This is a genomic window from Nocardia uniformis NBRC 13702 (genome assembly GCF_001613345.1).
GTDB lineage: Bacteria > Actinomycetota > Actinomycetes > Mycobacteriales > Mycobacteriaceae > Nocardia > Nocardia uniformis.
Map to the genome: position 1 here is coordinate 56,837 of NZ_BDCE01000072.1, position 56,913 is coordinate 113,749.

The following is a 56,913-nucleotide window of genomic DNA, read 5'->3' on the forward strand; positions in this document are numbered from 1 at the left end:
AGGGTGTGGGTATCGCGTCCGGTAGGGCGGTGCGGGCCAGCTCCGTGGCGATTGTCGCCATCGACATGGTGCTCTCGCTCATGCTGTGGGGCTTCAACTCGGCGATTACGTTCACGGGGTAGGGGATGCCGAATTACGGAATGCCGGGCGTCGCGGTCGACCGCGGCCGGGCGATGAAAGTGGGAGCCATCGCGGTGGCGGTGGTGCTGGCCGTGACGGCGGTCTGGTACGGACTTCGCACCGTGCGCTCGGAGGAGGGCATCCGCATCTCGCTGCACACCGAGCAGATCGGTGACGGTGTGCTGGAGGGCACACAGGTGCGGATGAACGGTGTGCTGGTGGGCAAGGTCGTCGAGATCGACCCCGCCGAGCGCGGCACCCAGCGAATCACCTTGCAGCTCGACGATTCCCGGTTGTTCGGGCTGGACGACAGCATGCTGGTGGATTACGCGCCGCAGAACCTGTTCGGTATCAGCGAGCTCGAACTGCGCCACGGTTCCGGCGGTGCGCCGCTACGCACCGGTGCGCTGATCGACCTGACCGGTAAGAATTCCGACGCCGTCTACGACGCCACCATGGGTTCGCTGCTACGCAGTGTCTCCACGGTCGGCGGCTCGGTGCTGACCCCGCAGATGGCCAGCGCCATCGCGCAGGCGGCGGCCGATGTGGAGGCGTTCACGCCGCTGGCGCAGGCCCTGATCACCGCCGCGCGGACGGTGGCCGACAACCAGAAGATGCCGCCGTCGGAGCTGTTGGGCGCGCTGGGGCCGGCCTTCGAAGGTGGCGGCCAGTTCGCTGGCGCGGCAGTCGAGGTGGTGGATGTGATCCGCAGTATTCAACGCCTGCAACAGGATCGACCGGCCTACGACGAGGGCGTCGACCTGGTGGTGAACAAACTGCTGCCGACACTGTCGGAGACATTGGGGCAGGCCGGAACTCAGCTGTCGGGGACCACCGATGTGCTGGCCGGAATCCTCGCGGTGCTCGCGCAGATGGTGCCCGCACCGCAGCAGACCGCCTCGGATCTGACCGAGTTGTTGCAGCGGTTGCGTTCCGCCATGCCGGATACCGGCAATGGTCCGGTGCTGAATGTCGAAGTGGATCTGCGCGGCGTACCCGCCGTGGCGGTGCCGCTACTGGGTGCGGGAGGTGGCCGATGAAGGTTCAGGCCGCGGCTTGGCGGCTGGGTGTATTCGCGGTGGTGATCGTCGCCGTACTGGCACTGGTGATCACGCTGATCGAACGACCCGTCTCCGGCAATACCGAAGCGCACGACGCGCTGTTCACCGACGCCAATGGCTTGAAGGTCGGCGATGACGTGCGCATGTACGGCGTGCAGGTCGGCAAGGTCAAGAGTATCGATCTGGACGGCACCTGGGCGCGAGTTCGGTTGACCGTCACAGACGATGCGCCGATCTACGACAACAGCACCCTCGCCATTCGCTACCAGAATCTGACCGGGCAGCGCTACATCGACCTGCAGCAGCAGCCGGTACCGGCCGCGCGCGTCGCGGCCGATGCCACCATCGGTGTCGAACAGACCGTGCCGTCCTTCGATGTGACCAGCCTGTTCAACGGCTTGAAGCCGGTGCTGCAAACCATTTCTCCGGAAGCGGTGAACCAATTCAGCGCCAGCATGGTCGCTTTGATCGAGGGTGATGGCGGCGGAGTCGGCCCGGCCATGGATGCCATCGGCAAACTCGCCTCCTACGTGGACAATCGCCAGCAGGTGATCGGCACCCTCATCCGCAATATGTCGGAGCTGTCGGACCGGGTCGGCGGCCGGGTGCACCACCTGGTGCCACTGTTGGCCCGGCTCACCGACATTTTCGAATCGCTGCGCGCCAATATCGGTGGGCTGGCGCAATTCGCGGTCACCGCGCCCTCGGTCCTCGGGCCCGTCGACTCGCTGCTGCGCACACTGGGGCTGGCCGAGGGCAGCGATGTGGACGCGCTGATCCAGCGACTGTTCCCCGATCCGGAGGAGGCCGTCGCGGTCTTCGGCAAGCTGCCCGCCGTACTGGCCGCCGCCGATGCCGCGCTACCGTCGCCGTCGGGCTGGAAGCCACAGTGCAGTAGGGGAACCGCGGAGATGCCCGGCGTGCTCCAGGTGCTCATCTCGGGACAGCAGGTGGTCCTGTGCAACAGCTGAAATTGCCCCGCTTCCTGGTTCGCGACGACCGGGTCATCGACGACGGCACCCGCAAGAAGCGGGAATTGCGGCGCGGCATTATCGGATCGGTACTGCTCGCGATCTGTCTGCTGGCCGCCGGTGCGCTGTATGTGGTGCCATTCGGAAAAGCCACCTACACAGTGGAATTGACCGAAGCGCAATCGGTGAAGGCCGGTGACGATGTGCGTATCGCCGGTATCTCGGTGGGAGAGGTGAAATCCCTCGAGCTGAAGCCGGACCGGGTGGTAATGCGTTTCACCGTCAACTCCAATGTGTTCGTCGGTGATCAGACCTCCCTGGATATCCGCATGCTCACCGTGGTGGGCGGCCACTATGTGGCGATGTTCCCGGCGGGGGACGAACCGCTGGGCGACACCGCGATTCCGACCGATCGCGTCCGGCTGCCCTACAGCCTCGTTCAGACGTTCCAGGACGCGGCCGCACCGCTACAGCAGATCGACGGCGATAGCCTGCACCGCAATCTGACCGCTCTCGGCAGCTCCCTCGAAGCCGCGCCGGATACCCTGCGAACCAGCCTCGCCACCGTCGGCAGCTATGTGGACGCCCTGAATCGGCAGCGCGACCAGGTATCCAATGCCATTGCCGTGGCCGATGAGTACGTGGGCATGTACGACGGCGCGAAATCCGATCTGGGCCGATTGATGGACAATGCCAACCTGCTGGTCACGGTGCTGCTGGATAAGCACACCGAAATGGCCGAGGCCATCCGGCTGCTCAGCGATGTGCTGGGTCGGGTGGCGGTGCTGGGGCCGGTGTGGAACGACCAGCTGAAGACCAAGATCACCGACGCGGTCACCACCCTGCGGTCGCTGAGCGGGCAGTTCCAGCCGGTACTCAGCTCCGCGCAGAGCCTGCAGGAGAAGTTGTCGCAGTTGACGATTCCCGAGGGCGGGGTGGGTGTCGACCAGTCCGGGCAGACCATTACCGCGCCGAGCGCCGTCTGTGTGCCATTGCCCGGGAAGGACTGCTGATGTTCAAGCGCATGCTCGGATCGCAGGCTTTCATGTCCATTGCCGGTGCGGTGGTGGTCGTGATTGTGGCGGTGGTCGGCTATTTCGTAATGTTCGACCCGATGAAGAAGACGGTGGCCTACACCGCGATCATGCCGGACGCCGTCGGACTGTACGCGGGCAATAAGGTCACCATGCGCGGAATCACGGTCGGCACGGTCGATTCCGTCGAGCCTCGCGGTGGCAAGGTGACGGTCGGCTTCTCGGTGGATGCCCGGTATCCGGTGTACGCCGACGCCGCCGCCACCACTGTGGCGGATTCCATTGTGGCCGACCGCAATCTGGCCGTGCTCTCCAGCGGCAAGGAGCGCGCGGTGTGGGATCCCGCGAAGCCCATTACCAAGACGCTCACCCCGAAGAGCATTACCGAAACCCTGACCGCGCTCGCCGATCTGTCTGCCGAACTCCAGCAGGCCGATGCCCCCGACGCTTTGGGTAGCGGTCTGGCCGCACTGGATGCGGCGACCCAGGGGACCGGGCAGGAGATCAACGACATCGTGCACCGGCTCGGGTCCGCCATGTCCGCGCCCGACGCCGATATCGGTCATCTGGTGGGTATTTTCGACTCCTTCGCCTCGGTGGCGGAAAAGGTCGAGGCGCACTGGGGCGATCTGCGCAGCATGCTGCTGCGCCTCGCGCCGGCGTTGAACAGCGCGAGTACCGAATTGATCGGCCCCGGTGCCGTTTTGATCGACCGCCTGGGCGCGGTGCTGCCCATGATCAATGACCTGATCGTGCTCGCCGGTGATCCGATTATGGACGCGCTCAATGACTCGTTGCCGCTGGTGCGATTGCTGCGCGCCAATGTCGGCTCACTGTCGGAGATCGTGCTGAAGATGCCGGTGATCGCCACTACGGCACAGGCGATTACCGATCCCAATGGGGGTATCGCCTACGGATCACCGCGGGTGGCGCTGTCCGCACCGGAGGCCGACCAGGTGTGCGCAGCGCTCGAGGCGGTGTCGCCCGGACAGTGCCCGGGCGCCGAGGGCGGCATGGTCGATGTTCCTCTGGTTCAGCTGATGCTGGGAATGGCGGGTGCGCGATGAGGTCGAAGGTGTTGCGCCGCACCGGCGTTGCCGTACTCGCAGCCACGCTGCTGATCGGTGTCGGCGGCTGTGGATTCGATCCGTCCGCGGTGCCGATGCCCGGTACCACGGTGTCGGGATCGACCTACAAGATCCATATCGAATTCGACAATGTGCTGAACCTGCCCGCCAAGGCCAAGGTGATCGCCAATGGGGCACTGGTCGGCACGGTGGACGGGGTCCGCGTGGTGGATGCCGCCCGTGCCCCCGCCGGACGCGGCGGTTTCGTAGTGGTGGACGCCGATATCTCCACCTCGGTGCAACTGCCCGCCACCACCGTGGCCGAGTTGCGGCAGAACACCGTGCTCGGCGATATCCACCTGGCGCTCACCACGCCGCCCGACGGTTTCGGCACCCTGCTGGGCGACGGCGGCACCATTCCCATCGACCGGACCGCGCCGCCGGTCCAACTCGAGGACACCATGGCGGCTCTGGCCGCGTTCACCCAGGGCGGTGCGATCAATCAGTTGCAGGACATGATCCATCGGTTCAATGCGGTACTGCCGCAGGATCCCAAGGAGACCCAGCGCATCGCGCAGGTCATGGCCGCCGATGCGGTCGATCTGGCCGCCAATCTGGATCAGGTGGATCTGCTGCTCAATGGTCTCGGCACCAATGCCCAGGTGCTCCACGACAAAGCGGACTTCCTGGACCACGAGCTGACCCAGGAGTCGGTCGATCAGATGAACGGTATCGCGCACTCCATCGACGGGGTGGCGGGGCTGTTCACCGCGCTCGGTCAGCTGGGTAGCTCGCTCACCTGGTTGGCTCCGGTCGCCTCGTCCGGTGACGCCGCCGCGAAAGCTTTCGTGCCGCTGGCGGTTTCGGGCAGTCCGCTGGATCTGTCCGCACCCGGCAATCTCAATACCCTCATCGCGCTCCTGCGAGACAAGATCATTCCATTCTTCGAGCAGGGGGCGAAGGTGAATATCACCGATGTACAGGTGGATTCGGTCTCCAGGGACGATCAGGTGGATCGCATGGTTTCCACGCTGCGCATGATCGGAGCGGTGCGATGAAGTGGGGATCGATCGCGTCACTGACCGGAATCGCGGTGGTCACCGTGGTCGGCGCGAGCTATCTGACCTTCGGTGTGGTGCGCGCCGACCCGTGGGCCGAATTCACGCACGCCTCCATGGTGCTGCCGAATTCCGGTTCGCTGGAGGTGGGTTCGCCGATTCTGCTGACCGGCATCGAGGTCGGCGAGGTGACCTCGGTGCAGGGCGTCGCGGCGGGCGTGGAGGTCGGCTTCCGGCTTGACGCCGATCGACAGGTGCCCAGCGACAGCACCGTTGTCATCGAGCATCTCTCGGCGCTCGGCGAGCCATATGTGGAGTTCCGGCCCAACGGCGGCGGCGGACCGTATCTCACCGACGGGCAACGACTGGACGCGTCCACGGTGCGGCCGCCACTATCCATTCCCGAGGTGGCCCGGCTGGTCACCCAGACCATGAACCAGCTCGATCCAGCGGTCGTCGGTTCACTGGTGGACACCGTCGGCAAGGCGTTCATCGGGACCGACTCCGCCATGCCGCCGCTACAGCGGGCCGGTGATCTGCTCGCCGCGGCCATTATGAGCCGCGAGCCCAAGATCGCGTCGCTGCTGAACAGCTTCCAGGCCACCGCCGCGGATATGGACGGCATGGGCGAAGCCACCGGCGCGGCCGCACCGGCCTTCGTGGAGTTCTCGCACGCGCTGACCGAGCTGACCGAAGCGGTCGGTAGACTCGTCGACGGCCGACCCGGCCCGCAGGACTACCTCGCGGAGGGCGGATTGGCCTCCTTCCTGGCACGGCTCGACGACTGGTTGCAGCAGGCCGGACCCGAATTGAAAACTCTCGCACCCACCCTGCGACCGCTGGCCGACGCCGCGCGCAGTACGGGACCTCGGATCGATATCAGCAGTCTGATTTCGCAGGCACTCGCCGATACCGGCGACGGTGCCGTGCGGGTGCGGGTCAACGTCAAGTAGTCCAGTAATAGAGGAGGAAGCGGATGTCGAACGACACCGAACCGAAGCGGGTAGTCGACGCGGAGGCCGCTGCTGCCTCCGTCGAGCTGGGTAAGGGCGGTACCGACACCGCCGCGACCGTTCCGAGCGCGGCCGATGCCCCGGCGAGCCCCGGTCCCGCCGCCCGCAAGACCGTTTCGCTGCCCCTGTCCACCCTGGTGGCGGCCGTGGTCGCGGTTCTGATGATCGGCGCGACCGTGGTCACCACCGGCCTGTGGCTCAATGCCCGCGGCGAGCTCTCCGACCGCGACGCCAAGGCCGCCGCCGAACAGCACGCCGAACAGGTCGCCACCGATTACGCCCTCGGTGCGTCGAATATCAACTTCGCCGACCTGCCCGCCTGGCAGAGCCGCCTCAAGGCCAACACCACGCCGAAGCTGAGCAACCAGTTCGATGCCGCCGGACCGAAGCTCTCCGAGGCCCTGACCGTCCTGAAGTGGACCTCCAGCGCCACCCCGGTGGCCGCCAAGGTGATCACCCGCGACGGCGACGCCTACGTGGTCGATGTCTTTCTCGACGTCACCAGCACCAATGCCCAGAACCCGCAGGGCGTGAAGACCACCGTCACCTACACCGTCACCGTCAACCCCGACGGCTGGCAGGTCGCGGACGTCGGCGGTATGGACCTGACCCTGCCCAAGCGCTAGGCACCTGGTCGGAAGTTCCGGCCGCAACCCCCGCCATAGCCCCTCGTCATTCCGGCGTGCTTTTGGCCGGAATCCACACCTCCGCCGTGGTGGATTCCTGGCCGAAGACATGCCGGGATGACGGGGGCTGCGCCGCACCCGTGCGTGAACCTCAGTAATTCAGCGGGCTGATCCGCGCCAGGGTCCGGGCCGAGCCGTCCACCTCGAGCTGGATATCCAACCCGGTGTCGGCGCGCCGGGTTCGGATCACGACGTCATCGGCACCCATGACCGCGCCGACATGTTCGACAATCGCGCGGTACGGCGCTGTCCCCAGCTCGGGATGCAGGGCGAGCCCCTCCTCGACCGCCTCCCAGTGCACCGCGTTATTGACATGTCCCAACCGGTCGACATCGGTGACACGCAGCTGGAAGGACCGCCCTGCGCCGTCGGCGGCGGGTGAGATGGGTTGCAGCGCCGCCTGCCATCGCAGCCGGTGCTCGGTCGTCACCGCGAGCATCGGTGCCATGAACCGGTCGCTCATTCGGGCCGGGCGGGCCGCCTCGGGATCGATATTGATGAGGAACTGTTCGGCCTCGATCAGGCCCCCTCGCTCGCTGTCGATCTGTATACGCGCGTTGAACCAGCGATTCGACATGGCGGAGGGCCACCGGCGCAGGGTGACGCGGTCGCCGAACTCGATCGGGCGCACCACATCGATTACCGTGCGCCGCACCAGCCAGGCCAGGTGCAGATGGCCTTCCTCGGCGGCCTCGAGCTGTTCATAACCGATATCCATGGCATATCGTGCGATGGCGTCGAGCCGCAGTCGTTCCTGTCCGTCGGTATCGCCGAGCCGGACCGGCCAGCTCACCGTGTACGCCGCGGGGGCGTCCGGGCAGGGTGGCAGCGGAAATGCGATACCGGACTGCTGAATAGTGCTGTTTGCCGTGCCCATCAGCGATTTCCCTTCGTCGGTGGCGGTGGTCGGCGGCAGTGGAAGGCCCTGCCGCGCCATCCAACCACGGCAGCGGCGCATCTCCGGGACGCGGAAACTCCGCTGCCCGGTATCATCGGCCGCCAGGTCATAACCGTGGAGGAGAGTCATGTCCGCGAATCCAACTGCCGCCGAACTGCTGTCGACCGTCGAGGCGTCGCCGAAAGCGGTCGCCGCGCATGACAAGGCGGCCTGGGTGGACCTGTTCGCCGATGGGGCGAGCGTCGAGGACCCGGTGGGGTCGCGGCCGCATGTGGGGCGTTCGGCCATCGACCGGTTCTACGACACCTTTATCGCGCCCAATGACATCGCTTTTCGGATCGAACACGATGTGGTCTGCGGGATGACCGTTTTTCGCGATCTCTCCATCGAGACGACCATGTCGACCGGCGTCATGCTGCCGGTGCCCATGCATTTGCGCTACGACATCACCGATATCGACGGGGTGCTGAAAATCCGTGCGTTGCGGGCACATTGGGAACTGCCGGGCATGATCGCCCAGCTGATGGGTGCGGGGACCGCGGGCCTGCTGGCCGGAATGAAGTTGGGGCCGCAGCTGATCGGGAATCAGGGGGTCGGCGGCGCGCTCGGGTTCATGCGGGCGATGGGTACCGTCGGTGCGCGCGGGAAGAAGGCGGCGGGGGCGTTGCTGGATGCGGCCGCACGCGGTGACGCGGCGGGGGTGCGGGCGGTGCTGGCGCCGGTCGCGCGGCTGGAATGGCCTGTGGGCGATGCCATGTCGGTGGAGGACTTCGTCACGCGCGCCGCGCGACTGCGCTGGAGCAAACCCATTGCGGCGGGTCGCACCGTAACCGCGACGGTCGAATCCCGCGATGCTCGCGGCATCGCACAGCTCGACTTCACCGATCGCGGCCACCGCATCCAGGCGGCACGGATCTTCCTGCCGAGCTGACTATCGTTCGAACCCGACGATATCGGCGACCGCATCGGACTGACTGAACGTACTGCCCCCGGCGGCCCCGACTACTTTGCCGTGCACCGAGATCAGCCACTGTCCGCATACGCAGCGCAGATAGCGGACGCCGCGGTGTGCCGATACGGCGGTGGCGGGTGAGGGCCAGGAGCAGGAGGGGCAGTTCACCCTGCCAATCCTTATCCGGAAAACATCCAGCAAAGATCAACGACACGCAGGCATGCGCGAACCGTGTTGGTAAAACCCATCGTTTGACCTTGCTATGCGCGCTGGCCACGATTTCCACTGCGCCGCACCGCCGTCGGCGTCGCATGCCACCAGCGGCGTGCGCAGCGTGTGAAAGTCGCCTGTTCCGACAGTCCGATCAGTGAGGCCACCTGACTCATCGGCATATCGGTGGTGGTCAGGTAGCGCCGCGCCTCCTCGCGTCGCGCCTCATCGAGAATGGTGGCGAAGGAGGTGCCCTCCGCGGCCAACCGTCGTTGCAGGGTGCGCGGATGCACCGTCAAAAGGCGTGCCACCGCGCCTATTTCGGGGGCGGCGGTGCCGAGTAGGCGTTGTACCGCGGCCCGAACCCGGGGCGCGACCTCCGCATTCTCTCCGCCGGTCAGCTCGGCCAGGAAGGCCATGGCCAGCCGATGCAGATTCTCATCGCCACCCGAAAGCGGCCGGGTGGCAAGGCTGCTCGGTACCCGGAGCAGGGCGGCCGGGCGTTCGACCCGCACCGGCGCACCGAAGAATTCCTCGTAGACCGATAGTGGCGCGGCTGGTCGATACGGCAGCTCCACCGAACGCAATCCGTATCGCACCTCCGCGAGTCGTTGCAGGATCGTGTGGTGCACGAATGCCAATCCCAGATCGGTGCCCTGCACCGGATTCGGTATCCCGGGCGGTCCGCCGTACCGCAGCGCGATCACACTGCGATCGCCGTAGGGGTCCGGCTCCAAGGTGAGGCTCAGCGCGCGGGCGTGGACGAACAGGTAGCGCGAGGTGCACTCGAGGACGTCGGCGAGGGTGGGGGAGTTGGCGATGGCCAGCGCCAGTGGACCCAGCATGGCCAGGTCTTGGCGGCGGGAAATGCGCAATCCCAGATCGGGGCAGCGCAATCGGTGTGCGGCCAGCTCCAGTACCGCCGCCACCTCGAAGTCCGATACCAGGAGGTCGTCGGTATCGAGTGCGGCCACCGGCAGGCCGCAGGCAGTGGCGAATTCCTCGGCATTGCCACCGAGCTCCGCCACGGTGGCACGGAAGCCGCGCAGTCCCGCGGATCTGATCACCGACATGTCGTACAGAATCAAATACTTGTCGTGCAGAGTCAAGAAGGATGGCTGGGGCGGCGACAGACTGGAGTTCATGAGCGAGCGGGAGATCGGCACGGCCGAGCGGGTTGAGCATCTCGATGTCGTGATCGTCGGCGCGGGACTTTCCGGTATCGGCGCCGCCTACCGACTACAGACCGAGCATCCGGGCCGCAGCTACGCTGTCCTCGAGGCCCGCGACTCCCTCGGCGGTACCTGGGATCTGTTCCGCTACCCGGGTATTCGCTCCGACTCCGATATGTTCACCCTCGGCTACCCCTTCAAGCCGTGGCGCGACGCCAAATCCATTGCCGACGGCCCGTCCATTCTGCGGTACATCTGTGCGACGGCCACCGAGAACGGCATCGACCGACACATTCGCTTCGGCACCAAAGTCATTGCCGCCGAATGGGACAGCACCACCGCGCGCTGGACACTCACGCTGACGCAACGCACCGGAACCGGTGTCGAAACACGCAACCTCACCTGTGGTTTCCTGTACTCCTGCTCCGGTTACTACGACTACGACCGCGGCCACAGTCCCGAGTTCCCGGGTATCGACTCCTTCGGTGGGCAGGTCGTGCACCCGCAGTTCTGGCCGGAGCAGCTCGACTACACCGGTAAGAAGGTCGTGGTGATCGGTAGTGGCGCGACCGCCGTCACCCTGGTTCCAGCCATGGCCGAACAGGCCGAGAGCGTCACCATGTTGCAGCGCACTCCCACCTGGATCTCCGCTGTGCCCGGCCGCGACAAGATCGCCGATCGCATTCGCGAAACGCTGCCGCAGAAACTGGCGCACCGGGTGATCCGCACCAAGAACATTCTGTTCAATATCGGCTTCTACCAGTACTGCCGTCGGCGTCCGGAGGCCGCGCGCAAACTACTCACCGGGCTGACCACACGAATCCTGAAGGACGAGAAGCAGGTAGCCGAACACTTCACGCCCAGCTATAACCCATGGGATCAGCGCCTGTGCGCGGTACCCGATGCAGACTTCTTCAAAGCCATGCGCAAGGGTAAGGCCGAGGTGGTCACCGATCACATCGAAACCTTTGTACCCGAAGGTATTCGACTGAAATCGGGGCGGGTGTTGGCGGCCGATATCGTGGTCACCGCCACCGGACTGCAATTGCTCGCCTTCGGTGGTATCGATCTGCACGTCGACGGTGTGCCGGTGCGGCTGAACGACCAATTCGTCTGGCAGGGCACCATGCTCACGGGCGTCCCCAATTTCGCGGTCTGCATCGGCTACACCAATGCCTCGTGGACCCTGCGCGCCGACCTCACCTCTCGCCTGGTCTGCAAGATCCTGGGTTATATGGACCGCAACGGCTATCCGGCCGTCGTCCCCCAGCCCGACCGCGACCTCTCCGAACGTCCGCTGCTCGATCTGGCATCGGGTTATATCCAGCGCTCCATCGGTGACTTCCCGCGCCAGGGTGACCGCCATCCGTGGACGGTCCGGCAGAACTATCTGCTCGACTCGGTTACCACCATGCGCACCGACCTGAGGAAGTCCCTGCGTCCGCTGCCGATACGACAGTTCGAACGGGTGTGAAGCGGGGTTATCCCTTGCCAGAGGTATGTGTGGCGTGTGCCACATATGGGCGTCGTAAATCGCTCCCCGTCATCCCGGCGTGCTTTGGCCGGGATCCACTACACATCAGAGGTGGATTCCGGCCAAAAGCACGCCGGAATGACGAAGGTCGCCGCCCCCGCTATTCCGACAGCGGGTGCTGGAATCCGCGCGGTTTTGGCGCGCCCCATGTGACACGCCGGAAGTAGCCGCCCACTCCGCGAGCAGCCGGTTTGCCATACCCACTCGCCGTGTCATGCTGGCGAAATCGAATCGTGGGGAATCGATCGGTGAATTGAGGGAGTGGGTAAATGGCATTTCAAGGCCGGTACTTGTCACCCGCGCCGAACCTGGAACCGCCCTTGCGGCCGTGCTGCGCACACGCGCTGCCGGTACCGCACGCACCGCCCCCGTGCCGGAACCGGGTGGCACGCAATGACTCCGAGCGGGTGGGGACCGTCGCACCGCGACTTCCGGCGCGTGGCGCCCATCCCGAGATTGCCCCGATCGATGTCGAAGTGTGCGCGGGTGCACGAAAATTCGCGTGGCGGACAGCGCAGGTCGCCCTCGAGGTGCTCGACGGTCGTCGCCCGCCCGCGCAACTCGCCACGATCGCGGATGCCGCGGTGGTGGCAGCGGTGCGAACCTTGGTCGGTGCCCGGCTGGTTCCGGGGCGCGAACTCGGTGCGGCGGTACTGACCAGGATCGATGTGGTGATGGTTGATTCGACGAGGGCCGAGGTATGTGGCGGATACGATCGCGGCCCCCGGCATTTCGCCCTGGCCGCCGGGATTACGCGCGGCCGTCGCGGTTGGCGAATGACCGTATTCCGGGTGCGCTGACTGGTTCGTTTCAGCGCGGATCGAGCCCGACCCAGCGGCCGGTAATAGCCGAATTGCCTGACAGTCGCTAATTCGATTCGTGGCTGGTTTGAATTCTGTCTGTCACGGGCATAATATTTTCGCCGATAAGCGGCATCAAAACGTGAAAGGGCAGTCCATGGCGAAGAAAGTCACTGTGACCCTGGTCGACGACTACGACGGCGAATCCAAGGCCGACGAAACCGTCTTTTTCTCGCTGGACGGTATGGACTACGAGATCGACCTGTCGCTGAAGAACGCCGGCAAGCTGCGCGGGGCGCTGGAGCCGTGGACCGAGAAGGCCCGCAAGGTCGGTCGGGCCAAGCGGAAGGCCGTGGGCGGTAAGACCCGTCCGGCGGTCGACCGTGAGGAGAGCACAGCGATCCGGGAATGGGCGCGCGCTCAGGGACATCAGGTGTCGTCGCGTGGACGCATCCCGGCGGAAATCGTCGAGGCGTACCACAAGGCGAAGTAGAAACGGGACCGTAATTCGGGACTAATGAATTTCGGCAGGCGCCGGTGAACCGCTCAGCGGTCACCGGCGCCTGCTATATGCCACATATGGCGTCGATGGTTCAACAGCAATCTCGCCGTGCCCGCCCGCCGCGTTTGCCCATAGGCCGGTAAAACCGGTAGGCAGGCATTCAACGATTCCCTGATTCGCCGCAATGCGGGCGAGGACAGTGCCGTCCCGTACCCGATGGGCAACGTCGACTCGGCCGACCGGTAGCTCGTCCGGAGCCGAATCTTGTCCGGATCAGACCGAGACGCGATCGGGAAGTGTTGCGGTGGTGGCGAATTGGGTGGTGCCGGCGAGCGGTTCCCACTGCGGTGTCGCGCGCAACTCGGTGCGGGCGCGCTCGAGTAGCCGCCGCGCTCGTTCCGCATGAGCCACGGCCGCATCGTGGTCGCCGAGGGCGACGGCCAGGCTCGCGAGGACCGCGTCCAGCGGACCGTAGGCGCTGATTCCGGCCTCCAGCCCGACAATGGTGCCCGCGTGCGGCAGCAGGTACTCGTACATTTCCCGAATGGTGTCGTCATCGTCGAATTGAATGGCGGACGCGCCACGAAAGACCGACATCATGACCGGATAGATACCCTCGCGCGGCGGTTTCGCCTGGTCGTACACCTGGCGTGCCAGTTCACGTTTACCGGCGTGCACCAGGGCGACGGAATAGATGTGCGCCATCAGATCGGGTAGTGCGGCATAGGCTTCCGCGATCTGGTCCACCATCCCCGATAGGTCCCCGCGTGCCCAGCCCACCGTGAGACCGCCTATCAACCCGGATAGAACGGCATTGGTCATCCCGGAACGCCGTATGCGAGCGTGGAATTCAGCGAAGAGCTCTTCGGCCCGGTCGATATCGCCGCGCAGTAGCTCGATATTCGCGGACGCGCAGCAGGCGATATCGAGCAGCGGCTGTAGTTGGCCCTCGTCGGCGTATTCGATGGCGAGGGTCGCCTGTCGGTCGGCCTCGAGCAGATCACCGGCGGCGAAGGCGCTGCGGAAGCGCAGATGGTGGGCCACCGCCTGATATTCGATGAATCCCGCTGTCTCCGAGACCGTCGCGAGTTCGGTGCACAGGGCGGTATGTTCGGCGCCGTAGTCGAAGTCCAAATAGGTCGCGACATTGATGGCGGCGCAGAGCAACTCGGGATCACCCTGGGTGCGGGCAAGTTCCAGTGCCTCGCGACTCCAGCGCAGGTGGGCCTCCCGATCCTGCACATCGATTTCGAACGCCGCCGCGATCATCAGTCGAATGCGCATCTCGCCGGTCGTGGTCGCCAGCACCCGCCGCAGCGCCTCGTGGAACGGTCGATTGTGTTCTCGCCAATCGCGAATCGGCCAGATCACCGGCGCACGCCAACAGGTCAGCGCCTGCGCCACCAGCTGGTCGTCACCTATGCGCTCGGCCAGGTCGAGAGCCTCGTCGCGGGCCAGCAGGCCGTCGCGTTGCCGCCCGTTGTAGGCCAGCGCGGTGACCAGTGCGCAGCGCGCGTCGAGCAGTGCGACGCGGTCGCTGTGCTCGGCATGCGGCCGGTCGTGCCCGGCCAGTTCGTGCAGTTCGATGGCTGACCGGACCAGTCGTACCGCATCGGCGCGCATACCGCGATCCATGCAGTGCCGGGCGGCGGTCTGGACATATTCGATTGCGTGCCTAGCGGTCTCGGCGCTCGCACCGAGAATGGCGTGCCGGGCCAGTGCCTCCGGATCCGGCGGCATTCCGGTATTGGTCAGCGCTTGCTTCTCCAGAATCTCCAACGCCGACCAGTGCATGCGCACGCGCCGCAGTGAGGGGATGCCGAAGTAGACGGTGTCCTGAATCAAGGAGTGGTCGAAGGTGATACGTCCCGCACGGTCGGTGCGCACCAGCCCGGCCGTCTCCGCCGCGGCCACCAAATCGATGAGCGAGTCCTCGGGCAGACCGGAGACCAGACTGAGCAATAGCAGCTCGACCCCGTCGCCCCAGATCGAAATGGATTGCAGCACTTCGGTGACGCCCCAGGGCAGCAGCGCGATCCGGCTGTCGATGAGTTCCCGAATGGATTCGGGGACGGTGGTCGAGCTGCCGTCGGCCGCCAGCAGCCGGGCCATCTCCCGGACGTACAGGGGGTTGCCGCCGGTGCGCCGGTACAGCGCATCGAGTTGCTCATCGTCGAGCGTCGGCAGTCCGGCGGCCAGTGCCGCCGCCCGCGTGCCCGCCCGGTCCAGGCCACCGAGCTCCAGCCAGGCGGCGGTGTGCTGGGCCAGCGCCGCAGCGGTGGAATGGGTTCCGGGATCGGCCTCCGAGCGGCGCAGGGTGGCCACGATCAGTACCGGTTCGTCGCGCAGCCAGTTGGCCACCTGCCGCAGGACCTGCAGCGTCGCGGTATCGGCGCGGTGCAGGTCTTCGAGCAGTAGTGCGACCGGCGCTCCGGCGTGACCGCACAGCGCGGTAACCGTGCGCGAAAGCGTGAATGGGTCGGCGGCGGTAAGTGTTTCGGGGGTGGTGCCGGGGTCGAGCGCGGTCACGATCTCCGACCACACCCAGGCCATCGGTGCACCGTCCACTTCCGGGCAGCCCCCGGCCGCGACCCGCCAGCCGGCGCTCTTCAGCCGTGCCACAGCCGATTCCGCGAAGGCGGTTTTGCCGATTCCGGCCTCACCGGCCACCCAGACCAGCCGCAGCCGTCCGCCACGCGCGGCCTCGGCGACACCGAGTAGTTCCGTCAGCTCCGCGGAATAGCCTGTGCTGGAATCGGATCCGAGGTCGTGGGTTTCGTCGCCGCCTCGAGAATCGAACGTGGTGGGCGCGACGATCGGGAGTCCGCCGGGTTTTGTCAGATCCGTGGAATGGTTGAGTATCGCGGTTTCCAGACCCCGCAGTGCCGGACCGGGATCGACGCCGAATTCCTCGGCGAGGAATTCGCGGCACCGTCGGATCGTCGCCAGTGCTTCCAATTGTTGGCCGAGTTGATACTGGGCCAGGGCGAGCAGTCTGACGATTTCCTCGCGCCCGGGTCGTTCGTCGAACAGCTGCCGCAATTCGATGACCACATCGCCGGGCCGCTGTAGGTCCAGTTTTGCCTGGGCGTCGAGTTCGGCGGCGGTCAATCGCAGATCGGTGAGCCGATTCGCTTCGGCGGCAGCCCATTCGGTATCGGAGAATGCTTCCAGGGCCGGACCGTGCCAGCAGGCCAGGGCGTTTTCCAGGAGGTGGCTGCGTTCGGTGGGATCGGCGCGCTGGTCGCCGTCGCCACGAAGTTCCTGATGGGCGCGCAGCAGTTCCTCGAAATGCCAGGCGTCCACGGCTTCCGGTGGCAGATCGAGGGCGTAGCCGTTCGATTCCGAGACGATGAATCGGGAGGGGGCGCGGCGAGGGCGGTCGGGTTCGAAGAGTCGGCGCAGATTGTGGATATGGACCTGGAGCACGGTGGCCGCCTTGGGGGGCGGCTGCCCGGCCCACAGATCCTCGATCAGGCGGTCGGTACCGACGGCCTGGCCGCGGGCCACGATAAGGCGTCCCAGGACCGCACGCTGCATCGGAGTGCCGAGCGGTACCTCGTGTCCGTCGATGGACATGTGCAGGGGACCGAGCACCCTCACGTGTGGTCCTGCCATCGATACTCTCCTCGCGCGGCCAGGCGGACTGGTCGTTCGCCTCAAAAGAGCACTATCATCCCACAAATCGAAGATGCCAAAAGTATGCTGAACAGTTGCCGAATGGTTACGTCTGTTCAAAACGGCGGAAATCGTGGCAAAACCGACCGTGATCAGCGCTGATCGACTGGAATGCCGATACTAGCGCCATATACGATCGTTCGCTCACCAAACGATTGCTCGAGTAATCACGTAGACACGTGTGCATCCATGTCGCATCGGGGCCTGGTCGACATTTCCCGCCAGGCCAGGGGCTATGACGGGGGTCACACGTTCGGAAATTTGTGAAATGATGCGTAGCGTGCGCGAATCGTTAATTCGCAACGCATTCTTTCCGTGACTCGCCCTGCAATCCGATTGGAAGTGAATCGGAAGATCGCTGCAGAATAATTCCAACGGGAAGTATTCAGAGGAGGTCGTAGCGAATGTTGACTCGATTCGAGTGGCTGTCAGGGGGCGAAGTGATCAGGGATGAGGCAATGCCCATGGTGGAGCCCGAGATCGCGGGTTTCTATCTGGACCGAGACGGCGATATCTGGGAGCGACGCAGCGACGGCTGGCGGCTGATTCTGCAGCGCGGCGTCGCTGTCGACCCCAACTCGCTCTGGGACTGGACCGAGGGCCACGTGCGCGACTATGGGCCGTTCGCCCTGGTGCACGGCGACGCCTACGCCGCCCGCATGGCGGCCGTGGCCTTCCCGACCGCACGACCGACCGGCGAACGGTAGTTACGGCGATCAGGCGAAAGTCGGGGGTCCCGGGCGCTAGCTCATAGGTAGAGCTGCGCCGCGAGACCGGCGAGCGCGCCGCCGAGCAGTGGGCCGAGTACCGGGACCCAGGCATAGGACCAGTCGGGGTTCTTCCGGTGCCGGACGGGCTTTTCGGGCCGTTCGTGCTTACCGGCGACGCCCACGGTGAGGTTCGCGGACACGGTCCCCGGGAGCACCGCCGCGGAATGCTGGGTGGGCAGCAGCGCGTAGGCGATGCGGGGGCCGAGGTCGCGGGCGGGATTGATGGCGTAACCGGTGGGCCCGCCGAGTGATGCGCCGATACCGACCACCAGGAGGGCGGCGGCCAGCGGCCCGAGGCCGCTGGGGGTCCGGCCGAAAGCGACAATGACGAAGACCAGGACGAAGGTGGCGATGACCTCGGTGACGAAGTTCCAGGTGTAGGAGCGAATGGCGGGCACGGTGGCGAAGACACCGAGCTTCTTCTCCTCATCGGTCTCGGCGTCGAAGTGTCGCTTGTAGGCGAGGTAGGCCAGGCATGCGCCCAGGAACGCGCCGACCAACTCGCCGCTGAGATAGGCGAGGGTATTGGTGAGGTTCACGGGGATGCCGGGTGCGTATTCCTCGACTCCGGCGAAGAGGTTGCCGATGGTGACCGCCGGATTGAGGTGGCCGCCGGTCTTGTAGGCGGCGTAGACGCCCGCGAAGACGCCGAGTCCCCAGCCGAAGTTGATCAGTAGCCAGCCGCCTTCGAAGCCTTTCGACTTGGCGAGCAACACATTAGCGACCACGCCCGCGCCCAGTAGAACCAGGATGCCGGTACCTAGGGCTTCGCTGACGAATATGGTCCCGAAGTTCATTTGAAGCCTCCGATCCGCGTGGGGGCGCGATGCGCCCCCAACCCGAATCAGACTCTACGGTTTTGAATTAGCAAACTTGTGGAAACACACGGGCGACGGGCCGGTTTCAGGTCAGCCGACCGCCACCAGGCGGGCGGCATTGGCGGCCTCGTCATCGCCGGCCGCATTGGCGGCCAGCTCCGCGTGGACGCGGTCGTAGTAGCGGTTGATCTCCGCATCGGTGCGATCCGCATCCCAGCCGACGTACGGCGCGACGAGTTTGCCGATGGCCGCCGCGGCTTCCAGTCCGCGGTCGGACACCTCGATGGAAATTCGGGTGCGACGGGTCAGGATGTCGTCGAGATGCAGTGCGCCCTCATGGGTGGCCGAGTAGACGGCCTCGGCCGCGATGTAGTCGGGAGCACCCGGAATCGGTTGGCGCAGTTCGGGATCGCGGGCGATCAGCTCGAATAGGTCATTGGCGGTGGAGCCGTAGCGACGAAGCAGGTGTTCGACGCGTTCCACGGGCAGGCCGGAATCGTTCGCCACGCCCGGGATGTCATCCAACATCTCCTGGTATCCGGCCGCACCCAGCAGCGGCAGGTGCTCGGTCACCGAGGGGGCGACTCCGCTGCCCAGACCTGCCACGGCGGCATTCACCACATCGGCGGCCATGACGCGGTAGGTGGTGTACTTGCCACCCGCGATGACGAACAGACCCGGTACCGGCTCGGCCACCGCGTGCTCACGGGACAGCTTCGAGGTATCCGACGACGCACCCGACAGCAGCGGGCGCAGGCCCGCGTAGGTGCCGACGATGTCGTCCTGGGTGAGCGGTTCCTTCAGCAGCGTATTGACGTGATCGAGGATGTACCGCACATCGGCGCGGGTGGCCGAGGGGTGGTTCTTGTCGAGGGACCAATCGGTATCGGTGGTGCCGATAATCCAGTGCTGCTCCCAGGGAATCACGAACAGCACACTCTTCTCGGTGCGCATGATGATGCCGGTACTCATATCGAGCCGTTCGCGCGGAACCATGATGTGCACGCCCTTGGACATGCGCACGTGGAACGGGAAGTCCACGCCGGTCATCTTGTTCATCTCGTCGGTCCATACGCCGGTCGCGCTGATAACACTGCGGGCACGCACATTGTGTTCCCGGCCGGTCTCCAAATCCATAACGGTGGCACCGATTACGCGCTTTCCCTCGCGCAGCAGCCCGGTCACCCTGGTGCGGGTGAGGACGGTCGCGCCGTGCTTGGCGGCGGTGCGGGCCAGCATCATGACGTAGCGGGCGTCGTCGACCTGGGCGTCGTAGTAGCGGATCGCCCCGGTCATGGCGTCATCCTTGAGCGCCGGAGCCAATTCCAGTGCGCCGGTGCGGGACAGGTGCTTGTGCATGGGTACCGCGCGGGCGCCGCCGAGGGTGTCGTACAGGGCTACGCCCGCGCCGATGTAGGCGCGCTCCCAGATACGGTGCTGTAGCGGGAACAGGAACGAGACCGGATGCACCAGGTGCGGTGCGATCGTATTCAGCAGCAGGCCACGCTCTTTCAGCGCCTCGCGCACCAGCGCGAAATCGAGCTGCTCGAGGTAGCGCAGGCCACCGTGGATGAGTTTGCTGGAGCGGCTGGAGGTTCCGGCCGCCCAGTCGCGGGCCTCGACGAGGGTGACATTCAGGCCGCGCGCGGCGGCGTCGAGTGCCGCGCCGGCGCCGACAATACCGCCACCGACCACGAGGACATCGATCTCGGTGTCCTCGAGGTGTGCGATGGCATCTTCTCGGTAGGCGCGATCCAATCGTGCGGACACTGGCATCTCCTTGTTCGAAGGGTTTGAGCGTTAGGGGTCGGGCGCAACAGGTCAGTCGTCGAGCTCGACCCAGTCGAGCGTGCGCGCGACGGCCTTTTTCCAGCGGCCGTAGCCTTTTTCGCGCTGTGCCTCGGACCAGGTGGGCTCCCAGCGCTTGTCCTCGTGCCAGTTGGTCGCGAGTTCGTCCGGGTCACTCCAGAATCCGACGGCCAGACCGGCGGCGTAGGCCGCGCCGAGCGCGGTGGTCTCCCGTACCACGGGCCGCGATACCGGTACGCCGAGGATGTCGGACTGCAACTGCATACACAGTTCGTTGGCGGTGATACCGCCGTCCACGCGCAACGTATCCAGCTTGACGCCGGAGTCGGCCTCCATGGCCTGCACCACGTCGCGAGTCTGGTAACCGATGGCTTCCAGTGTGGCCCTTGCGATATGGGCGTTGGTGCTGTAGCGCGACAACCCGATGATGATGCCGCGGGCGTCCGACCGCCAGTACGGCGCGAACAGGCCGGAGAAGGCGGGTACGAAAACCACGCCGCCGGTGTCGTGTACCTGGCCGGCCAGCATTTCGCTCTGGGTCGCGCCCGCGATGATTCCGAGCTGGTCGCGCAACCACTGCACCGCCGATCCGGTGACCGCGATGGAGCCTTCCAGCGCGTAAATCGGCTTGTCGTCCCCGAATTGGTAGGCGACGGTGGTCAGTAGACCGTGCTGCGACCGCACAATATCGGAACCGGTGTTGAGCAGCAGGAAATTCCCGGTGCCGTAGGTATTCTTGGCCTCACCCGGTCGGAAACACACCTGCCCGACCGTGGCGGCCTGCTGGTCGCCGAGAATGCCGGTCAACGGCACCGCGCCCTTGAACGGGCCGTCGGGATTGGTGTGCCCGTATGCCTGCGGATTCGACGAAGGCGCGATGGTCGGCAGCATGGCGCGCGGGACGCCGAAGAGCGCGAGCAGCTCATCGTCCCAATCCAGGGTTTCCAGATCCATCAGCATGGTCCGGCTGGCATTGGTCGGATCCGTCACGTGCACACCGCCATTGATGCCGCCGGTGAGATTCCACAGCAGCCAGGTGTCCGGGGTGCCGAACAGTGCGTCACCGCGTTCGGCGTCGGCACGCACGCCGGGGATATTGTCGAGAATCCACTTCAGCTTGCCGCCGGAGAAGTAGGTGGCGGGTGGTAGTCCGGTCTTGTGGCGGATGCAGTCGGCGTGGCCCGCGCGCTCGAGGTCGGCGGCAATCCGATCGGTGCGGGTGTCCTGCCAGACAATGGCATTGCAGTACGGGCGGCCGGTGCGCCGATCCCACACGATGGTGGTCTCACGCTGATTGGTGATACCGACCGCGGCCAGATCGGCGGCGCTGAGCTTCGAGGACGTGAGGACGGTCTTGATGACCGTGCGGGTGCGCTCCCAGATCTCGGCCGGATTGTGTTCCACCCAGCCCGCCCGCGGCATGATCTGCTCATGTTCGAGCTGGTGGCGGGCAACTTCGTTGCCATCGTGGTCGAACACCATGAATCGGGTGCTCGTCGTCCCCTGATCGATGGCTCCGATGTACTCGCTCATCGCGTTCCTTTCGAAAGGCTCATCGTTGAACCCGCCGTTTTCCCTGGTAACGCGACCGCCGCCACGTTCGCCACCGACGTTACGAGCCGCTGACCGAGGCCGACAGGGGCGCCGTTCGACAATGTCGAACGATCTGCTCGATCCTGATCGTCGGTGTCGCTACCGTGCGGCGAATATCACCGGCTAGGTTCGTGACGTGCCTGGTCCGATTCAGTCGATAGAACGCGCGGCGGCCGTGCTCCGGCTCCTGGCGCGCGGTTCCGGGCTGCTGGGTGTGGGGGAGATCGCGGCCGCGCTGGGGTTGGCCAAGCCGACGGCGCACGGCATTCTGCGGACCTTGCAGGGGGTGGGGTTCGTCGAGCAGGATCCGGCGACCGGCAAGTATCGGCTGGGCGCGGCGCTGGGGCAGCTGGGCGCGGGGTACCTGGACGCGAACGAACTGCGGTCGCGCGCGCTCAACTGGGCCGATGCGCTGGCAGCGCGCAGTGGCGAGGCGGTGCGCATCGCCGCGCCGCAACACGGCGATGTCGTGGTGGTGCACCACGTCTTTCGGCCGGACAACACTGAACAGGTGATGGCGGTGGGGGAGGCGCTGCCCGCACACGCGACCGCGCTGGGCAAGGTCCTACTCGCCTATGACGCCGAACTCGCGGCGGCGGTGCGCGGTGGTGGGTTGCTGGGCTCGACCCACCGCACGATTACCGACCGAGCGGCGCTGAATCGAGCGCTCGTCGAGGTGCGAAACAGCGGCTGGGCGGGTGAGATAGAGGAGTTCCACACCGGAACGGCGGGCATCGCCGCGCCGATCCGGGCGCACGGCGGTCTGGTGGTCGGCGCGATCGGCATCTCCGGCCCGGTCGACCGACTCTGTGATACGCACCTGCGTCCACGAAAAGCCTTGGTCGGCAAGGTACAAGACGCTGCGCACGAGGTATCACGGGATCTAGGTGCGGCACCCGAACCCAGGAGCCACGGATGACGCAACGATATGTGCTGGCGATCGACCAGGGCACCACCTCGACCCGGTGCATACTTTTCGACCAGCGCGCCCGGTTGGCGGGGGTGGCGCAGCGCGAGCATCAGCAGCACTATCCGAGGCCGGGCTGGGTCGAGCAGGACGCCGTCGAGATCTGGCGCAACCTGGAGCGGATTGTCCCTGCGGCGCTGCGGAATTCGGGGATCAGCGTCGATCAGCTGGCGGCGGTGGGGATCGCCAATCAGCGTGAGACCACGGTGGTCTGGGACCGGCGCACCGGTGCGCCCATCGGCCGGGCCATTGTGTGGCAGGACGTGCGCACCGAGGAATTGGTGCGAGAACTGGCGGAAGACGGTGGCGCGGAACGAGTTCGGGAACTGTGCGGGTTGCACCTGGCTACCTACTTCGCCGCGCCCAGGCTGCGCTGGCTGTTGGACAATGTCTCCGGGCTGCGCGGTCGCGCCGAGCGGGGTGAGGTGCTGTTCGGCACCATGGAGACCTGGCTCATCTGGAACCTGACCGGCGGCGCCGACGGTGGTGAGCACGTCACCGACGTGACGAATGCCGGTCGCACACTCCTGATGAATATCGACACGCTGGCGTGGGACGGGGAGCTCCTGCGGTTCTTCGGCATTCCGGGGGCAATGCTGCCACGTATCGAACCGTCGACCGGATCGTTCGGAACGGCTCGAAAGGTCGTGCCCGGCATACGAATCGCGGCCGCCCTGGGTGACCAGCACGCCGCGCTTTTCGGCCAAACCTGCTTCGCGCCAGGGGAAACCGAATGCACCTATGGCACCGGTGGCTTCCTCATGATGAATACCGGGCGGGAACCGGTGCGCTCTCGGCACGGCCTGCTCACCACCATCGGCTACCAGGTCGGTCCGGAGCCGGTCTACGCGCTGGAAGGGCCGATCGCGGTTACCGGCGCACTGGTGCAGTGGGTGCGTGACAATATCGGTCTGATCGGTAGCGCGCCCGAGATCGAAACACTCGCTCGGACAGTGGCAGACAATGGCGGATGCTATTTGGTGCCCGCCTTCTCCGGCCTCTACGCGCCGCACTGGCGCAGTGATGCCCGTGGGCTGCTGATCGGTCTGACCTCGTATATCACCAAGGGGCATATCGCGCGGGCCGTTTTGGAGGCGACCGCCTGGCAAACGCGGGATGTGGTCGAGGCAATGAATGCCGATGCTGGGTTGCGTGCCGAATCGTTGCGGGTGGCAGGGGGAATGACGTCGGACAATCTGCTCATGCAGATTGTTTCCGATGTGCTCGATATCCCGGTGCAGCGCCCGATCATTTCCGAGACTGTGTCTCTCGGGGCGGCTTACGCAGCGGGATTGGCTGTCGGGTATTGGCCGGATCTGGAAGGGCTGCGGAGCAATTGGCGGGTTGCCGCACAGTGGGTTCCGAAGATGGATGCGGAGTTGCGGGAAGAGGAGTACGAGAATTGGCGGCGGGCGGTTGAGCTGACGTTCGGGTGGTTTCGGTCCCGGAGACGGTAGATTTCTGTGCGGCCATCTCGAACGCTAACGTCATAGGTATGCGGCTTCATGTGGGATGTGCGATGTGGACCCACACGGCGTGGCGCGAGTATCAGCCGATCGCCTCGGAACGGCTGCGCGGCTACGCCGAGTGGTGCAATGCGGTGGAAGGCAACACCACCTTCTATGCGACCCCCGCGCGAAAAACCGTCGAGTCATGGGCGACGCAGACCGGCCCCGATTTCCGCTTCATTCTCAAGGTTCCCAAGACCGTCACCCATGAGCGCAGATTGAACGGTGCGGAAGCGGAGTTGCGCGCATTCCTGGATGCCGTCGAACCCTTGGGACCGAGACTGCACGCACTATGGGTACAGCTCCCCGCGTCGTTCGGCCCGAACGACCTCGGCGCATTGGCACGGTTGCTCCGAACATTGCCCGGGCGATCGGCTGTCGAGGTGCGGCATCCGGCGTTCTTCCAGGATGAATACGCCGCGCAACAACTCGAGCGCGCTGTGGCCGGGGTCGGCGCGGAATGGATTCCATTCGACACGACAGTGCTTTTCGAGGGCGCGGCCACCAGCGCCGCCGAGTACGAGGCCCGCTCGAAGAAACCACGGGTGCCCCGGCGCACCCGGGCATTGACCGAATATCCGATCGTCCGCTATCACGGCCGCGACGACACCGACCGCACCGTCGCCGGATGGCAACCGTGGGTGGAGGTGACCGCGGCCTGGCTGCGGGAGGGGCGCTCACCGACTGTATTCATTCACACGCCGGACAATGCGAGTTCCCTGCTCCTCGCCCGTCGCTTCCATGAAGAGGTGCGGGCTCGGGTGCCGGAAGTGACGGCACTGCCCGAGCCCGCACCCACCGAATCCATGACTCTGTTCTGAACTGGTTGCCGCGCACCAGGATTCGTTCCTTTCGTGCTCATCGCGCCTACCGTTGGCGATGACCTCGAACACTGTCCACATCCTCACTCACGTCGGCCCACTGCGACCGCTACTGTCCCAGACGGGTTTCGGGTCGTCGAGGCGGCAGTACGATGCCGCTGCGTGTCGCCGGGAAACCAGTCCGACCACCCCCGGATAATGGGGGCGGTCGCGCGGCGACCATCGATGATTCTGTTTTTCGGTACCACTGCTTCCCGCTCCACCGCATCCGCATTCGGGTGCGTTTTGGCTAATGACCAGGCGCTGCTACGGAGAGTGAGCGAAAGATGAGTTATTTCGGTTCCAGTAGTGGGGACTTCCCCGCCATCGTTGTCACCAGTCTCGCCGCCACCACCTCGATCGCGAGTGATATCGACTCGACCTGGAAGGGTCTGCTGAACGGCGAGAGCGGGATCGGCGTCCTCGAGGATTCCTTCATCGAAGACTTCGAGCTGCCCGTGAAGATCGGCGGGCACCTGAAGGTCGCTCCTGGTGCGTCACTCACTCCGGCCGAGGTGAAGCGGCTGTCCTATGTCGAGCAGATGGCCATCGTGCTGGGCCGCGAGGTCTGGCGCAACGCGGGCAGTCCCGAGGTCGACAAGGATCGCCTCGGCGTCTCCATCGGCACCGGCCTGGGTGGTGCGGAGTCGCTGATCGTGGCCCGCGACAAGCTCTCCAAGGGCGGCTACCGCAAGGTCTCGCCGCTGACGGTGCAGTGCGTCATGCCGAATGGTCCGGCCGCCTGTGTCGGACTGGAGCTGGGCGCGAGGGGCGGTGTGTCAACGCCCGTTTCAGCCTGTTCGTCCGGTTCCGAGGCGATTGCGAATGCCTGGCGCATGGTTGTCATGGGTGATGCCGACATGGTGGTTACCGGTGGTGTCGAAGGTTCCATTCAGGCGTTGCCCATTGCCGCGTTCACCATGATGCGCGCCATGAGCACGCGCAACCACGATCCGAAGGCGGCTTCCCGCCCCTTCGACTCCGAGCGTGACGGTTTCGTCTTCGGTGAGGCCGGTGCCCTCATGGTCATCGAGACCGAGGAGCACGCCAAGGCGCGCGGTGCGACCATCCACGCGCGGCTCATGGGAGCCGGAATCACCTCGGACGGTTTCCATCTGGTCGCCCCCGATCCGGAGGGCACCGGCGCGGCGCGCGCCATGACTCGGGCGATGCAGACCGCCGGCATCACGAAAGACGATGTCACGCACATCAATGCGCATGCGACCGCCACGCCCATCGGTGACTACGCGGAGACGAACGCCATCCACAAGGCGATCGGTACGCACGCCTCGGTGTACGCGCCGAAATCCGCACTGGGCCATTCCATCGGGGCCGTGGGAGCACTGGAATCGGTGATTACCGTGCTGAGCATTCGTGATGGAGTCGTCCCGCCCACTTTGAATCTGGACAATCAGGACCCCGAAATCGATCTCGATGTAGTGAAGGGACAGGCACGAATGGGACGAATCGACTACGCGATCAACAACTCTTTCGGTTTCGGCGGCCACAACGTCGCCCTGGCATTCGGTCGGTACTGACCGTCGCCGCTCGCCACACCTGCTACTCTTCCCCAGCTTTGGTGTGTCGATCTTTGTTCGGTGTCACTGCACGTGGTGTGCGTTGAAAAAGGATAGGGAATGATCGGCGAGACCTTCGATGACTATCTTGATGAGCAAGGCAATATCAAGATCACAGGTAACCAGACCCTGATCGACATAGTCGACAAACACAGCGAGGCGAATCAGGATGAACTCGCCTATCGCTACATCGACTATTCACGCGAACGCGACGGCGAGCACCTCGAGCTCACCTGGCGGCAGTTCGGCATCCGATTGCGTGCGGTGGCGGCCCGGCTGCAGCAGGTGACGCAGCCGGGGGATCGAGTGGCGATACTCGCGCCCCAGGGCCTCGACTACATCGTCGGGATGTTCGCCGCCGTGTACGCGGGCAATATCGCTGTGCCACTGTTCGATCCGGACGAACACGGACATTCGGATCGGCTGTACGCGGTGCTCGGCGACTGCCAGCCGGCGGCCATCCTCACGGTCGGGTCGGCGGCGGCGAGCGTGCGGGAGCTGTTCCGTAAGCTCCCGGCGGCGCAGCGCCCCCGCATCATTGCGGTGGAAGCGATTCCGGATACCGTCGGTGCCAGCTGGGTGCGCCCGGAACTCGATATCGACAGTATCGCGTACCTGCAGTACACATCCGGTTCCACCCGCACCCCCGCGGGCGTGGAGATCACCCACCGGGCCGTCGGCACGAACCTGCTGCAGGTGATCGATACGATCGGGATCACCGCGAACGCGCGCGGCGTCACCTGGCTGCCGCTGTTCCACGATATGGGGCTGCTGACGGTGATTCTGCCGACCATCGGCGGCAAGTTCATCACCATCATGTCGCCGAGTGCGTTCGTGCGCCGCCCCTACCGTTGGATCAAGGAGTTGGCGGCGCAGGAGGACGGTGCCGATATCTTCGCGGCCGCACCGAATTTCGCCTATGAACATGCCGCACTGCGCGGTCTGCCCAAGCCGGGTGAGGAGCTCGATCTCTCCAATGTGATCGGCCTGATCAACGGTAGTGAACCGGTATCTCCGGCGTCGATGAAGAAGTTCAACGACGCCTTCGCCCCATATGGCCTGCCGTCCACCGCGATCAAGCCCTGCTACGGCATGGCGGAGGCGACGCTGTTCGTCTCGGCGACCAAGCGCGAAGACGAGGCCCGCACCATCCACGTCGATCGCGGCGAGCTCAATGCCGGGCGTATGACTCCGGTCGAGCCCGATGCGGAAAACGCTGTGGCCCAGGTGTCCTGCGGTTACGTGGCGCTGTCGCAGTGGGCGGTGATCGTCGATCCGGAGACGGGTAAGGAACGCCCGGACGGCGAGGTCGGCGAAATCTGGCTGCACGGCCAGAATATGGGTATCGGCTACTGGGGCCGCCCGGAGGAATCCGTCGCGACCTTCGAGAACACGCTGACCGCCCGCCAGTCCATCGGCAGCCATGCCGACGGCACCGCACCCGACGCGAAGTGGATGCGCACCGGTGATTTCGGGGCCTACCTGGACCACGAACTCTACATCACCGGCCGGGTCAAGGATCTCGTCATTGTGGACGGGCGCAATCACTACCCGCAGGATCTGGAGTATTCGGCGCAGGAAGCGAGCACCGCGCTGCGGCCGGGTTTCATCGCCGCGTTCTCGGTTCCGGCCAATCAGCTGCCCGAAGAGGTCGAGGTCGATCGCGACGACACCGCCGAGGCGCTGGTCGTGGTGGCCGAACGTGGTACCGGTGCGGCGAAATTGGATCCGCAGCCCATTGCCGATGTGGTGCGCGCGGCGATTGCCAAGCGCCACGGCGTGACGGTCCGGGACCTGCTGCTGGTGCCCGCGGGCTCGATCCCGCGCACCTCCAGCGGCAAGATCGCGCGACGCGCCTGCCGGGCCGCCTATCTGGAAGGCACCCTGCGCGGCGGCTACCAGCAGAAGGCGTTCCCGGACGCCGCCGACTGAGGTCGAACCAGGCTCTGCCCGAGTCGAATCCGACCCGGGCAGAGCCTGCTGCCTCACCCCCGTCATCCCCCGCCAACCCGTCAACCCCCGTCATTCCGGCGTGCTTTTGGCCGGAATCCATCGCCACCGAGTAGCGGATCCCCGGCCAAACACGGCCGGGATGACGGGTGAACGCGCCGGGATGAGGGGCAAACACGCCGGGATGACTGCGAACACGCCGCGATGACGGACGGCGGGCGACATCCACGCGGCGAACCTCAGGAGGCCGGTCGCGTCGCCCGGTAAAAGGTGACCCGACCGATCCGTCGGTGCACTCGCGAATCGACTTCCTCGCAATCGAATCCGGCCTCGCGCAGCAGGCGTGGAATCCGGTCGCCGAGGTTGTCGGCGAGGTGGCCGCCCTTCAGCATGCGGCGCGCGGCGAATCCGTCGGCCTCGGTCATCTGCCCGCCGACATCGACCAGGTGGAGCTCGCCACCCGGCCGCAGCACGCGCAGCACCTCGGCGGCGGCGAGGGGTTTCACGTCGGTGGGCAGATGGTGCAGCATGAAGGCCGAGAGCACTCGGTCGACGCTGCCGTCGGGCAGTGGCAGCTCCTGGGCGTAAGCGCGTTCGAAGTGGATGCCGGTGCGGCCCTTCGCCTTCCGTTCGGCACGGGCCAGAGCGCGCGGATCCGGATCGGTGCCGGTGATCTCGATCGCCGGTTGGGTTTCCTTGGCCATAATAGTGAGATTGCCGGTGCCGCTGCCGATTTCGAGTACGCGCGCGCCGGGTGTCAGTGCGGCATTGCGGAGGAGGGTCTGGTGGATCCCGCGAACTCCGAGCGCTCGGGTGAGCAGGTCGTAGAACGGCAGCAGTCCGTCGCGCCCGGCGGCCGGGAGGTAGTCGTGGTGGTTGCCCATGGCGCGGGCGGCGTCGTGGGTGTGCGTGTGGGTGTCGGGATGATTTTTCGTCATAGGTCTATGATGCGAGCTAATTTGCCGTGAGAATTGGTCGATTCTCGGCAGTAGTAGGACTATCTTTGGATATATGCCCGAGTATGTGCGTCCGGTACGGTACGAGTCCGGCGTGCCGGTTTACCGGTACTGGTCCGACCCGGCCGCCCCGCCGCTGTCGGTCACGCGGTTCACCCTCGACACTCAGACCGCGCACGGTCGCCCGCACATTCACGATTTCCCGGTACTGCTCTACGTCTACGACGACGGCGGTGTGCTGCGCGCCGGGCGTCGCAACCTCGAGGTGCGCGCGGGCGAGGTGTACGTGATCGCGCCGGGGCAGGTGGTGGACGGTTCGGCCACCTCCACTTTCGCGAACGTGTGCGGATTGTTCTTCGACCCCGCGGCGCTCGGCGACGACGGCCGCATACCGCGGCCCGCCTGGAATGCCCATCCTCTGCTGTTCCCCTTCCTGCACGGCAATCCCGGTGGGCTGCTGCGACTTCAGGTGCCAGCCCAACGACGGCCGGTATGGGAGACCACGATCGACGCCATCGAGGACGAATTATCTTCGCGCCATGCGGGTTACCGCCAGGCCGCCGCCGCTCACCTCACGCTGCTGCTGGTGGATGTCGCGCGCCTGGCCGCCGATGTGGTGGGCGATCTGCGCCGCAGCAACGAAGCCGTTCTCGCGGAGGTCTTCGACGTCATCGAACAGCGCTTCGGTGAACAACTGTCCCTGAGCGACGTCGCCCGCACGGTCGGTCTGACTCCCGCCTACCTCACCACTCTGGTCCGGCGCCGCACCGGCCGCACCGTCCAGGACTGGATCACCGAACGCCGCATGACCGAGGCGCGCCGCCTGCTGACCGGCTCGGAGCTATCCATTACCGAGGTCGCCCGCCATGTCGGCATGCTCGATCCCGGTTACTTCACCCGGGTGTTCCGCCGCGCGAACGGGATGCCGCCGCGGGCTTGGCGGGATCGAGTGACCGCCGCTTGACGGTGGTAGTCGTTACGCTGAGACGATGGCCAAGGCGACGGGCACCCAGGGATCGAAGGGCACCGAGGAATCCCGGCAGGGCGTGCGGTTGACCAATCTCGACGCCCCGCTGTTCGACGGCGCGGACGCCACCAAACGAGATCTCATCGACTACCTCGAATTCGTCGGCGACCGCATGATCGGGCAGCTCCACGACCGACCACTCTCGGTGATCCGGGTCCGCCCGGGCCAAGAGCCGTTCATGCAGAAGAACCTGCCGAAATACACCCCGGACTTCGTACAGCGCACCGCCGTCTGGGCGGATGCTTCGAAACGCGAGATCACCTACGCCCTCTGCGACGATATCCGCACCCTGCTGTGGTTCGGCAATCAACGTGCCATCGAATACCACGCCACGCTGATTCCGGTCGATCACACCGTGGGTCAGACCCACCTCATCCTCGATCTCGATCCACCGGAGGGCCAGGACTTCCAACAGGTCGTCCGCGCCGCCGAACTGATCCACGCGGCACTGGATGCCGATGGCCTGTCCGGAGCCGTGAAAACCAGCGGCTCCAAGGGGATTCACATCTTCGTCCCCATCCGGCCCGGCCTGCCCATCGAGGACGCGGCAGCGGCCACCCGAGCCATAGCCGCCCGTGCCGAGCGTCTCGATCCGGCGCTGGCCACCACCGCATTCATTCGAGAAGACCGCGACGGCAAGGTCTTTCTCGATTCCACCCGAGCGGGCGGCGCGACGGTGGCGTCGGTCTACAGTCCCCGTATCCGTCCGGGCGCGGCGGTCTCGTTCCCGGTGGCATGGTCGGATCTCGCCGCTATCCACCCCCGCGACTTCACCATCCACACCGCGCCGAAGGCGCTGCGCGACAGTGATCCCTGGGTCGAGAATATGCCTGCGCCGCAACAACTTCCGGCAGATCTACTGGAGGAGGGGCACACCATTCCGGTGGCCCGTGTCCAGGCCATGCACGAGGGTAAACGCCGCGCGCGGGCCAAGCGTGGAGCCGAACAGCGGCCGGAAAGCTGAACCGTCAGCTGTCGCTGGTGCGACTGACCTCGTAGCCGAGCAGCCGCTCCGCCTCCTCGATACCGCCCTGGAGATCGCCGACGGCGTTCATCTTCGACAGGTCCAGACCGATGGCCACCAGGGTCAGCGCGATTTCCGAGGACAGGCCGGTAATGATGACGCTCGCACCCATCAGCCCGGAGGCGTCCACCGTCTGCACCAGGTGGTTGGCCACGGTGGAGTCGATGGTCGGTACACCGGTGATGTCGATGACGACCACCTTGGCGCGATTGCCGCGGATGGCGCGCAGCAGCTGTTCGGTGAGCTGGCGGGCCCGTTGGCCGTCGAGGACACCGATAATGGGGAGGATCAGCAGCTGTTCACGGACCTGGAGAACCGGGGTGGAGAGTTCGCGAATGGCTTCCTGCTGCTGGCGGATGATGCGTTCACGTTCTTCGACGAAGGAGACGCCCACCGTATTGGCAATGCGGTTCGCCGCCGGTTCGTAGACGTCGAGCACCAGATTCAGCAGGTCGAAGTCGGACTGGTACTTCTCGAACAGCGAACGCGCCAACACATCTCGCAGCAGCAGCACGATACCGAGCACCTCGTCGGTTTCGACGCCTCTGGGAATAATGCGCTCGGACAGATCGCGCGCGTAGGCCTGCAGCGCCTCGACACTGCCGGTTTCGAGGACCTCGACGTAGTTGTCGTAGACGGAGGTGGCCTCGGAGAAGATCTCATCGGGGGTCATGGCGGTGAGCAGGCGGGCGTCGGTAATGCGCCGGGCCCATTCCTCCCGCAGGACGGTGCGATTCTGGCGCAGGTGCTCGACCAGTTCGGAGAGCAGACCCGCGGTGGCAGATTCGCTCGCACCGGCGGGTTCGTCGACACCCCCGACCGTGCTGCGCGTCATTCGAATCTCCGATCGACCATCGGTGCCTCACGGGAGCAACGGGTGGACTTGGGTGGGGTTTGCGCCGGACAGCGCGAAGCCTAGTCGCGTTATCGGGTGGACGAAAAGGGTTGCACAATGTCGTCCGGATCGTCCTCGAGCCGGCCGGTCGGTCACGAGACAGCGCGCCGATCTCCACCGTAGTCGTCCCGCGTCGCGCGGGACCCGCAGGGCCAGGCTAGTGCTGCCCGCTGAGTCGTGCCACCGCGTCACCGGTCCCCGACACCGCCAATAGCTCGCTGACCTCGGCCGCGGGCATCGGATGATGGAAGTACCACCCTTGCGCGGTATCGCAGCCCAGCGCCCGCAATTGCGTGGCCTGGTTCTCGGTTTCGACGCATTCGGCGGTGACCGTGCAGCCCAGTGAGTGTGCGAGGCCGATGATCGCCTCGAGAATGCGCAGATCCGCCGCTCGCACGGCATCGGGTGTGCGCAGGTACTGGACGAATGGCCCGGCCAATTTGATCGTATGTAGTGGAAGGCGGCCCAGATAGGCGAGATTCGAGTACCCGGTGCCGAAATCGTCGACGGCGATGCGGACACCGGAGTCGGCCAGGGTGCGCAGGGCGTGCAACGGCCGCCCCGAGGTTTGCATGAAAGCCCGTTCGGTCAGTTCCAGTTGTAGCTGCTCCGGAGCCAAACCGCTCTCGGCGAGGGTCCGCTGGACCAATTGCAGCCAGCCCGGATCCGATACCTCGGTAGCCGAGACATTCACGCTGATCAGGGGAGTGCGATCGGCGAATCGCGTCCGCCACCGACTGCTGTCGCGGCAGGCCAGGCCCAGCACGAGCGCGCCGAGCGCCCCGATATGCCCATTGTCCTCGGCCAGGTCGATGAATCGGGCGGGCGGCACGATGCCCAATTCCGGATGTCGCCACCGGGCCAGCGCCTCCACCGCCGTCATGCGCCGGTCCGCCAGCCCGACAATGGGCTGATAGTCGAGGAAGAATTCGCCGTGCGCCAGTGCGTCCGGCATGGCGGAGGTCAGTTCGGCGCGGGTGTGTTCGTGGTGGCTGCGGGCGGCGTCGAATATCTCGTAGCGCCCGCGCCCGGCCGCCTTGGCCCAGTACATGGTGGAGTCGGCGGAGCGCAGCAGTTCCTCGGCGTTGGTGTGCCCGGTCCGGTCCTCCATGACACCGACGCTGGCGGTGACGGTCAACCGGTGACCGTGGACGTGGAAGGGGCGGGAGAATGAATCCAGAACGCACCGCGCCAGCTTCGCCAGCTGGTCCGGGCCGTCGGAATCGGTCACCAGTATGACGAATTCGTCGCCGCCCATGCGCGCCACCAGCTGCCCGGGCTCGGCGGCGCAGTGTTCCAGCCGGATGGCGGCCTGCGCCAGCAACTCGTCGCCCACCGAATGCCCGAAGGTGTCGTTGACATTCTTGAAATGGTCGAGATCGACGTAGCAGAGCCCGATGCGCGTATGCGGATCGGCGAAGGCTGTGGTGAGTACGTCGAAGAACCGGGTCCGATTGGCCAATCCGGTGAGCTGGTCGTGGTGGGCGCGATAGTGCAGCCGCTCCCGCAGCGCGCGTCGCTCCGAGATGTCCTCCACCAGAATTAGCGTGTACTGCGGTTCCCCGGACTCGTCGCGAATGAGCGAGACATTGATATTGGTCCACACCGTGCGGCCGTCCTTGTGCGGATAGGCCTTCTCCAGCTGCACATTGTCGTGATCGCCGCGCACCACCCCGGCGTACAGCTGCCACATACCGGGTTCGTCGCTGGGGTGACCCAGATCGGTGACGGATAGTTCGAGCATTTCGGCGGGTGTATAGCCGAGCATCTCGGCGAACGCGCTATTGACCTCGATGATGCGGCCGGTCATATCGGAGAGCCCGGTGCCGATTCCGGCCTGTGCGAATACCGCCCGGAATCGCGCTTCGCTCTCCCGTAATCGTTCCTCGACCAGGCGGCGGGCGGTGATATCGGCGAACCGCACGCTCTCCTGTTCGGCCAGCAGCCAGGCGCGGAACGCGCGCACGTAGCCGGTGGTGAAAGCCGCCAGCAGCAGTGTCACCCGGCTCGCGGAAATTCCATGGTCCTGCTCGGTGAAATATTCCTCGAGCACAGCAATACTGCGACCGAGTACCTCGTCGCCGACAAAATGCGACCGGGCGAGCTCGGCGCCGAGATCCGAGATTCGACGGACGGATTCCGGATCGCGCACCGCGGTATCCAGTTCCTGTGCGAAACGGGTGAGCATGGCGCGGGTTTCGGCGCGACTCATCGGCACCACGTGGTCACGTGCGCCACGGGTGAGTTCGGCTAACCACCTCTCGACCAGGTCGGCGTGTGCGCCTCTCCGATCGGGCACACCCCCGGCTTCCCACGCCATGGGGACCGATGGTAGCCCTAGGCCCGACCGACAGCGAACCGCATCCCACTGGGATACCATTGCGGCGCTTGATTGTTCGTGACGGGTCACAAGCGTTCGTGATGAACGCGGCAATTCATGTGATCGGATTCTAGAAGGGGTCGCGATGACCAGACCGAGTTGGGCTCCCGAGGGGATCGATCTGGATCGCCCCAGTGGGTCGCGGGTCTACGACTATTTCGTCGGTGGGATGCACAATTTCGAGATCGACCGCGAATTGGCGCGGCAGATCGAGGCGTTCACCCCCAATATCGCCGAGACCATGCGCGCCAACCGGGATCTGTTGCGCCGCCTGGTGCGCTTCCTGGTGGATGAGGGCATCACCCAATTCCTCGACCTCGGCTCCGGTATCCCGACGGTGGGCAATGTCCACGAGGTCGCCCAGGCCCGCAATCCCGAGGCGCGGGTGGTCTATGTCGATATCGATCCGGTCGCCGTCGCGCACAGCATCGCGATTCTGGCCGACAACCCGAATGCGGTGGTCATTCAGGCCGATGTCGCCGATCCGCGGTCGATCCTGGAGGACCTGGCAGTCGGGGAGCTCCTCGACTTCACGAAGCCGGTGGCGGTACTGCTGCTCGGTGTCCTGCATTTCGTCCCCGACGAGGCGGATCCGGCCGGCGCCGTGGCCCGACTGCTCGAGGCCTGTGTACCCGGCAGCTATGTGGCGATCACCCACGCCACCCTGGACGGCCAACCGGACGAGGTCCTGGAGGGGCAGAAGCTGTCCGGCCGCACCTCGACCGAAATCGTGCTGCGCACCAAGGATGAGATCGGCGCGTATTTCCACGACTGGACGCTGATCGAGCCGGGTCTGGTGCACCTGCCGCTGTGGCGGCCGGAGAATCCGGCCGATATCGGCGAAGAACCGTGGCGGTCCGGGGCCTACGGCGGGGTGGCTCGCAAGAGCGGCTGAGCCGAGTCCGTTTCCGGAGTCGTCCGCCTGCCGCGCCAGGCGCGCAGGCGGACGATGGACAGCCGAACGAGGCGGGTGACGACCACCGCGACCCCGGCGACAGTGGCCACCACCAGGAACACCAACACCGCCGGGAAGACATACAGCACGTGCTGGAAGCCGCCCGCGCGCCCGGCGAAGACGATCCCGGCCAGTGCGGGCAGGAAGACCAGATACGGAATCGCCGTCAGATACGGCAGCTGCCGCAGAATGACGAGCCAGGCGGGCCGACCTTCCTGCCGAACCGCCCACCGGTGTACGCGGGCCAGCGCGATCCCCGCCGCCAGCGCGACCACGAGCGTCATTGCCGCCAGCGCCCAGTCGGCATAGATACCGGCCGGGCGCGACACTCCCGGTTCGAGTCCACGGGTGAGGTCGATCAGTCCCTCGACAATGAGCTCCGGGTCATCCTCCAGTGCCATACCGGTATTGGCGATTACGGCAATCCCGTAGCCGCTCTCGGGTACCAGCTCCTGAGCGGCTGTGTAGGTGAACCAGTCGCCGCCGTGGAAGACCCGCGAACTATCGGATTCGTCGTGTTGCCAACCCATCCCGTACGTGCCGACCCGCGAGCGTACGTGCATGAGGTCCACCGAATCGGCGGAGACGAGCCGCTGTCCGTTCGCCGCGCGGCCCCCACCGTTCTGAAGTATCAACCACTGCGCCAGATCCGCCGCCGTGGTGACGATTCCGTGGCTGCCGCCGACGAACCAGTCCATCTCCTCGACCGGAACGGCGATGCCGTACAGGCGGACGTAGCCGCGCGGCAGGTCCGGAACATCGCGCGGCTTATCGACGGTAACGCTGTTGTTCATGCCGATGGGTTCGAAGATCCGCTCGCGCAGATAGTCCGCGTACGGTTGTCCGGCGATCACCTCGACGAGCCGGGCGGCCACCTGGAAATTCGGGTTGTGATAGTGGAACTCGGTTCCCGGATCGTCGGCCAGGCGGGCGTCCTGTAGTCGTTCGACCGCCCCGGTCAGCGAATTCGCCTGGGGCCTGCGCAGATCAGGGAAGGCGCGGTCCGACATACCGGAGGTCTGGTTCAGCAACTGTCGCACCGTGATTCGCTCCGAGCGCGAATCGGCCATCCGAAATTCGGGCAGGTATTGCCGGACGGGCGCGTCCAGTTCCACGCGCTCCGCCTCGACCAACTGCATGACCGCCAGTGCCGCGAAGGATTTGCTCACCGAGGCCACCGGCATTCGGGTGTCACCGGTAACGGCGGCCCCGGTGGAGTCGTGCCCGTAGCCCGCGACGTGCACCACCCGATCGCCGTGGGTGATCGCGACCGACGCGCCGGGTAGTCGGGTGCGCGCGAGGTAGTCCGACATGAACCGGTCGACTGCCGCCGTATCGATTGCTCCCGTCTCGGCCGACGCGACCCCGGTAGGTGACATCAGCACCGTGAACAGCAGTATCAGGATGGCGGCGGCGAGCCGTCTCATGGTGCTACAGATCTCAACTTCTCCCGACCTCAGCGCAGCGCCGGAATCACCTCGCGCTCGAACAGTTCGATTCCCGACATATCGTAAGCGGCTTCCGGGAAATTGAGGATTGTGTAACCGAGGCCGAGGTCGCGCAACTCGGACAATTTCTCGACAATCCGCTCCGGGGTCCCGAAGGCCGCGGAGCCGCGGAAAGTATCTTCGACCTGCTGCTTCGCCCGGTCAGCGCCGATGATCGGGGTCAAGCGCGCGGTGAGTGCGGCGAGCCGTTCCTCGGCCTCGGCCGCCGTCGACCCGATCGCCACATTGAAGTTCGCCGACCGCGTAATGGCGTCGAAGTCGGTGCCCACGGCGGCACAGTGCCCACGCAGCAGCTCGGATTTGTGGGCGAACTCCTCCGGATTCCCGGCGAAATTGGTGTACTGCGCGTACTGCGCCGCGATGCGCAGGGTGACCTTCTCCCCACCGCCCGCGACCCAGATCGGAATTCCGCCCTCCTGTGAGGGCAGTGGATGTACGAGCGCGCCATTCACCTGGTAGTGCTTGCCGTCGAGGGTGGCCGTTCCGGTGGACCACGCCTGCCGGAAGATCTCCACACCCTCACGCAGTCGGCCCAGCCGCTCAGCGGCGGGCGGGAAGCCGTAGCCGTATGCCCGCCACTCGTGCTCGTACCAGCCCGCACCGATACCCATGTCGACCCGGCCGGCGGAGATCAGGTCCACCGTCGCCGCCACCTTGGCCAGGTAGGCCGGGTTGCGGTAACTCATGGCGGTACACATCTGGCCCAGGCGAATTCGTGAGGTGCTCGCCGCGAAGGCCGACATGAGCGTCCACGCCTCGTGGGTCGCCTCCTCGGTCGGTACCGGGACGGTGTGGAAGTGGTCGTAGACCCAGAGCGATTCCCAGGCGTCATTGGCGTCGAACCGCTGCGCGAGATCGCGCATCACCCCCCACTGCGCCGCCGGATCGATGCCGACCAGATCCAGCCGCCAGCCCTGCGGAATGAAGATGCCGAAGCGCACGGATGTCTCCTTCAGTTGATGTCCGGTACCGGCTCAGTCTGCCTTTTCGTCGTCGGAAGGGCACTTGCATAGAATCCCGCAAGTCGGCGATCCGTCTTCCTCGCGGTGGGCGCCCGGCTCAGCTGATTCGGAGTTCAGACATTGCGCTGCAGGGTCAATTCCATGAGTTGCCGGGCGGTTTCGCAGGGGTCCGCGGGGCCGCCCTGCACCCACCATGTGATGACGCCCGCATAGGGAGCTGTCAACCCGCAGGTCGGGGGAGTGCCGGGCCGCCGCTGGGCGAAGCCGGTGGTTCCCTCGGCCTTCGTTGGGGTGATCTCGTAGCCGAGGGCGCGGGCTGTTCTCTCCTCGGAGCGGACGGAACCGTCTTCGAACCAGCCGAAGGTGAGGTCCACCGATCCGGCCGGGCTATTGATGCGCCACATGCACACCGCCCCATGGAAATACCGGTGGGGCCGGCCGAAGCCGCCGACGGTCTCCGCAATCACGTCGTCGGCGACCGCCTCACATTCCCGCAGTAGCAGCTCGAACTGCTTGGGTGGGGCCGCCGACGGTGCCTCCGGTTCGGACCCGCATCCGGCCGCCGCGCCGAGGGCTCCGACCGCGAATGCGGCCGCGAGGTAGCGATATCCGGTCATTCGCCCCTCCGGTCGATTGTGAGTTGGGCCAGCGGCCGCAGCATTTCGCAGGGTTGAACATTGGGGCCGTAGACCATCCAGTGAAAGAAGTCCGCACCGTCCTGGACCGCCACCTGGCACAGCTCCTCGGCATTGGCGGTGAATCCGCGATACCCCGCCACCTCGAAATCGCCGACGTCCTTACCTTTTACGGTGGCGATCGTCCGCTCACGTTCGATCGGGCTGCCCCGGAACCAGGTGAACATGACCTGCCGGTCGGCGTTCGGTGATTCCCACACACATTTGATGCCATTGCGGGCCACCGCGTTCAGCGCGTGGAACCCGGTGATCTGTCGAATATCGTCATCGGTCGCCGCACCGCATTCGCCGAGGAAGCCGCCCGGCGCGGCGGCTCCGGCGGTGGTGGGAGGGGCGGATGCGGTCTCCGGATCGGAGCAGCCGACCGTGGTCAGTGCGGCGGACAGCGCTATCGCGATGGCGAGTGCGGCTCTGTTCAACGTTTCCCCCCGCGTATCCAGTGATCACGGCGCTGTCCACCTGCGAGTGTACGGCGAGCTGCCGCCGGTGGGCGCTTACTCGGGAATGCCCAGCAGTGCGGCTTGCACCTGACGCAGCCGATCCACATCGCCGCGGATACCGGCCGCCTGGTCGTTGTAGAGGAAGGCTTCCAGCAGCCGGATCAGGGTGTAGGCGAGCAGAGGGCGGTCCAGGATGGCGTGATAGCCGTCCTCGGTTTCGGTGCGGGTGATGAGGGCTTCCACGGCCGCGACGGCTTTGGGCTGGACCGGGCCGTCACTGGCGGTCAGTACCCGCAGGCCGATGAGCCGTTCGTTCTCGAGGTAGCGGTGCAGGGGTTCGCTGGCGGCCAGCCAGTGGTTGGTGCGGTCCAGTACGGTCAGGATGCGGCGGGCCCCGGTGGCGGTCCGGCGGGCATCGGCGAGGGCGAGCATGCCCTCGAATTCACTGGCCATGACCGCGCCGAGCAGGCCGTCCCGGGACCCGAACCAGCGGTAGACCGAGGCGCGGCTGAGTCCCAGGGCGGCGGCGATGGCCTGCACGTCGACCCGTTCCCCGGCAAGGAATGCGTGCCGGGCGAGTTCGACGACCTCCTGTTTGGTGGCCGACGCCGGACGCCCGGGGGAGCGGGTGGACTGCTGCCGAATACTCACCAATAAAATGATACGGCGCGCAAAGCGTGTATCTAACCCTGCATGGAATTCGCGTGGGCGTTGCGTTCCACGCTGACGTACGTGTCATCCATCGGCAGCAGCCAGTCCGGGCCGACGAAGAACCGCTTCGCTGTCTCGTCGTCGAAGGCCAGATAGCGCAGCCACGCCACGGCGGTGCCCGCGGACCGATAGTTGTCGAGACCGTCGACCGGCGAGAAATGGCTGACACCGCGGGCATTGGCGATCCAGGCCGGAGCATTGAAGGTCAGGTTGTACTGCCACCAGCGCACCCACGCGAAGTCCGGCACGACGAAATCGTCGGAGCCGGTGAGGAATAGGGTTGGCACATTGATCAGTGCGCCGATAGCCAGCGGACCGGGTTCGATGGCCAGAATTCCGGTGATCTGCATGGTGGGATCGATCAGCGCGGCGATACCCGGGAAGATCGTGCCCGCCTGCAATGCGGCCTGGCCACCCGCGGAATGCCCGGCGAATATCGTGCGCCCGAGGTCGATCCTATTGTGCAGCGGCGAGTTCGGGTCTCGATCGGCGAGCACCGCGGACGCCACGCCCAAGGCGGGGACGTAGGCCAGCGAATTGAAGAAGTCGTAGGGGACTACGACAACGAAGCCGTGGCTGACCCACTGCCGGGCCATGGCGTCGTACATTCCCGGATTGGCGTGGATACCGGGCACCAGGACGATGAGCGGCGCGCTCGACATATCCGCGATATCGGCCGGATAGTAGGTATTGACGCCGATCGGCGATTCCAGTCCATTCGGAAACGCCTGTGTACAGGTCAGGTCGTCGCGATTGCCGAAGGCGTGCACCACGATGTGCTGGACCATGCCGAATACCGAATCCTGGCACGGATTGGTACGGACCGACGTCGCTACCGCATGTGGGCCCTCGGCATGGAAGACGCTCTGCGCGGTGACGCCGGGCGCCGGATCGTCGGCGGTCGCGGTGCCCCCCGCCGCGGAAACGGCGATCCCCATCGTCAGTAGCAGTGCCGATATCGCTCGCGCGGCCTTGTGGGGGCGCGGCGAGGCCATGGTCCTCGTCATCGAGGGTCCCTTCGCTTTCGGTAGAACACGAGCGCCCGCAGTGGCTGAACCCGTCGGGTCCCGAATCCGCGGTGACGCCGACTCAGCGTGGCGCAGGACACAAACCGCTGTCCAGGCAATGCGTCGACGCGGGTGAAGATTGGCCCGCCGCACAGTCGAACCGCGTCGGCGGTGGTCACCCGCACATTGTGACCTGTGACTCTTTCAGCCCACCATGGTGATCCGGCCCGCGGTATTACCGCGGGCCGACTCATGCCGCCTCGACCCGGGGTGGCGAAATCGTGGAGAAGAGGATCGATGGGATCGACAGTGTTCGCCCGGCGTGAGTACGAGGTTCCGGCGACGGACGCTGTGGCCGAGGATGCCGCGCTCACCGATATCGTCGCCGAGCTCGCCCGCACCACACCGGAATTCGTGGCATTCCAGATTCCGACGTCGAACGGCTGGACCGATGTGACGGCCGCCCGGTTCGCCGCCGAGGTACGGGCGGTGTCCAAGGGCCTGATCGCCTCCGGTGTGCGGGCGGGCGATCGGGTCGCGCTCATGTCGGCCACCCGCTATGAGTGGACGCTGCTCGACTACGCCATCTGGACCGCGGGTGCCTGCACCGTCGCCATCTACGACTCCTCGGCCACCGATCAGGCCCGGTGGATTCTGGAGGACTCCAGCGCGACCCTGCTGCTGGTGGAGAACGTCCGGCACCTGGCCGCTGTCGACAGCATCGTCACGCCCGACCTCCGGGAGACGCTGCGCATTGACGCGGGGGCGGTGAATACCCTCGTCGAACGCGGAAAAGCCGTGGCCGACAGCGTGATCGAGCAGCGGCGTGCCGAGGTGCGGGCGACATCTGCGGCGACCCTGATCTATACCTCGGGCACCACCGGCCGGCCGAAGGGTGTGGTGCTCACGCACGCGAACCTGCTGTCGGAAGCGGGATCCGGGAGGCGCGCCATGGCTCATCTCTTCGGTGCGGGTCGCCGCACGCTCATGTTCCTGCCGCTCGCACATGTCTTCGCCCGCGCCATCGCGGTGACCGCACTGGAAGGTCGGGTGACGGTCGCGCACACCTCGGACTGGTCCAATCTGCCCGAGCAATTCGCCACGTACAAGCCGAGTTTCATTCTCGCCGTACCCCGAGTTTTCGAGAAGGTATACAACGGCGCGCGGCAGAAAGCGCACGACGGTGGCAAGGGGCGCATCTTCGATCTGGCCGCCGATACCGCCATTGCCTGGAGTGAGGCATCGCAAGCGGACGGACCCGGCCTGGGACTACGGCTGCGGCACGCCCTGTTCGACCGCCTCGTCTATTCGAAACTGCGTGCGGCACTGGGCGGTGAGATGGTCGGCGCGGTCTCCGGTGGCGGTCCGCTCGGGGCGCGGCTCGGCCACTTCTTCCGCGGTGTCGGGCTGCCGATCTACGAGGGTTACGGACTGACCGAGACCAGTGCCGCCATCACATTGAATACCGCGACGGATATGCGAGTCGGCACGGTGGGCAAGCCCATCGATGGTCATGGTGCCCGTATCGCCGAGGACGGCGAACTGTTGCTGCGCGGTCCGGTGGTCTTCGGTGGCTATTGGCAGAACGAGACGGCCACCGCGGAATCCTTCGACGACGGCTGGTTCCGCACCGGCGATCTGGGTGCCATCGACGACGACGGCTATGTCAGCATTACCGGGCGTAAGAAGGAAATCATCGTCACCGCCGCCGGAAAGAACGTCTCCCCGGCGGTGCTCGAGGATTCCCTGCGGGCCCATGCGCTCATCGGCCAGTGCATGGTCATCGGCGACGGCCGCCCGTTCATCGGTGTGCTCATCACCCTCGACCGCGAGGCGCTGCCGGGCTGGGCGCAACGGCACGGCCTCGATTCCGCCACTCCCATCGAGGAATTCGCGTCCCACCCCGAACTGATCGCCGAAATCGACGCCGCCGTAGCGGAAACCAATGGCAAGGTCTCGAAGGCCGAGGCAATCAAGAAGATTCGCATCCTCACCTCTGACTGGACCCAGGAAACCGGCGAGCTGACCCCGAAAATGTCACTCAAGCGCACCGTGGTGCAGGAGAAGTACGCGGCCGATATCGCCGCCGTCTACGCCTGACCCGGTCCCAGTCTTCCGGGTAGCTTCCCCGAGCCACCCCGCAGCGGTACCCCCGGTCATCCCGGCGTGCTTTCCCCTCGGAATGACGGGGCGGTGCCGGAATGACGGGGGTTCAGCCTCGCAATCGCGTGCTTCTAGCGTGAATTGCCGAGTATGCGATGGGCTTCCAGTGCCAGCTGGATCTCGGTCGCCGCGCGCGGGGTGGCCAGGCGGCGGCCGGTCAGTTCCGCGAGGCGATTGAGCCGGAAGCGCACCGTATTGCGGTGGCAGAACAGGGCGGTCGCCACCGCGGATACCTCGCCGTCGTGGGTGAACCAGGCGCGCACCGTCTCCAACAGCACATCCCGGTCGTGATCGGGCAGGTCGAGTACCGGCCCGAGGACCGTGTGCGACAGCGTTTCCGCGATCTCGGGGGATCCGGCGAGCAGTACCGAGATCAGGGCCTCGTCGTAGCGGACCACCTCGTGCGAGCCGGGCGGGGTCGCGGCGGCGGCCAATTCGGCCTGTCGCAGGGCGGTGGGGGCGTCGCCGAGCGCGGTGAACACCGTACTGATCCCGACCCGTCCGGCGGTCCGCTCCGCGAGTATCGACCGAAGCCGTTCCACGGTGAATCGCGGTGTTAGAGCGACGATTCCAATGTGGCTGTCCACCCGAACCCGCCAGGCGGAGGCGACACCCAGTACCGACAACGCCTGCCCCGCCCCGGGCAGTGCCTCCTCGGCGGCGGTGCCGGTGCTCCCCGCGATGGCAACGAAACTGCCCTGCGGTGGCAGGTCCAATGTGCGGGCACATTCGCGCATTCGCGCCGCATCCACGTGTCCGCCGAACAGGGCGTCGAGTGCGGCGTCCTGGGCGCGGGCATCACGGCGCAGCTGTTCGGCCACCGTCTGCTGGTAGCCGATGGTCAGGGCCTGGGAATAGTCGTCGACGAGCTTCCACACATCCGAGGCGGTGGCGAGCAGTTCGCGATTGGCCTGCGGGTCGTCGCCGGTCATGGCCATCAGTTCGTCCCACACCACACCGGTGCCGATGCGGTAGGCCCGCAGCACCGTGGGTAGCGGTATCCCGTTCTCGGCGCGGCGGCGTCCGGTGGCGAGCGGCGCGGCCGTACTCGGCCCGGTTCGTCCCGCGAGGTAGCCGAGCAGGGATTGCAGGTTCTCCCGATTGGTGCGGCGCAATTCGTCGCCGCTGATCAATTGCCTATCGCCATAGGCGGGTTCGGCCGCCTCGATCTCCGCGGCCACTCGGTCGACCACCTCGTCCAGGCGCTCCAGCAGTGCGACGCAGGCGTGGGAGATAAAGCCGTCGGCGGTCGGCGGGGTATCCATGACCAGGGAGCATAACGCCGTAGATTGTTTCCATGCACAACGTCGCATCCACAAGACCAACTCGACGCCCTGATGATTGTGCATGGGCACATCTCGCGACCGTCGCTGATGTCTCCACGCCCATTGTGATCCACATCCCATTCGCCTGAGAATGTGAGCCGAACCAATGGAGGAGAACCCGATGACCTTGCGAACCATCAGTGCGGCCCTGGCCCTGGCCGCCGCCGCGCTGCTGCCCGCGGGCGCGGCCCAGGCGGCCCCCGCCGACGGCGGCGCCGACTATGTCGCCCTGGGTGATTCGGGCGCCGCCACCACCGGTGCGGTAAACCTCGATACCAGCGTGCCGCTGCTCTGCCTGCGCTCGCGGACGAACACCCCGCACTTCGTCGCCGAACGCCTCGGCCTACGACTCGACGACCGCACCTGTAGCTCGGCGCGCCTCGCGCACCTCACCACCTCCCAATACCCGGGCGTCGCACCGCAATTCGATGCCCTGGGCCCGAATACCCGCCTGGTGACCGTCCACATCGGCGCCAATGACGCCAAGTTCACCAACTACATGCTCGGCTGCCACGCCGCCGCGCTCCGGGGTGGCTGCGCCGGAACACCGGATAACTGGAATGCCGATATCGACGCGATCGCCGCACCATACGCGGCTGCCCTGCAACAGATCTCGACCCTGGCCCCCAATGCCACCATTGTCGTGGACGGCTGGCCCCAGTACCTGCGCGACGGCGGCTGCCCCGAGCTACTCGGCCTGGCGGCGGGTGACGCCCGCTATATCCAATCCCACTTCGAACGCCTGAACTCGGTTGTCGCCCGTGCGGCCACCGCCCAGGGGGCCGTCTACGTCGACACCCGCACGGCCTCGATCGGCCACGACGCCTGTGCCCCCGAGGGCGTGCGCTGGTTCGACCCGCTCCTGGCCACCGAGACTCTGCTGCCGTACCACCCGACGGTGCAGGGCATGCGCGGCGTGGCAGCGGAGATCGTGACCGCCGTCCGGACCGCGGGTGTGCTCGCTCGCTGACGGGCCGATGCCGTCGGGGGTCATTGGCACCGATTGACTACACCTGACATCAGTTTCTACTCTGAGTGCACTCGTTGTCAGTAACTGGGACGAGATCCATCGAGAAGGGACCACCGCCGGTATGAGCGACAACGTAGTCGGAACCGACACCCCGCCGTTCGCGGATATCGTCAACGGAGCGCTGGAGTTCACGATTCCGGCAGCCCACCGAATGGGCGTCAAGGCGCTGGAGGTGCGGCCGGGATTCGCGGCCACCTCCGTTCCGGCCGAGGGCAATGGCAATCACTTCGGCGTCATCTACGCCGGTGTGCTGTTCACGGTCGCGGAGATTCTGGGCGGCGCGATCGCCGTCGCCAGCTTCGATAATTCCGCGTACTACCCGCTGGTCAAGGACCTGCAGATCTTCTTCCGGAAGCCGGCGAAGACCGATGTGCGGGCCGAGGCCACCCTGTCCGAGGACGAGATCGCCCGGATTACCGAGGAGGCCGCCGCCAACGGTAAGTCCGACTTCACCCTGAAGTCCGTCGTCACCGACACCAATGGCGTGGTTGTCGCGGAGACCGTGGGGCTGTACCAGCTGCGCGCCCACGGTAAGTAAGCCGTATCGCACGCTATGAGCCGCATATCCCTCGGGTGTGCGGCTCATTTGCGGTTGCGCCGTCGAGTACCGCCGGTTTGTGTCGTCCGCCGTCGGCACCGAGTATGAGTGCGTGAACCGGTTTCTCGTTCTGCATGACTACGGCAGCAGTCGGTCGTGGTGGTGGGTATTCGCCGCGTCCTCGCGGGAGGTGCTCGAAACGTTCGCCGAGGTCGAGGTGGTCCACGACGCGGAGCTGGTGGAGCAGGCACTGCATCTGACCCTGGACGAGACCGCGGTGGATGCCCCCGATCCGCCGCCGGGACTGCGGGATCTGCGCGATCAGCGGCGCGCCCAGCGCGGGCGGCCCGGGTTCGGGGCGCTGGTCGGGCGCGGCATCGTGCATGTGCGCCGGAGCGAAGGCGCGTTCGTGTCGCTGATGGAGTTGGGTCCGGATGGTCATCGACTACGCGAGGTGGCCATTGCGGGGGATGGGACGGTGCTGCGCAGCGCAGCCGATGACTGGCCCCGCAATCCTCCCATCGACCTCTACGACCCGGACTTGGCCCGGCACACCATCAGCCGCGACGAGTTCGAATTCGTCTGGGCCGCCGCAGGTATCGACGACTGACTCCGCGCCGATCAATCCACGCCGCCGACAATGTCGATCAGCTGCCGCACGGTGGCCAACTGGGTGTCGTAGTCGCCGTCGAGTTTGACCAGGAGCGTGGAGATTCCGGCCTCGCGGTAGCGCCGGACTCGCTCGGCGATCACCTCGGGGGTGCCGATGAGATTGGTGAGCCGCCCGAGGTCGTCGGGCACCGCGCGGCGGGCGGCCGCCTTATCTCCGGACTGCCACAGCTCGGCCACCTCGGCGACGGCATCGCCGAAACCGAGTCGGGTGAATGCCTCGTTGTAGAAATTGCGACCGTTATCGCCCATCGCACCGATGGTGAAGGCATAGCCCTCGGCGTGTTTGCGGACGGTTGCCGCCGTTTCCGCCGCGCCGGAGGTGATTTCGACCGCGACCGGTGCCACCAGGTCGATATCGCCCAGGGTGCGTCCGGCTTTCTCCGCTCCTTCGCGCAGCGGTCCGAAGAAGACCTCGGCCGCCTCCGGAATAAACGCATTACCCAACCAGCCATCGGCCAATTCGCCGGTGAGACGCAGATTCCGCGGTCCCATGGCCGCGATGTAGACGGGCACGTGCGCGGGACGAACCATGGGTTGCAGTGCCCGACCGGCGCTATCGGGTAGGGGCAGCGGATAGATCTCACCCGCGTGCTCGAGCCGCTGCCCGCTACTGACCGTGCGAATGATCTCGATGGTCTCCCGGGTAGCCTGTACCGGCCGGTGGAACCGTACGCCGTGCCAACCCTCCATCACCCGCGGACCCGACACGCCGATGCCGAGGTCGAAGCGGCGGTGCACGGCCCCAAGGGGATCGGTGGAACCTGGGGCTTCGAGGTCGAACCCGCCCGTACGGGTGTCATTGTGCGGCAGTGGGCCCGTATGGGCCCGGATCCGTCGGGCCTGAGTGCGGCCATCGACGCGAACCCGGACCTCGAGGGCCGCATCATCGCTCGCCGCCTATCGGAGTGGAGCGAGAATATGACGGCCAACCTCGCCGGTATTCGCGCGCAGGTCGCCGAATCGGCCAGCGCGACATAGTTATTCGGCGCAGTCGATAGGGCAGTGGCCCGGTCCGGTGGACCGGGCCACTGCATGAAACCGCTACTTGTCGGTGAGCAGGCCGAATTCGGTCAGCAGTTCACCGACCTCGGTGGAATCCAATTTCTTCAGCAGCTTGCGTCGGACGAACTCGGGGCCGGGGATATCGACTTCCTTCCCGTCCCGCAGCCGACTGGTCGCGGCGAGAAGTTTGCGGATGTCGTAGGTGGAGTTGTAGACCTCCGGGACGCCGCGCTCGATACCGAGGAGCTGGTAGGCCGCTTCCATGCCGGTGCGCACGGAATACTCGGTGGTAAAGATGCAGTCGCGGCTGGTTTCGGCGAACTGGCCGATAAAGGCGAAGTTGACCGAACCCTTCGGCACCACATCGGGGCGGTCACCGGCCTGACGGGGCATGAAGAACGCGGTGACATACGGCATCATGCAGGGCACGGTCTTGGCGGCATCGGCGGCCAGCTCCGGGATGTCCTCGACCGGAACGCCCATGTGGTACAGCCATTCCTGGGTGATTTCCTCGCCGGTGCACTCCTGCATGGGCTTGTTCACATAGTCGCCGGGGACGTCCACGAACAGCGAGTAGACCCACACCACGATCTGGTCAGCGGGCTGCTGTTTGAAATGCGGCTGGCGGTTGACCGTCCAGCTCATCAGCCACTTGGAGTCCTTGACGGTGACAATGCCGCCGGTGACCACCTTGCCGCTGAAGGGATCTCGCTTACAGATCTTCTGAATGTATTCGGGGATGCGCTGATCCAGGGTGGTGACGGTGGCGGACTCCCACTTGGTCTCCTGAATATTGCCCGCGAACACATCCGGTCGGCCGAAAGCCTTGTCCTTGGCCGAGATTCGCCGCCACAGATCCCAGGCGGGTGCGGGACCCTCATCGAGCTTCGCCGGAGTGTGGTGATCGCCCTCATCGGAGTTCTCGGTCAGTGAGCCGATGGTCATGAGGAGTAGATCGTTCGGACCGAGGTCGACACCGCCCTCGACGCCCTCCGAGACCCAGTGGATTCGCTTGGCCTGCTTACGGTTGGAGGCGATATCGAAATCGACGTCGGTGACCGTGGTGTCGAATTTGAAGGTCACGCCCTGGTCGAGGAGCCAGCGGTACAGCGGCAGCACGAGGGATTCGTACTGGTTGTACTTGGTGAACTTGAGCGCCGAGAAGTCCGGCAGACCGCCGATATGGTGGATGAAGCGGTGCAGATACAGCTTCATCTCGAGCGCGCTGTGCCACTCTTCGAAGGCGAACATGGTGCGCCAGTAGAGCCAGAAGTTGCTCTCCAGGAAGTCTTTTCCGAAGACCTCGTCGATACGCTTGTTCTCCATCTCCTCGCGGGTGGCGAGGAAGACCTTGACGACATCCTTCTGTGCTTTGTCATTGAGGGTGAACAGGCCGTCGGTGTGCGCGTCCTGACCGCGCTTCACGGTGGCGCGCTGCAGCGAGAAATTGGGGTCGTCCTTGTTGAGCCAGTAGAACTCGTCGAGCACGCTGGCGTTTTCGACCTCCATGGAGGGGATGGTCCGGAACAGATCCCAGAGGCATTCGAAGTGGTCCTCCATTTCGCGGCCGCCGCGAATCACGAAGCCCTTCTTCGGTTCCTTGATGCCGTCGAGCGCACCGCCCGGCAGCTTCAGCTCCTCCAGGATGGTGATCTCGCTACCGGGCAGCTGCCCGTCGCGAATCAGGAAGGCGGCCCCCGACATCGACGCGAGGCCCGCGCCGACGAACCACGCCGTCTTGCCCTCCACCTCCGCCGGTTTGCGTGGTCGCGCGAACGCCTCGTAATTGCCGCTGCTGTAGTACATGTAACTCCTCTCCTACTGGTTCGAAGTACTGCTACGCCGGACTTCTGTCAGGAGTACTTGTAGAAGCCCTCACCGGTGGCAATGCCGAGCTTGCCCTTGTCGATGTAGTTGTCCTGCAACCACTTCGCGAGCCGCTGGCCGTTCTCGTCGCTATTGGCGAGGATGTTGTAGGGGGTGGTGAGGCCGATGACATCGAGAATCTGGAACGGGCCCATGGGCGCGCCGGTGGCAATGCGCCAGGTCTTGTCGACCGCCTCGGGTTCGGCGTATCCACCTGCGGCGAGCGCCATTCCGGAGTTCAGGAAGGGCACCAGCAGCGAGTTGAGGACGTAACCCGCCTTTTCCTTGTGCAGTTCGATCGGCACCATGCCGATGGCACTCGCGAAGTCGACGACGGCCGCGAATACCGCGGGATCGGTCTCGGGGGTCCCCATGACCTCGGCAGTATTGAACTTCCACACCTGATTGGCGAAGTGCAGGGCGAGGAACCGATCCGGTCGGCCGGTGAAATCCTTGAGGGCGCTGGGCAATAGCGTGGACGAGTTGGTGGCGAAGATAGCGCGCTCGGGAGCCAGCTCACCCAGCTTCTCGTAGGTGCCCTGCTTGAGCGAGAGCACCTCGGGCACCGCCTCGACCACCAGATCGGCATCTCGAACCGCCGCCGCCAGATCGGAACTGAGCGTGATCCCCGCCGCCGTCCGCTCGGCCTTACCGGCACCGGCACCGGCCACCTCATCGCGATAGATCGCCGCCAGCTTGTCGAACCGATCGCGGGCGGCCTTCAGGGCGTCATCGCTGATGTCGTAGGCCGTGACCTCGAACCCACTGAACGCGGTCTGGAACGCGATCTGCGATCCCAGCACGCCGGTGCCCAGGACGGTCACCTTCCGGATGTCGATACTCATAGTTCTCCCTTCTCGGAATCTGTTGTCAGCGCGGTGTGGAAGCCCGCGACAATCTGGCTGATCTGCCCGCGCAGGTCGGCGGCGGCATCGGGGCCCGGATGCGCGCCGGTAGCGGGTTGTGCGAGTGCCAGATGCAGTGCGGCGAAGACGCTGCGACCGGCCAGTCGGGCCTGTTCTTCCAGCTGAGGTCCATCGAGTCCGTGCCCACCGGCGGTCGCTATGAGTCGTTCGGCGATATCGGCCTCTAGTCGGGCCACCAGCGCGAGCCCGTCCGCGCGGTACTTCTCCGCGGGCGACCCGAACAACAGCTCCCGCTGATAGGCGACGGCATTCTCGACGTGGTCCGCGGCCGCCTCCAGGGTCGGCCGCACCAGGGCGACCACCGCTTCCACCGGATCGGCCTGTAGGCGCGAAACCCGCTCCCCGGCCTCGAGCGCCGCCGTGAATTCCGCGTTGTACACCATCAACAGCAATTCGCCCTTGGACGCGGCATATCGAAACAGGGTCCCGGCCGCGATCTCGGCTCGATCCGAGATCTGCTGCGTCGTAACGCTCTCGAATCCGTATTCAGCAAACAAGCTGTATGCGGCATCGAAGATGCGGGACTGCTTATCCAACATCTTCCGTACGCGCCTTCCGACCTGCATTTCTCGAGGCGATGTGATCATCAAACCCATCCAGAACCCGGCCGTCAGTGAGTGAACTCATTTCCGAGCGTACTCTCAGTTACTAATCGTGCAACCCCCCACCGTTCGCCGCCCTGGCACAGTGGACGTGTGTCTATCGACCGCCGCGCCCGCGCCTTCACTACCCTGCGTGGTCTTTCCATCGGCGACGCCTTCGGCTCCTGTTTCGCCACCCCCGCGAATCACCCCGCCCCGCAGTCGCGTTCGCTCCCAGAGGGCCCGTGGCGTTGGACCGACGACACCGAGATGGCCTGCTCGATCGTCGCAATTCTGTTGCGCTACGGGCATATCGACCAGGGGGCATTGGCCGACTCCTTCGCCGAACGCTGGGATATCTACCGCCAATACGGCCCCGGAACCAATCGCATCCTGCGGTTACTTCGCCAAAACCGCGCCACCTGGCGCGAACTCGCCCCGCGCGTCCGGCACGGACAGGGCTCCTGGGGCAATGGCGCATCCATGCGCGTAGCACCCCTCGGGGCATTCTTCGCGGACAATCTCGATCGCGTGGTCGTCGAAGCCACCGCGTCCGCGCAGATCACCCACACCCACCCCGAGGGTGTCGCCGGCGCCGTCGCGGTGGCGGTCGCTGCGGCGCTGGCTGTTTCGGCTCCGGCCCTATCGGGCTATGACCTGCTGGACAATATCGCCGCTCACACGCCGCCGAGTATGGTGCGCACCGCGATGGCGAAGTCGCGGGCCCTACTTCAGAAACCCGATGTCCGCACCGCCGCAAGGTTACTGGGCAGTGGCGCCCGCGTCTCCGCCCCCGATACCGTCCCCTTCTGCCTGTGGATTACCGCCGCCTACCCCGACAACTACGCGGAGGCACTCTGGTCCACGGCGTCGGTGGGTGGCGATGTGGATACCACCTGCGCCATAGTCGGCGGCATTCTTGCTGCCCGGCTCGGCCTCGACGCCATCCCCGACGAATGGGCCACCCGCGCCGAGCCCCTTCCGGGCTGGGTCGAGTAGGCGGCCACTCCTCGCGGTGCGGCCGGGTGGCCGGTGGACCTATTAGTCAAATTTGGCTAGACTGTATTAGGTAACCAAATTTGGCTAATTGAAGGAGGAAGTGATGTCCACTGTGACGCCCTATGTGATGGTCGATGACGCGCAGATCTACCGCGATTTCCTGGAGCGTGCCCTCGACGCCGAGATCGTCCAGATGATCCCACTGGATTCCGATCCGGCGCGGACCATGCACGCGCAGGCTCGCATCGGTGACAGCGTGGTGTTCTTCGCCGATTCGGGACCGGATGGTGGACGCTGTCTGAGTTCGCCGACCGAACCGGTCCACGTTCAGCTGTGGGCCACCGTGCCGGATCCGGAGGCCGCGTTCGAACGGGCGATCGCGGCCGGTGCGATCGCGGCCAGGGCGGTGGTCGCCGAGCCGGACGGTAGCCGGGCGGGTGGGTTCGTCGACCCGTTCGGCACACTGTGGTGGGTCAGCAGCCCGGCTTGACCGGATGTAAGGGGAGCATGTGTCAGCGGTTCGACTGCTCGTGCTCGGCGCTGTGCGCCGGCACGGGCGTACCCACGGATATCAGGTGCGCGCCGATCTGGAGTCCTGGGGCGCGCACGAATGGGCACGCGCCACATCGGGTTCGGTGTATCACGCGCTCAAATCGCTGACCAAGGATGGGCTGCTCGTCGTGCACGACAGCATGCCGAGTGCGGCGGGCGGCCCGCCCCGAATGGAGTACGAGCTGACCGAGGAGGGGGAGCAGGCGTATTTCGACCTCCTCCGGTCGGCGCTGACCCACCGTGATCCCCGGCTCGACCTCCTCGCCGCCGCCGTCGGTTTCATCGATGATCTGCCAAGGGGCGACGCCATCGGCCTATTGCGGGAGCGGGTAAGGGAATTGGCGCAGTGGCGGGCGAGCATTACCGAGTATCTGCCGCCCGGTACGGATCTGGACACCTGGGGACCGGTCGGCGAGGTGATCGGCCTCTGGCTGAATACCGCCGACAGTCGTGCGGCCTGGACCGACCGGCTGATCGACCGCCTCGAGGGCGGCGCCTTCCGGATGGCCGATGACGCCTAGTCCGAACCGGCGGTGAGCTCGGCGGCGGCCTCGCGCTGGATCTGGTCGAACTGCTTGCCCATGGCCTCGGCGAGCGCCGTGGCGGCCGAGAGCGGTCGCACCATCACCATGAGGTCGTCGACCTTGCCGTCGGCGTCGAAGTGCAGGAAGTCGCAGCCGGTGAGCGCCTTACCCGCCACGGTCGCCTCGAAGAGCAGGGCGTGCCCGCGCCCGTCGGGACCGGCGTATTCGCGTACGTAGCGGAAGTCCTCGAAGACGCGCAGGACACCGCGCAGGATCGCCTTGGTGATCGCCTTGCCCTCGTAGGGCTTGAAGGCCACCGGACTGGTGAAAACGACATTGTCGGCCAGGAGTTCGTCGATGGCGGCCACGTCACGGTTCTCGACCGCCTTGCGGAAGGCATGCATGATTCGAACGTAGCCCACATACCCGTGGCGGTCAGTAGGCGTTGGCCCGATCTGCCCACTGTCCGGCCAGCTCCCCGGACAAACTGTGCGGAAACGAGATTCGATCCGGGTCACCGTCGGAGGTGTAGCGCTGGTCGGCGAGGCGGTCGAGCCAGTACGCGGAGTCGAACGGCACGGTATCGCGGCCCGAGCGAATGCGGGGGACAGCGGCCGGATCGACGGCTCCGTACGGGGAGGGGGCGGGGTTGGAGCCGACCAGCATGACCGCGTCGAAGGAGTAGGACACACCATCCCAGCTGCCCGCCGCGGCCACGGCGCGATCGGTCGGGGAAATGCCCAGCGGCAAGGCCATCGCGCGCACGGTGCTGCCCGGTACCGCCGCGGTGATGGCGCGGACGTTCTCCGCCAGTTCACGCTGCACCCCGGCGCTGTCGAGCCCGGACAGGTTGGCGTGCGTGGCGGTGTGCGCGCCGATCTCGTAGCCGTGCTCCGCCAGCCAGGGCAGTGCCCGTACCTCACCCGCGAACGGATCGTTGTTCACGAAGAAGGTCGCCGTGGGCGCGAAATCCGGGTAGCGGGTGCGGAATTCCTCGAGAATGCCGACGGCACAGTCGGGTGTCGGATCACCGTCCGGCGTGAACGAGATCTGGCTGGTCGTGGAATCATCGAAGGTCAGCACCACCGGATGCGTACCCGCCGGGATATCGATCCGGCCGGAGATGTAGTCGGACACCGTGATCGGGCGGTAGCCCTCCCGATACAGCCGCTCCAGCTCATCACGGAATTCCGCTGGCGTCTGGTCGTATTCACCGGCCGGCGTCTCCGACAGCTGGTGGTACATCAGTATGGGCACGACCCCCAGCTCGTTCGCGCCCACGGCGGCTGGATCCGGGGCGGGCGTCGTGGCCGGAGCCGATGTATCGGCGTGCGGTTCCGAGACGGTCAGCTCCGGCGTACCGCAGGCGGCCAGCATGAGTACGAGCGCCACACCCGCGGCGTGCGGGGCCATCTTCGACTTCCTGGGCATCCAGTCAACCTTAATGTGTGCCAACATCTTTCGGACCGGAGTCGCGAAGTTGCCATGGCGGGGTCGGCGGCAGTGGATAGTGGTGGGTAGTTGACACGAGAGTTGGAGTTCGCGTTGCTGAAGCGGGTCCCGCGCCCAGTGGGGTGGCGGTTGGCGGTAGTCGTCGTGGTGTCGGTGGTGGCAATCGCGATCGCCGCGGTGGTGGTCGGTGCGGTCCGGGGGGAGCCGGAGGGCATGGCGCTCAACGGAATTCCAGACGGCGTCGTCAACGCCGAGGCGCTGCGGGGGCTGGAACTGGTGGTGAATGCCAGCGGCCACGATCCGAATGCCGTCGAGCTGAAGCTGGACGGCGAGTCGGTCACCGGTCAGGTGGCCGGTGACACCGTGGTCTACCGGCCCGGTGAACTCGGCAGTGGCGACCATACGATCACCGCCGAGATCCCGGCGGGCGGGCTGTTCGGGTTCCTGCGCACCGGCCCGGGCACCTCGCGGACCTTCACCGTCGATGCTGAAGCACCCACGCTCGAACTCAACCAGCCGGAACGGGTGAACTCCTACCGCGAGCCGGTCACGTTGAGCGGCAAGGCGACCGGTGCCGAGCAGGTCACCATCGACGGCACACCGGCCGAGCTGGCGGCGGACGGGAGCTTCACCATCACCCTGCCGCACGCACCGGCGGGCGCGGCCGTAGTGGCGGTGGACGCCGCGGGCAATGAGACCACCCAGCCCATCACCACGACGGTCGAGGTGCCGCGCATGAGAGCGGTGCACGTCACCGCGCACGCCTGGTCGCACGACGGCCTGCGGGAGGCCGTGCTGGATCTGGCGCGGCAGGGCCGCATCGATACCGTCCAACTCGATATCAAGGATGAGGACGGCGTGATCGGCTACGCCTCCCAGGTCCCCGTCGCCCGGGAATCCGGTGCCGCCAGCCCCATCTACGACGCCCCGGCCGCGCTGAAAACCCTGCACGATATGGATTTACGGGTGGTCGGCCGAATCGTGGCCTTCCGCGATCCCACCCTGGCCGAGTGGGCATGGAACAGCGGTCGTCGGGACTGGGTGGCCCAGAATCCGGGTGGTCAGCCGTATGCCAGCGGCTACGGAGCGATCGCGTTCACCAATCTCGCCAATGCCGAAGTCCGCCGCTACAACATCGATCTCGCCACCGAGGCGGCCCGCCTGGGCTTCGACGAGGTCATGTACGACTATGTGCGCCGTCCCGATGGGCCGTTGTCGCAGATGGCCTTCCCGGGCCTGACCGATACGCCGAGCGTCTCCATTGCCGAATTCCTGCGCGAGAGCCGTGGTCTGGTGCGCGCCGCAGGCGCGTACCAGAGCGCGGCGGTCTTCGGCATCGCCTCCACCCGCCCGGACCAGATCGCCCAGGACATTCCGCTGATGGCCGAGCATGTGGACTACGTCGCGCCCATGCTGTACCCCTCGCATTGGAACTCCGGAGAGTACGGCGTGGCCAATCCCAATGGCCAGCCCTACGACATCATCTTCCGGTCACTGGTGGACTTCCAACGGCAAGTCGAGGGCACCGGCGCGAAAGTTATCCCGTGGCTACAGGATTTCAGCCTCGGGGTGAACTACGGCGATGCCGAAGTGCGCGCGCAGATCGAAGCGGCCGCCGCACAGGGCATCGACAGCTTCTTCCTGTGGAATGCGGCGACGCGCTATCACGGTGGTGGGATCGACCCGAATTGAACTCGACCTCAGTGCCCACGAATCCGGCTCGTATCTCGCCCGGGACGATCACCGGAATAATCGGGGTCCCTTGGGAATCACCGAGATCGAGATCGCGCGCACGCAGGGCGGCGTGGAATACCCGGGCGTTGTGCCACAGCCTGGCGACCCGTTCCGGCTCCTCGTCGAGGATATCCAGCCCCGCCGCCGAATTGGCCGCCATCGCGCTTGAAGTTCGACCCCGACGTCGAACCGTCCCGACCTGTCCTACCGGACGGTAACCCATGGGGCTACTCGTCAGTAGGTTGCACGGAGTCGATCATGCCGCCACCGATACATGTTGTGGCATATAACAATTCATTGCGGTATTACTCAAGGCGAGAACGTGTTCTCGAGTGCCGCGCACTCAAAGTGCGCACTGGGCAAGGTAATTGACTCAGACGG

At 65.8% G+C, this 56,913-nt stretch carries 53 protein-coding genes (1 of these 53 running past the window's edge); 30 read left to right on the top strand and 23 right to left on the bottom strand.

Annotated elements, in window-relative coordinates; genetic code table 11:
- The 8 genes in view from NU1_RS26870 to NU1_RS26905 are tightly spaced (at most 23 nt apart) and all read left to right on the top strand, a layout consistent with a single transcriptional unit that may run on beyond the window.
- Nucleotides 1-122: the final stretch of an ABC transporter permease gene (locus NU1_RS26870; protein WP_067525579.1), read on the top strand. It extends 745 nt beyond the left edge of the window; the window shows 122 of its 867 coding nt (coding positions 746-867); its start codon lies off the left edge, out of view; the stop codon is at nucleotides 120-122.
- A 3-nt stretch (nucleotides 123-125) separates the two neighbouring features.
- Complete coding sequence (locus NU1_RS26875) at nucleotides 126-1,160, top strand: MlaD family protein (protein ID WP_067525581.1); 1,035 nt, start codon at nucleotides 126-128, stop codon at nucleotides 1,158-1,160.
- Nucleotides 1,157-2,152 carry an MlaD family protein gene (locus tag NU1_RS26880; RefSeq protein WP_067525583.1) on the top strand — a complete coding sequence of 332 codons (996 nt, stop codon included), beginning with the start codon at nucleotides 1,157-1,159 and terminating at the stop codon, nucleotides 2,150-2,152. Before NU1_RS26875 ends, NU1_RS26880 begins: the two co-directional genes overlap by 4 nt.
- Nucleotides 2,140-3,165 (top strand): MlaD family protein, encoded by a 1,026-nt coding sequence (locus NU1_RS26885; RefSeq protein WP_084521835.1) that lies wholly within the window; start codon nucleotides 2,140-2,142, stop codon nucleotides 3,163-3,165. The genes NU1_RS26880 and NU1_RS26885 overlap by 13 nt, the downstream gene beginning before the upstream one ends.
- Nucleotides 3,165-4,253 (top strand): MlaD family protein, encoded by a 1,089-nt coding sequence (locus NU1_RS26890; RefSeq protein ID WP_067525585.1) that lies wholly within the window; start codon nucleotides 3,165-3,167, stop codon nucleotides 4,251-4,253. Before NU1_RS26885 ends, NU1_RS26890 begins: the two co-directional genes overlap by 1 nt.
- Nucleotides 4,250-5,311 carry an MlaD family protein gene (locus tag NU1_RS26895; protein WP_067525587.1) on the top strand — a complete coding sequence of 354 codons (1,062 nt, stop codon included), beginning with the start codon at nucleotides 4,250-4,252 and terminating at the stop codon, nucleotides 5,309-5,311. The genes NU1_RS26890 and NU1_RS26895 overlap by 4 nt, the downstream gene beginning before the upstream one ends.
- A complete protein-coding gene (locus NU1_RS26900) occupies nucleotides 5,308-6,264 on the top strand; it encodes an MlaD family protein (RefSeq protein WP_067525589.1) in 957 nt (318 codons plus the stop codon). The genes NU1_RS26895 and NU1_RS26900 overlap by 4 nt, the downstream gene beginning before the upstream one ends.
- Nucleotides 6,265-6,287: 23 nt before the next feature.
- On the top strand, nucleotides 6,288-6,950 hold the full coding sequence (locus tag NU1_RS26905) for a hypothetical protein (protein WP_084521836.1): 663 nt from the start codon (nucleotides 6,288-6,290) through the stop codon (nucleotides 6,948-6,950).
- Between the two features lie 151 nt (nucleotides 6,951-7,101).
- Here NU1_RS26905 and NU1_RS26910 read toward each other — a convergent pair whose 3' ends face one another.
- Nucleotides 7,102-8,037 (bottom strand): acyl-[acyl-carrier-protein] thioesterase, encoded by a 936-nt coding sequence (locus NU1_RS26910; protein WP_245720325.1) that lies wholly within the window; start codon nucleotides 8,035-8,037, stop codon nucleotides 7,102-7,104.
- Between NU1_RS26910 and NU1_RS26915 the strand changes: the two genes are divergently transcribed.
- Nucleotides 8,036-8,839 (top strand): nuclear transport factor 2 family protein, encoded by an 804-nt coding sequence (locus NU1_RS26915; RefSeq protein ID WP_067525591.1) that lies wholly within the window; start codon nucleotides 8,036-8,038, stop codon nucleotides 8,837-8,839. The genes NU1_RS26910 and NU1_RS26915 overlap by 2 nt on opposite strands.
- On the opposite strand, the gene NU1_RS26920 is transcribed toward NU1_RS26915, so the two are convergent.
- Both NU1_RS26920 and NU1_RS26925 read right to left on the bottom strand, forming a co-directional pair.
- Nucleotides 8,840-9,028: a hypothetical protein gene (locus NU1_RS26920; protein ID WP_245720326.1), complete on the bottom strand. Its 189-nt coding sequence runs from the start codon at nucleotides 9,026-9,028 to the stop codon at nucleotides 8,840-8,842.
- Between the two features lie 92 nt (nucleotides 9,029-9,120).
- Nucleotides 9,121-10,143: an AraC family transcriptional regulator gene (locus tag NU1_RS26925; protein ID WP_067525780.1), complete on the bottom strand. Its 1,023-nt coding sequence runs from the start codon at nucleotides 10,141-10,143 to the stop codon at nucleotides 9,121-9,123.
- A 70-nt stretch (nucleotides 10,144-10,213) separates the two neighbouring features.
- Here NU1_RS26925 and NU1_RS26930 point away from each other — a divergent pair, with 70 nt between their 5' ends.
- The 3 genes from NU1_RS26930 (at nucleotide 10,214) to NU1_RS26940 (ending at nucleotide 13,069) form a co-directional block, all read left to right on the top strand.
- Nucleotides 10,214-11,716 carry a flavin-containing monooxygenase gene (locus tag NU1_RS26930; protein ID WP_067525595.1) on the top strand — a complete coding sequence of 501 codons (1,503 nt, stop codon included), beginning with the start codon at nucleotides 10,214-10,216 and terminating at the stop codon, nucleotides 11,714-11,716.
- 329 nt (nucleotides 11,717-12,045) lie between these two features.
- Nucleotides 12,046-12,576, top strand: a complete 531-nt coding sequence (locus NU1_RS26935) for an Rv3235 family protein (RefSeq protein WP_157553079.1) — start codon at nucleotides 12,046-12,048, stop codon at nucleotides 12,574-12,576.
- Nucleotides 12,577-12,733: 157 nt separating this feature from the next.
- Entirely contained in the window at nucleotides 12,734-13,069 is a 336-nt protein-coding gene (locus tag NU1_RS26940) for a histone-like nucleoid-structuring protein Lsr2 (RefSeq protein WP_067525599.1), read from the top strand.
- 282 nt (nucleotides 13,070-13,351) lie between these two features.
- Here the strand turns inward: NU1_RS26940 and NU1_RS26945 are convergent, their stop codons facing one another.
- Entirely contained in the window at nucleotides 13,352-16,696 is a 3,345-nt protein-coding gene (locus tag NU1_RS26945) for an ATP-binding protein (protein WP_084521837.1), read from the bottom strand.
- A gap of 518 nt (nucleotides 16,697-17,214) precedes the next feature.
- On the opposite strand from NU1_RS26945, the gene NU1_RS26950 reads away from it, so the two are divergent.
- Nucleotides 17,215-17,463 carry a hypothetical protein gene (locus tag NU1_RS26950; protein WP_157553082.1) on the top strand — a complete coding sequence of 83 codons (249 nt, stop codon included), beginning with the start codon at nucleotides 17,215-17,217 and terminating at the stop codon, nucleotides 17,461-17,463.
- 41 nt (nucleotides 17,464-17,504) lie between these two features.
- On the opposite strand, the gene NU1_RS26955 is transcribed toward NU1_RS26950, so the two are convergent.
- From NU1_RS26955 to glpK (NU1_RS26965), 3 genes are all read right to left on the bottom strand, one after another.
- A complete protein-coding gene (locus tag NU1_RS26955; RefSeq protein WP_067525605.1) occupies nucleotides 17,505-18,323 on the bottom strand; it encodes an MIP/aquaporin family protein in 819 nt (272 codons plus the stop codon).
- A gap of 111 nt (nucleotides 18,324-18,434) precedes the next feature.
- Entirely contained in the window at nucleotides 18,435-20,120 is a 1,686-nt protein-coding gene (glpD, locus tag NU1_RS26960; protein WP_067525607.1) for a glycerol-3-phosphate dehydrogenase, read from the bottom strand.
- A gap of 45 nt (nucleotides 20,121-20,165) precedes the next feature.
- On the bottom strand, nucleotides 20,166-21,686 hold the full coding sequence (gene glpK, locus NU1_RS26965) for a glycerol kinase GlpK (RefSeq protein WP_067525609.1): 1,521 nt from the start codon (nucleotides 21,684-21,686) through the stop codon (nucleotides 20,166-20,168).
- Nucleotides 21,687-21,882: 196 nt separating this feature from the next.
- On the opposite strand from glpK (NU1_RS26965), the gene NU1_RS26970 reads away from it, so the two are divergent.
- The 5 genes from NU1_RS26970 to fadD32 all read left to right on the top strand — a co-directional run bounded on the left by NU1_RS26970 (nucleotide 21,883) and on the right by fadD32 (nucleotide 28,590).
- The gene (locus tag NU1_RS26970; RefSeq protein ID WP_067525611.1) at nucleotides 21,883-22,665 is read left to right on the top strand and encodes an IclR family transcriptional regulator; all 783 of its coding nucleotides are present in this window, start codon (nucleotides 21,883-21,885) and stop codon (nucleotides 22,663-22,665) included.
- Nucleotides 22,662-24,170, top strand: coding sequence for a glycerol kinase GlpK (gene glpK / locus NU1_RS26975; protein ID WP_067525613.1), 1,509 nt, complete (start codon nucleotides 22,662-22,664; stop codon nucleotides 24,168-24,170). The genes NU1_RS26970 and glpK (NU1_RS26975) overlap by 4 nt, the downstream gene beginning before the upstream one ends.
- 38 nt (nucleotides 24,171-24,208) lie before the next feature.
- Nucleotides 24,209-25,042 carry a DUF72 domain-containing protein gene (locus NU1_RS26980; RefSeq protein WP_067525615.1) on the top strand — a complete coding sequence of 278 codons (834 nt, stop codon included), beginning with the start codon at nucleotides 24,209-24,211 and terminating at the stop codon, nucleotides 25,040-25,042.
- 326 nt (nucleotides 25,043-25,368) lie between these two features.
- Nucleotides 25,369-26,619 (top strand): KasA/KasB family beta-ketoacyl-ACP synthase, encoded by a 1,251-nt coding sequence (locus NU1_RS26985; RefSeq protein ID WP_067525617.1) that lies wholly within the window; start codon nucleotides 25,369-25,371, stop codon nucleotides 26,617-26,619.
- 102 nt (nucleotides 26,620-26,721) lie between these two features.
- A complete protein-coding gene (fadD32, locus tag NU1_RS26990) occupies nucleotides 26,722-28,590 on the top strand; it encodes a long-chain-fatty-acid--AMP ligase FadD32 (RefSeq protein WP_157553117.1) in 1,869 nt (622 codons plus the stop codon).
- A gap of 257 nt (nucleotides 28,591-28,847) precedes the next feature.
- Here the strand turns inward: fadD32 and NU1_RS26995 are convergent, their stop codons facing one another.
- Entirely contained in the window at nucleotides 28,848-29,546 is a 699-nt protein-coding gene (locus NU1_RS26995; RefSeq protein ID WP_084521838.1) for a class I SAM-dependent methyltransferase, read from the bottom strand.
- Nucleotides 29,547-29,619: 73 nt separating this feature from the next.
- Here NU1_RS26995 and NU1_RS27000 point away from each other — a divergent pair, with 73 nt between their 5' ends.
- Nucleotides 29,620-30,528, top strand: coding sequence for an AraC family transcriptional regulator (locus NU1_RS27000; RefSeq protein ID WP_067525621.1), 909 nt, complete (start codon nucleotides 29,620-29,622; stop codon nucleotides 30,526-30,528).
- 25 nt (nucleotides 30,529-30,553) lie between these two features.
- Nucleotides 30,554-31,555: a DNA polymerase domain-containing protein gene (locus NU1_RS27005; protein WP_067525622.1), complete on the top strand. Its 1,002-nt coding sequence runs from the start codon at nucleotides 30,554-30,556 to the stop codon at nucleotides 31,553-31,555.
- A 4-nt stretch (nucleotides 31,556-31,559) separates the two neighbouring features.
- Here the strand turns inward: NU1_RS27005 and NU1_RS27010 are convergent, their stop codons facing one another.
- Complete coding sequence (locus tag NU1_RS27010; RefSeq protein ID WP_067525624.1) at nucleotides 31,560-32,450, bottom strand: STAS domain-containing protein; 891 nt, start codon at nucleotides 32,448-32,450, stop codon at nucleotides 31,560-31,562.
- Nucleotides 32,451-32,667: 217 nt separating this feature from the next.
- Entirely contained in the window at nucleotides 32,668-34,830 is a 2,163-nt protein-coding gene (locus tag NU1_RS27015) for a putative bifunctional diguanylate cyclase/phosphodiesterase (protein ID WP_067525626.1), read from the bottom strand.
- Nucleotides 34,831-34,975: 145 nt separating this feature from the next.
- Between NU1_RS27015 and NU1_RS27020 the strand changes: the two genes are divergently transcribed.
- A complete protein-coding gene (locus NU1_RS27020) occupies nucleotides 34,976-35,785 on the top strand; it encodes an SAM-dependent methyltransferase (RefSeq protein WP_067525627.1) in 810 nt (269 codons plus the stop codon).
- Here NU1_RS27020 and NU1_RS27025 read toward each other — a convergent pair.
- The 6 genes from NU1_RS27025 to NU1_RS27050 form a co-directional block, all read right to left on the bottom strand.
- Nucleotides 35,755-37,272 (bottom strand): serine hydrolase domain-containing protein, encoded by a 1,518-nt coding sequence (locus NU1_RS27025; protein WP_067525629.1) that lies wholly within the window; start codon nucleotides 37,270-37,272, stop codon nucleotides 35,755-35,757. The two genes, NU1_RS27020 and NU1_RS27025, sit on opposite strands and share 31 nt — an antisense overlap.
- Before the next feature lie 29 nt (nucleotides 37,273-37,301).
- Nucleotides 37,302-38,294: an LLM class F420-dependent oxidoreductase gene (locus tag NU1_RS27030; RefSeq protein WP_067525631.1), complete on the bottom strand. Its 993-nt coding sequence runs from the start codon at nucleotides 38,292-38,294 to the stop codon at nucleotides 37,302-37,304.
- A gap of 134 nt (nucleotides 38,295-38,428) precedes the next feature.
- Nucleotides 38,429-38,932: a DUF3558 domain-containing protein gene (locus NU1_RS27035; protein ID WP_067525633.1), complete on the bottom strand. Its 504-nt coding sequence runs from the start codon at nucleotides 38,930-38,932 to the stop codon at nucleotides 38,429-38,431.
- Nucleotides 38,929-39,429, bottom strand: a complete 501-nt coding sequence (locus NU1_RS27040; RefSeq protein ID WP_169815146.1) for a DUF3558 domain-containing protein — start codon at nucleotides 39,427-39,429, stop codon at nucleotides 38,929-38,931. The genes NU1_RS27035 and NU1_RS27040 overlap by 4 nt, the downstream gene beginning before the upstream one ends.
- Before the next feature lie 75 nt (nucleotides 39,430-39,504).
- Nucleotides 39,505-40,101, bottom strand: coding sequence for a QsdR family transcriptional regulator (locus NU1_RS27045; RefSeq protein ID WP_245720328.1), 597 nt, complete (start codon nucleotides 40,099-40,101; stop codon nucleotides 39,505-39,507).
- Nucleotides 40,102-40,133: 32 nt separating this feature from the next.
- Nucleotides 40,134-41,168: a poly(ethylene terephthalate) hydrolase family protein gene (locus NU1_RS27050; protein WP_157553087.1), complete on the bottom strand. Its 1,035-nt coding sequence runs from the start codon at nucleotides 41,166-41,168 to the stop codon at nucleotides 40,134-40,136.
- Nucleotides 41,169-41,465: 297 nt separating this feature from the next.
- On the opposite strand from NU1_RS27050, the gene NU1_RS27055 reads away from it, so the two are divergent.
- Nucleotides 41,466-43,268, top strand: a complete 1,803-nt coding sequence (locus NU1_RS27055) for an AMP-dependent synthetase/ligase (RefSeq protein ID WP_067525639.1) — start codon at nucleotides 41,466-41,468, stop codon at nucleotides 43,266-43,268.
- 134 nt (nucleotides 43,269-43,402) lie between these two features.
- Here NU1_RS27055 and NU1_RS27060 read toward each other — a convergent pair whose 3' ends face one another.
- The gene (locus tag NU1_RS27060) at nucleotides 43,403-44,596 is read right to left on the bottom strand and encodes a PucR family transcriptional regulator (RefSeq protein WP_067525641.1); all 1,194 of its coding nucleotides are present in this window, start codon (nucleotides 44,594-44,596) and stop codon (nucleotides 43,403-43,405) included.
- 181 nt (nucleotides 44,597-44,777) lie between these two features.
- Between NU1_RS27060 and NU1_RS27065 the strand changes: the two genes are divergently transcribed.
- From NU1_RS27065 to NU1_RS27075, 3 genes are all read left to right on the top strand, one after another.
- The gene (locus tag NU1_RS27065; protein WP_067525786.1) at nucleotides 44,778-45,626 is read left to right on the top strand and encodes an SGNH/GDSL hydrolase family protein; all 849 of its coding nucleotides are present in this window, start codon (nucleotides 44,778-44,780) and stop codon (nucleotides 45,624-45,626) included.
- 121 nt (nucleotides 45,627-45,747) lie between these two features.
- Nucleotides 45,748-46,224 (top strand): YiiD C-terminal domain-containing protein, encoded by a 477-nt coding sequence (locus tag NU1_RS27070; RefSeq protein WP_067525643.1) that lies wholly within the window; start codon nucleotides 45,748-45,750, stop codon nucleotides 46,222-46,224.
- A gap of 112 nt (nucleotides 46,225-46,336) precedes the next feature.
- Nucleotides 46,337-46,834 carry a hypothetical protein gene (locus NU1_RS27075; RefSeq protein WP_067525788.1) on the top strand — a complete coding sequence of 166 codons (498 nt, stop codon included), beginning with the start codon at nucleotides 46,337-46,339 and terminating at the stop codon, nucleotides 46,832-46,834.
- Between the two features lie 11 nt (nucleotides 46,835-46,845).
- On the opposite strand, the gene NU1_RS27080 is transcribed toward NU1_RS27075, so the two are convergent.
- Entirely contained in the window at nucleotides 46,846-47,586 is a 741-nt protein-coding gene (locus NU1_RS27080; RefSeq protein ID WP_084521840.1) for an LLM class flavin-dependent oxidoreductase, read from the bottom strand.
- Here NU1_RS27080 and NU1_RS27085 point away from each other — a divergent pair.
- Nucleotides 47,572-47,874 (top strand): hypothetical protein, encoded by a 303-nt coding sequence (locus tag NU1_RS27085; RefSeq protein WP_174565944.1) that lies wholly within the window; start codon nucleotides 47,572-47,574, stop codon nucleotides 47,872-47,874. The two genes, NU1_RS27080 and NU1_RS27085, sit on opposite strands and share 15 nt — an antisense overlap.
- A 63-nt stretch (nucleotides 47,875-47,937) precedes the next feature.
- Here the strand turns inward: NU1_RS27085 and NU1_RS27090 are convergent, their stop codons facing one another.
- Genes NU1_RS27090 through NU1_RS27100 form a run of 3 tightly spaced genes read right to left on the bottom strand, consistent with a single transcriptional unit; the run spans nucleotide 47,938 to nucleotide 51,229 of the window.
- On the bottom strand, nucleotides 47,938-49,704 hold the full coding sequence (locus NU1_RS27090) for an oleate hydratase (RefSeq protein WP_067525645.1): 1,767 nt from the start codon (nucleotides 49,702-49,704) through the stop codon (nucleotides 47,938-47,940).
- A 47-nt stretch (nucleotides 49,705-49,751) separates the two neighbouring features.
- On the bottom strand, nucleotides 49,752-50,609 hold the full coding sequence (locus tag NU1_RS27095) for a 3-hydroxyacyl-CoA dehydrogenase (RefSeq protein WP_067525647.1): 858 nt from the start codon (nucleotides 50,607-50,609) through the stop codon (nucleotides 49,752-49,754).
- Nucleotides 50,606-51,229: a TetR/AcrR family transcriptional regulator gene (locus NU1_RS27100; protein WP_067525649.1), complete on the bottom strand. Its 624-nt coding sequence runs from the start codon at nucleotides 51,227-51,229 to the stop codon at nucleotides 50,606-50,608. The genes NU1_RS27095 and NU1_RS27100 overlap by 4 nt, the downstream gene beginning before the upstream one ends.
- A 156-nt stretch (nucleotides 51,230-51,385) precedes the next feature.
- Between NU1_RS27100 and NU1_RS27105 the strand changes: the two genes are divergently transcribed.
- From NU1_RS27105 to NU1_RS27115, 3 genes are all read left to right on the top strand, one after another.
- The gene (locus tag NU1_RS27105) at nucleotides 51,386-52,270 is read left to right on the top strand and encodes an ADP-ribosylglycohydrolase family protein (RefSeq protein ID WP_067525651.1); all 885 of its coding nucleotides are present in this window, start codon (nucleotides 51,386-51,388) and stop codon (nucleotides 52,268-52,270) included.
- Between the two features lie 103 nt (nucleotides 52,271-52,373).
- The gene (locus tag NU1_RS27110; protein WP_067525653.1) at nucleotides 52,374-52,760 is read left to right on the top strand and encodes a VOC family protein; all 387 of its coding nucleotides are present in this window, start codon (nucleotides 52,374-52,376) and stop codon (nucleotides 52,758-52,760) included.
- 19 nt (nucleotides 52,761-52,779) lie between these two features.
- Nucleotides 52,780-53,343, top strand: a complete 564-nt coding sequence (locus NU1_RS27115; RefSeq protein WP_067525655.1) for a PadR family transcriptional regulator — start codon at nucleotides 52,780-52,782, stop codon at nucleotides 53,341-53,343.
- Here the strand turns inward: NU1_RS27115 and NU1_RS27120 are convergent.
- Together NU1_RS27120 and NU1_RS27125 are read right to left on the bottom strand one after the other, a co-directional pair.
- Nucleotides 53,340-53,750 (bottom strand): nuclear transport factor 2 family protein, encoded by a 411-nt coding sequence (locus tag NU1_RS27120; protein ID WP_067525657.1) that lies wholly within the window; start codon nucleotides 53,748-53,750, stop codon nucleotides 53,340-53,342. The genes NU1_RS27115 and NU1_RS27120 overlap by 4 nt on opposite strands.
- 31 nt (nucleotides 53,751-53,781) lie before the next feature.
- Nucleotides 53,782-54,777, bottom strand: a complete 996-nt coding sequence (locus NU1_RS27125) for a polysaccharide deacetylase family protein (protein WP_245720329.1) — start codon at nucleotides 54,775-54,777, stop codon at nucleotides 53,782-53,784.
- Nucleotides 54,778-54,867: 90 nt separating this feature from the next.
- Between NU1_RS27125 and NU1_RS27130 the strand changes: the two genes are divergently transcribed.
- Entirely contained in the window at nucleotides 54,868-56,490 is a 1,623-nt protein-coding gene (locus NU1_RS27130; RefSeq protein WP_245720330.1) for a putative glycoside hydrolase, read from the top strand.
- Nucleotides 56,491-56,913 lie beyond the last annotated feature (423 nt).

Bases quoted from the DNA above. Each gene is read 5' to 3' on its own strand.
- NU1_RS26875 (WP_067525581.1), top strand. From the start codon at position 126: ATGCCGAATTACGGAATGCCGGGCGTCGCGGTCGACCGCGGCCGGGCG.
- NU1_RS26880 (WP_067525583.1), top strand. From the start codon at position 1,157: ATGAAGGTTCAGGCCGCGGCTTGGCGGCTGGGTGTATTCGCGGTGGTG.
- NU1_RS26890 (WP_067525585.1), top strand. From the start codon at position 3,165: ATGTTCAAGCGCATGCTCGGATCGCAGGCTTTCATGTCCATTGCCGGT.
- NU1_RS26895 (WP_067525587.1), top strand. From the start codon at position 4,250: ATGAGGTCGAAGGTGTTGCGCCGCACCGGCGTTGCCGTACTCGCAGCC.
- NU1_RS26900 (WP_067525589.1), top strand. From the start codon at position 5,308: ATGAAGTGGGGATCGATCGCGTCACTGACCGGAATCGCGGTGGTCACC.
- NU1_RS26905 (WP_084521836.1), top strand. From the start codon at position 6,288: ATGTCGAACGACACCGAACCGAAGCGGGTAGTCGACGCGGAGGCCGCT.
- NU1_RS26915 (WP_067525591.1), top strand. From the start codon at position 8,036: ATGTCCGCGAATCCAACTGCCGCCGAACTGCTGTCGACCGTCGAGGCG.
- NU1_RS26910 (WP_245720325.1), bottom strand. From the start codon at position 8,037: ATGACTCTCCTCCACGGTTATGACCTGGCGGCCGATGATACCGGGCAG.
- NU1_RS26925 (WP_067525780.1), bottom strand. From the start codon at position 10,143: ATGTCGGTGATCAGATCCGCGGGACTGCGCGGCTTCCGTGCCACCGTG.
- NU1_RS26930 (WP_067525595.1), top strand. From the start codon at position 10,214: ATGAGCGAGCGGGAGATCGGCACGGCCGAGCGGGTTGAGCATCTCGAT.
- NU1_RS26935 (WP_157553079.1), top strand. From the start codon at position 12,046: ATGGCATTTCAAGGCCGGTACTTGTCACCCGCGCCGAACCTGGAACCG.
- NU1_RS26940 (WP_067525599.1), top strand. From the start codon at position 12,734: ATGGCGAAGAAAGTCACTGTGACCCTGGTCGACGACTACGACGGCGAA.
- NU1_RS26945 (WP_084521837.1), bottom strand. From the start codon at position 16,696: ATGGCAGGACCACACGTGAGGGTGCTCGGTCCCCTGCACATGTCCATC.
- NU1_RS26950 (WP_157553082.1), top strand. From the start codon at position 17,215: ATGCCCATGGTGGAGCCCGAGATCGCGGGTTTCTATCTGGACCGAGAC.
- NU1_RS26955 (WP_067525605.1), bottom strand. From the start codon at position 18,323: ATGAACTTCGGGACCATATTCGTCAGCGAAGCCCTAGGTACCGGCATC.
- glpD (WP_067525607.1), bottom strand. From the start codon at position 20,120: ATGCCAGTGTCCGCACGATTGGATCGCGCCTACCGAGAAGATGCCATC.
- glpK (WP_067525609.1), bottom strand. From the start codon at position 21,686: ATGAGCGAGTACATCGGAGCCATCGATCAGGGGACGACGAGCACCCGA.
- glpK (WP_067525613.1), top strand. From the start codon at position 22,662: ATGACGCAACGATATGTGCTGGCGATCGACCAGGGCACCACCTCGACC.
- NU1_RS26980 (WP_067525615.1), top strand. From the start codon at position 24,209: ATGCGGCTTCATGTGGGATGTGCGATGTGGACCCACACGGCGTGGCGC.
- NU1_RS26985 (WP_067525617.1), top strand. From the start codon at position 25,369: ATGAGTTATTTCGGTTCCAGTAGTGGGGACTTCCCCGCCATCGTTGTC.
- NU1_RS26995 (WP_084521838.1), bottom strand. From the start codon at position 29,546: ATGACGAAAAATCATCCCGACACCCACACGCACACCCACGACGCCGCC.
- NU1_RS27000 (WP_067525621.1), top strand. From the start codon at position 29,620: ATGCCCGAGTATGTGCGTCCGGTACGGTACGAGTCCGGCGTGCCGGTT.
- NU1_RS27005 (WP_067525622.1), top strand. From the start codon at position 30,554: ATGGCCAAGGCGACGGGCACCCAGGGATCGAAGGGCACCGAGGAATCC.
- NU1_RS27010 (WP_067525624.1), bottom strand. From the start codon at position 32,450: ATGACGCGCAGCACGGTCGGGGGTGTCGACGAACCCGCCGGTGCGAGC.
- NU1_RS27015 (WP_067525626.1), bottom strand. From the start codon at position 34,830: ATGGCGTGGGAAGCCGGGGGTGTGCCCGATCGGAGAGGCGCACACGCC.
- NU1_RS27020 (WP_067525627.1), top strand. From the start codon at position 34,976: ATGACCAGACCGAGTTGGGCTCCCGAGGGGATCGATCTGGATCGCCCC.
- NU1_RS27025 (WP_067525629.1), bottom strand. From the start codon at position 37,272: ATGAGACGGCTCGCCGCCGCCATCCTGATACTGCTGTTCACGGTGCTG.
- NU1_RS27035 (WP_067525633.1), bottom strand. From the start codon at position 38,932: ATGACCGGATATCGCTACCTCGCGGCCGCATTCGCGGTCGGAGCCCTC.
- NU1_RS27050 (WP_157553087.1), bottom strand. From the start codon at position 41,168: ATGACGAGGACCATGGCCTCGCCGCGCCCCCACAAGGCCGCGCGAGCG.
- NU1_RS27055 (WP_067525639.1), top strand. From the start codon at position 41,466: ATGGGATCGACAGTGTTCGCCCGGCGTGAGTACGAGGTTCCGGCGACG.
- NU1_RS27060 (WP_067525641.1), bottom strand. From the start codon at position 44,596: ATGGATACCCCGCCGACCGCCGACGGCTTTATCTCCCACGCCTGCGTC.
- NU1_RS27065 (WP_067525786.1), top strand. From the start codon at position 44,778: ATGACCTTGCGAACCATCAGTGCGGCCCTGGCCCTGGCCGCCGCCGCG.
- NU1_RS27070 (WP_067525643.1), top strand. From the start codon at position 45,748: ATGAGCGACAACGTAGTCGGAACCGACACCCCGCCGTTCGCGGATATC.
- NU1_RS27080 (WP_084521840.1), bottom strand. From the start codon at position 47,586: ATGGAGGGTTGGCACGGCGTACGGTTCCACCGGCCGGTACAGGCTACC.
- NU1_RS27090 (WP_067525645.1), bottom strand. From the start codon at position 49,704: ATGTACTACAGCAGCGGCAATTACGAGGCGTTCGCGCGACCACGCAAA.
- NU1_RS27095 (WP_067525647.1), bottom strand. From the start codon at position 50,609: ATGAGTATCGACATCCGGAAGGTGACCGTCCTGGGCACCGGCGTGCTG.
- NU1_RS27100 (WP_067525649.1), bottom strand. From the start codon at position 51,229: ATGTTGGATAAGCAGTCCCGCATCTTCGATGCCGCATACAGCTTGTTT.
- NU1_RS27110 (WP_067525653.1), top strand. From the start codon at position 52,374: ATGTCCACTGTGACGCCCTATGTGATGGTCGATGACGCGCAGATCTAC.
- NU1_RS27120 (WP_067525657.1), bottom strand. From the start codon at position 53,750: ATGCATGCCTTCCGCAAGGCGGTCGAGAACCGTGACGTGGCCGCCATC.
- NU1_RS27125 (WP_245720329.1), bottom strand. From the start codon at position 54,777: ATGCCCAGGAAGTCGAAGATGGCCCCGCACGCCGCGGGTGTGGCGCTC.